This window comes from Prevotella sp. tf2-5 (genome assembly GCF_900115435.1).
Taxonomy (GTDB): Bacteria; Bacteroidota; Bacteroidia; order Bacteroidales; family Bacteroidaceae; genus Prevotella.
This window is the reverse complement of the sequence record NZ_FOWK01000004.1, coordinates 230,685-288,355: the sequence shown is the minus strand read 5'-3', so window position 1 is coordinate 288,355 and position 57,671 is coordinate 230,685. Positions and strand designations below refer to the sequence as shown.

General features: G+C 45.4%; 37 protein-coding genes and 3 pseudogenes (2 of these 40 cut by a window edge). 20 read left to right on the top strand and 20 right to left on the bottom strand.

Annotation, left to right across the window (positions count from 1 at the left end):
* The 9 genes from BM257_RS06465 to BM257_RS06420 all read right to left on the bottom strand — a co-directional run.
* On the bottom strand, nt 1–90 hold the start of the coding sequence (locus BM257_RS06465) for a DNA/RNA helicase domain-containing protein (protein ID WP_092069924.1). Its footprint begins 2,265 nt before the window's first position; the window shows 90 of its 2,355 coding nt (coding positions 1–90); its start codon is at nt 88–90; the stop codon falls past the left edge of the window.
* Nucleotides 87–416 (bottom strand): nucleotide pyrophosphohydrolase, encoded by a 330-nt coding sequence (locus tag BM257_RS06460; protein WP_092069921.1) that lies wholly within the window; start codon nt 414–416, stop codon nt 87–89. Before BM257_RS06460 ends, BM257_RS06465 begins: the two co-directional genes overlap by 4 nt.
* Nucleotides 413–2,227, bottom strand: a complete 1,815-nt coding sequence (locus BM257_RS14800; RefSeq protein ID WP_177216038.1) for a tetratricopeptide repeat protein — start codon at nt 2,225–2,227, stop codon at nt 413–415. Before BM257_RS14800 ends, BM257_RS06460 begins: the two co-directional genes overlap by 4 nt.
* A 535-nt stretch (nt 2,228–2,762) precedes the next feature.
* On the bottom strand, nt 2,763–3,605 hold the full coding sequence (rhuM, locus tag BM257_RS06445; protein WP_092069918.1) for a RhuM family protein: 843 nt from the start codon (nt 3,603–3,605) through the stop codon (nt 2,763–2,765).
* A gap of 203 nt (nt 3,606–3,808) precedes the next feature.
* Nucleotides 3,809–3,994, bottom strand: a complete 186-nt coding sequence (gene rhuM, locus BM257_RS06440; RefSeq protein WP_092069915.1) for a RhuM family protein — start codon at nt 3,992–3,994, stop codon at nt 3,809–3,811.
* A 64-nt stretch (nt 3,995–4,058) separates the two neighbouring features.
* Complete coding sequence (locus tag BM257_RS06435; protein WP_092069912.1) at nt 4,059–4,550, bottom strand: 3'-5' exonuclease; 492 nt, start codon at nt 4,548–4,550, stop codon at nt 4,059–4,061.
* Between the two features lie 56 nt (nt 4,551–4,606).
* On the bottom strand, nt 4,607–6,169 hold the full coding sequence (locus BM257_RS06430; protein WP_092069908.1) for a sodium:solute symporter: 1,563 nt from the start codon (nt 6,167–6,169) through the stop codon (nt 4,607–4,609).
* A 4-nt stretch (nt 6,170–6,173) separates the two neighbouring features.
* A complete protein-coding gene (locus BM257_RS06425; RefSeq protein ID WP_092069905.1) occupies nt 6,174–8,429 on the bottom strand; it encodes a glycoside hydrolase family 31 protein in 2,256 nt (751 codons plus the stop codon).
* The gene (locus tag BM257_RS06420; protein ID WP_092069902.1) at nt 8,426–9,949 is read right to left on the bottom strand and encodes a right-handed parallel beta-helix repeat-containing protein; all 1,524 of its coding nucleotides are present in this window, start codon (nt 9,947–9,949) and stop codon (nt 8,426–8,428) included. Before BM257_RS06420 ends, BM257_RS06425 begins: the two co-directional genes overlap by 4 nt.
* Nucleotides 9,950–10,039: 90 nt before the next feature.
* Between BM257_RS06420 and BM257_RS06415 the strand changes: the two genes are divergently transcribed.
* Together BM257_RS06415 and BM257_RS06410 are read left to right on the top strand one after the other, a co-directional pair.
* A complete protein-coding gene (locus BM257_RS06415) occupies nt 10,040–11,050 on the top strand; it encodes a uroporphyrinogen decarboxylase family protein (RefSeq protein WP_092069975.1) in 1,011 nt (336 codons plus the stop codon).
* Entirely contained in the window at nt 11,047–11,697 is a 651-nt protein-coding gene (locus BM257_RS06410) for a vitamin B12 dependent-methionine synthase activation domain-containing protein (protein WP_092069899.1), read from the top strand. Before BM257_RS06415 ends, BM257_RS06410 begins: the two co-directional genes overlap by 4 nt.
* Here the strand turns inward: BM257_RS06410 and BM257_RS15290 are convergent.
* The 7 genes and pseudogenes from BM257_RS15290 to BM257_RS06380 all read right to left on the bottom strand — a co-directional run.
* Nucleotides 11,683–12,303: pseudogene (locus BM257_RS15290) on the bottom strand (corrinoid protein); the annotation flags it as partial. The gene BM257_RS06410 and the pseudogene BM257_RS15290 overlap by 15 nt on opposite strands.
* Before the next feature lie 156 nt (nt 12,304–12,459).
* A pseudogene (locus BM257_RS15285) lies at nt 12,460–13,428 on the bottom strand (homocysteine S-methyltransferase family protein); the annotation flags it as partial.
* 15 nt (nt 13,429–13,443) lie between these two features.
* A pseudogene (locus BM257_RS15280) lies at nt 13,444–14,502 on the bottom strand (cobalamin-binding protein); the annotation flags it as partial.
* A gap of 10 nt (nt 14,503–14,512) precedes the next feature.
* Nucleotides 14,513–18,871, bottom strand: coding sequence for a family 78 glycoside hydrolase catalytic domain (locus BM257_RS15130; protein ID WP_255405593.1), 4,359 nt, complete (start codon nt 18,869–18,871; stop codon nt 14,513–14,515).
* A gap of 5 nt (nt 18,872–18,876) precedes the next feature.
* Nucleotides 18,877–20,283, bottom strand: coding sequence for a sialate O-acetylesterase (locus tag BM257_RS06390; RefSeq protein WP_092069894.1), 1,407 nt, complete (start codon nt 20,281–20,283; stop codon nt 18,877–18,879).
* 1 nt (nt 20,284) lies between these two features.
* On the bottom strand, nt 20,285–23,356 hold the full coding sequence (locus BM257_RS06385; protein WP_092069891.1) for a glycosyl hydrolase: 3,072 nt from the start codon (nt 23,354–23,356) through the stop codon (nt 20,285–20,287).
* A gap of 1 nt (nt 23,357) precedes the next feature.
* Nucleotides 23,358–26,204 carry a glycoside hydrolase family 2 protein gene (locus tag BM257_RS06380; protein ID WP_092069889.1) on the bottom strand — a complete coding sequence of 949 codons (2,847 nt, stop codon included), beginning with the start codon at nt 26,202–26,204 and terminating at the stop codon, nt 23,358–23,360.
* A 114-nt stretch (nt 26,205–26,318) separates the two neighbouring features.
* Here BM257_RS06380 and BM257_RS06375 point away from each other — a divergent pair, with 114 nt between their 5' ends.
* Together BM257_RS06375 and BM257_RS06370 are read left to right on the top strand one after the other, a co-directional pair.
* Complete coding sequence (locus BM257_RS06375) at nt 26,319–27,251, top strand: dihydrodipicolinate synthase family protein (RefSeq protein WP_369821307.1); 933 nt, start codon at nt 26,319–26,321, stop codon at nt 27,249–27,251.
* Entirely contained in the window at nt 27,242–28,762 is a 1,521-nt protein-coding gene (locus BM257_RS06370) for a sodium:solute symporter family protein (RefSeq protein WP_092069886.1), read from the top strand. The genes BM257_RS06375 and BM257_RS06370 overlap by 10 nt, the downstream gene beginning before the upstream one ends.
* A 3-nt stretch (nt 28,763–28,765) precedes the next feature.
* On the opposite strand, the gene BM257_RS06365 is transcribed toward BM257_RS06370, so the two are convergent.
* The 4 genes from BM257_RS06365 to BM257_RS06355 form a co-directional block, all read right to left on the bottom strand.
* Nucleotides 28,766–31,555 (bottom strand): glycoside hydrolase family 2 TIM barrel-domain containing protein, encoded by a 2,790-nt coding sequence (locus BM257_RS06365; RefSeq protein ID WP_092069883.1) that lies wholly within the window; start codon nt 31,553–31,555, stop codon nt 28,766–28,768.
* Nucleotides 31,552–35,454, bottom strand: coding sequence for a malectin domain-containing carbohydrate-binding protein (locus BM257_RS06360; protein WP_092069880.1), 3,903 nt, complete (start codon nt 35,452–35,454; stop codon nt 31,552–31,554). The genes BM257_RS06365 and BM257_RS06360 overlap by 4 nt, the downstream gene beginning before the upstream one ends.
* 250 nt (nt 35,455–35,704) lie before the next feature.
* The gene (locus tag BM257_RS14780; protein WP_177216037.1) at nt 35,705–35,806 is read right to left on the bottom strand and encodes a smalltalk protein; all 102 of its coding nucleotides are present in this window, start codon (nt 35,804–35,806) and stop codon (nt 35,705–35,707) included.
* Nucleotides 35,806–36,291, bottom strand: coding sequence for an HU family DNA-binding protein (locus tag BM257_RS06355; RefSeq protein ID WP_092069877.1), 486 nt, complete (start codon nt 36,289–36,291; stop codon nt 35,806–35,808). Before BM257_RS06355 ends, BM257_RS14780 begins: the two co-directional genes overlap by 1 nt.
* A 935-nt stretch (nt 36,292–37,226) precedes the next feature.
* On the opposite strand from BM257_RS06355, the gene BM257_RS06350 reads away from it, so the two are divergent.
* The 16 genes from BM257_RS06350 to BM257_RS06275 all read left to right on the top strand — a co-directional run.
* Nucleotides 37,227–38,504 (top strand): ATP-binding protein, encoded by a 1,278-nt coding sequence (locus BM257_RS06350; RefSeq protein WP_092069874.1) that lies wholly within the window; start codon nt 37,227–37,229, stop codon nt 38,502–38,504.
* A gap of 367 nt (nt 38,505–38,871) precedes the next feature.
* Nucleotides 38,872–40,236 carry an ATP-binding protein gene (locus BM257_RS06345; RefSeq protein WP_092069871.1) on the top strand — a complete coding sequence of 455 codons (1,365 nt, stop codon included), beginning with the start codon at nt 38,872–38,874 and terminating at the stop codon, nt 40,234–40,236.
* A gap of 634 nt (nt 40,237–40,870) precedes the next feature.
* Nucleotides 40,871–41,644 carry a DUF2971 domain-containing protein gene (locus tag BM257_RS06340; RefSeq protein ID WP_092069868.1) on the top strand — a complete coding sequence of 258 codons (774 nt, stop codon included), beginning with the start codon at nt 40,871–40,873 and terminating at the stop codon, nt 41,642–41,644.
* A gap of 4 nt (nt 41,645–41,648) precedes the next feature.
* The gene (locus tag BM257_RS06335; RefSeq protein WP_092069865.1) at nt 41,649–43,211 is read left to right on the top strand and encodes a type I restriction-modification system subunit M; all 1,563 of its coding nucleotides are present in this window, start codon (nt 41,649–41,651) and stop codon (nt 43,209–43,211) included.
* Nucleotides 43,212–43,290: 79 nt separating this feature from the next.
* Nucleotides 43,291–44,109: a metallophosphoesterase gene (locus BM257_RS06330; RefSeq protein ID WP_255405590.1), complete on the top strand. Its 819-nt coding sequence runs from the start codon at nt 43,291–43,293 to the stop codon at nt 44,107–44,109.
* Nucleotides 44,110–44,141: 32 nt separating this feature from the next.
* The gene (locus BM257_RS06325; protein ID WP_092069859.1) at nt 44,142–45,239 is read left to right on the top strand and encodes a restriction endonuclease subunit S; all 1,098 of its coding nucleotides are present in this window, start codon (nt 44,142–44,144) and stop codon (nt 45,237–45,239) included.
* 11 nt (nt 45,240–45,250) lie between these two features.
* Nucleotides 45,251–45,886: a C39 family peptidase gene (locus BM257_RS06320; protein WP_092069856.1), complete on the top strand. Its 636-nt coding sequence runs from the start codon at nt 45,251–45,253 to the stop codon at nt 45,884–45,886.
* Nucleotides 45,887–45,942: 56 nt separating this feature from the next.
* Complete coding sequence (locus tag BM257_RS06315; RefSeq protein WP_092069853.1) at nt 45,943–48,153, top strand: hypothetical protein; 2,211 nt, start codon at nt 45,943–45,945, stop codon at nt 48,151–48,153.
* A 39-nt stretch (nt 48,154–48,192) separates the two neighbouring features.
* Nucleotides 48,193–49,116: a DUF4268 domain-containing protein gene (locus tag BM257_RS06310; protein WP_092069850.1), complete on the top strand. Its 924-nt coding sequence runs from the start codon at nt 48,193–48,195 to the stop codon at nt 49,114–49,116.
* 128 nt (nt 49,117–49,244) lie between these two features.
* On the top strand, nt 49,245–50,522 hold the full coding sequence (locus tag BM257_RS06305; protein ID WP_092069847.1) for an AAA family ATPase: 1,278 nt from the start codon (nt 49,245–49,247) through the stop codon (nt 50,520–50,522).
* Between the two features lie 4 nt (nt 50,523–50,526).
* Nucleotides 50,527–51,252, top strand: a complete 726-nt coding sequence (locus tag BM257_RS06300) for an RloB family protein (protein WP_092069844.1) — start codon at nt 50,527–50,529, stop codon at nt 51,250–51,252.
* A gap of 5 nt (nt 51,253–51,257) precedes the next feature.
* Nucleotides 51,258–54,695, top strand: a complete 3,438-nt coding sequence (locus BM257_RS06295; RefSeq protein WP_092069969.1) for a type I restriction endonuclease subunit R — start codon at nt 51,258–51,260, stop codon at nt 54,693–54,695.
* On the top strand, nt 54,695–54,847 hold the full coding sequence (locus BM257_RS15275; protein ID WP_369821306.1) for an AbiH family protein: 153 nt from the start codon (nt 54,695–54,697) through the stop codon (nt 54,845–54,847). Before BM257_RS06295 ends, BM257_RS15275 begins: the two co-directional genes overlap by 1 nt.
* Complete coding sequence (locus BM257_RS06285) at nt 54,844–55,215, top strand: hypothetical protein (RefSeq protein WP_143096782.1); 372 nt, start codon at nt 54,844–54,846, stop codon at nt 55,213–55,215. Before BM257_RS15275 ends, BM257_RS06285 begins: the two co-directional genes overlap by 4 nt.
* A 216-nt stretch (nt 55,216–55,431) precedes the next feature.
* Complete coding sequence (locus BM257_RS06280; protein ID WP_143096781.1) at nt 55,432–55,797, top strand: hypothetical protein; 366 nt, start codon at nt 55,432–55,434, stop codon at nt 55,795–55,797.
* 43 nt (nt 55,798–55,840) lie between these two features.
* A protein-coding gene (locus BM257_RS06275; protein ID WP_255405588.1) for a DUF3987 domain-containing protein crosses the window boundary here: on the top strand, nt 55,841–57,671 show its 5' portion. It continues 506 nt past the right edge of the window; the window shows 1,831 of its 2,337 coding nt (coding positions 1–1,831); its start codon is at nt 55,841–55,843; the stop codon falls past the right edge of the window.

Below are 57,671 nucleotides of genomic sequence, written 5' to 3'. Positions count from 1 at the left end.
TTCAACAAAGGCATTGTCGATATTATCGGCAATGGTATCATAGAACACATCCTCTACAAACTGCTTCTTAGTAGCTCTATAGATAATCATAGTTCATTATATTTCTTTGCACTCCCGTAGGCTTTCTCTACAGGATATTTTTTTGCATTCTGCCTTATCTTATCCAAAACGATTTGTTTGATGTTTAAGTCATATTTGTCTGCGATAAGAATAGCATAGTTTACAATATCCGCCAATTCTTCCTTTACCTTCTCAATGTTGACATCTTTAGCTTCTTTCCACAGAAAGGCTTCATTCAGTTCTGCCGCTTCTATAGATAATGCAAGGGCCAAATCCTTTCCGTTATGGAATTGATCCCAATCTCGTTCTTTTGTAAACTTAACGATAGCCTGACGAAGTTCTTCTATGTCGCTCATTTCTTTCCCTTTTTTGTGTTATATATCTGCAAAGCTGAATCATATGCCTTTGAAAAAGGTAAACCGAGATGATTGAGTTTTTCGGGGATAGCACGAGCCCAACTAACATAATAATATGCTAAAAACTCATATCCTCCAAACTCCTTGTCTGGAATTGACTTTATCGAATATTTCCCTTTGGGGTTGATTCCTTTTACACCTACCATTGCTATTTCTAAAGCAATGCGATGTACATCACTAGAATCAAGGGTGTCGAAGTATTCCATTGCACCCAACATATACATTGACATCATCATCGTCTCTGTTGGGTTTGCTCCGTCTTGGTGATTCAGGGCAAATTGTGCGTTTGCGACATCTGCATCTTCTTCCGACAAGGCACCTTCTGCCAAATCTCTCAAATCACTCTTCATGGAGAGATTTGCCTTCATACTTGCTGTTACCTGATTTTCATCGGCAATCTCTACAAGTTCTTCCATTTTGAAAGACTGCACAAAATATTCAAGCATCTCATATTCATCTCCAGCTTTGTATGTATTCAGATAAGCCTTGAATTCATCATAAAGATCTTTAGCATGATCTAACTCTTGTTTCGTTGGATGATACTGACCAATTAGATTGATACCGTACATATCTTTGAAGTGCATGCTTGTTACAATATTCATCACCTTATTGGCATAAACTATCTCTTTAGGAAAGAATCCATTGGCGGCAGTTTGCTTAACTGCATTGATATTGTCCTGTTCCATATGGAAAAGAGATAACATCTGGACAGGTCGTACAATTTTATAGTCTGTGTAGATATTGTGCTCTACGAACAAATCAAGAGGGCAGTTCATCAGTTGAAGACCTAATCCGTCAGCAAGACCAGATATTACCTTGTTCATCTCAGATGCAGGGATATGGCTGTGTGTGTGCTGCATGAATCTCTGATAACGCTTTTTAAATGCATTCCTCGTATTTTCCGAGCTGACAACAGCCTTTCCTCTATTTGCTTTTGTTGCCTGTTGCTGCATTTTCAGATGCATCATTTCATGAATGAAAAGGTGCTCTACAAAGTCTTTATAGGGGTTATACCTTATCACGTGTTCTTTTGCTGCATGTAGAGGGGCATACTCCAACTTGGCTAATACATTGATATCCTTATCCTCTGCAAAACGAATATTAATATGGTCTATTGTTTCAAGTTCATCTTTGATGCCTTTCCATACATTGATATAATTGGTTTTATCTGTATAGTCTTTTGCAACGGTGATGTATAGTTTTACCAATTCCTCACGTACAGCGGGATTCTCTGGACGGTCTGATGACCTCAAAGCCCCTTTATGACAAATCTTAAAAGCATCTTCTAACCTACCGAGTTTATAATAGCAAAGACCTAAACCGTAATAAGAATTGGCATATGAATCATCAATTGACATTGCTTTCTCCAAATAAGGTAATGCCCCTTCATAATCTTTGCGCTCCATATATGTTGCACCAATATTGTTTAGAGCTATAGCATTGTCTGGGTAATATTCCAAAACTTTATCATAATATTCTTTGGCATGCTCGAGATCATTCATCTCTTTTGTCAAAAGGTTACCCATCAACACAAGAGCCCATATGTTTTTTGGTTCACAACGAAGAGCTTCTATCAATTCATCATATGCTTTATCTGGTTCATGCATATAGTTCCAGTGAATCTGAGCCAATACACGCCAAGCCTCAGATTCCTGAGGATTAGTTTTTACTATCTCTTCAAGTAGGGGTAGAGCCTTGCCGAACTCATTCTTATTACATAAGTCTAACGCCTTTTGTAACTCTTCTGCCATAAATCAATTTATAGTTTTTGGCGAAAGAACTATCTATTCGGATGATAATGGGTTCAATACATAGGACCTCAGAACATGAAAAAGCGCAGATTGGCGTTTATCGATGTCCCAAGGTCCTAGGAAAACCCATTCACAGAGATAAGTCCAGTCCACGCTATCGCGTAGACGTTGGTACCTATTCGTTCTGTGAATGTCATATGAATTTCCTAGGTTCAGGGACATCACCGAATATAGCACTAACGCTATGTTAATATTTCCACAAAAGTCACACAGGCACCTCCACTGAGGCTTCACGCCAGTGTTCAAGAAGCAAAGATACGAATAAGTGAATAAAATGCCAAATATATTTGGGTATTTTTGAACGAGAGTATCTTAAAAACTTGTTTTAAAGATAAAGTTTATTTCTGAAAGTCGCAAGAAATTCGATAGAAATTTAAGAAAAAGAGTGTTTCGCAAAGAACATATACTCGCATAACCCAAAGGGAAGCAAGATATATAATAATTGGGGTGACAGATGAAGGAAACAGTATCTTTATTAAACTTTCCCTATCCTATTCAGTAGTTCCGATGCCATAATGTCGTGCAGCAGCGTAAAGGCAAACCATTTCTTTCCCAAATCCTTGAGAGACGCACCTATATGGTACACTTCATCATCAATCAGTACGAATCGGTCGTGTGATTTATTGAACGTCTTGATTTCTATAGGAGCGTATTGGACATTATGACGATTAAGGTCTAACTGTAACTGATGACTGATGCTTTGTGTGTAAATCGTTGCCTTCACATTGTCTGCTCGTTTGTCCAACAACGAAAGCACCGTGTCATCGACATAGTTGTCAATCAGTACAACAGACCTTTTTGCTTTCCTGACTAAATCCGAAGCAAAGCGGTAGGCATCGAATATTTGCCCATCGTAAAAGATTCCCTCAACTGGTGGCAAGGAAGTGCGGACGAAGAAATTTATCTTCTCTTCTGCTTCATACATCCGATGTTCTAATTGTTCAAATCGATTGTTGACGGCATAGCCATGCAATAAATACTCTTTAAGTATACCTGTTGCCCATCTACGAAAATCAGTACCACGTTTACTCTTTACCCGATATCCAACAGATATGATTACGTCCAAAGTGTAAAATGCTACAGGCTGCTTTACTCCATCAACACGCAAAAAATGCGTATTGATTTCTTTTAAGACTTCTCCTTCTGAAAAAACATTATTTATATGTTTTCGTACTGTTTTTTCATCGCGGTCGAATAATATTGCCATTTGATTAGCACTAAGCCAAACAGTCTCTCCATCCGTTCTCACTTCCAGCCGAATAGTCTCATCCGGTTGGTACATCACAATCTCACCAGTTAGGTCTTTTTCCTGCTTCATAACGATAATTAGTTAGTTACTATTCTTATATGATGTGCAAAGATACAAATAAGTGAGTAAAATACAAAATAAAAGGAGGAACTATTTTATCTTTATTGTCGTGTGAGAGTATCCTCAAGGCTTCAGAGAAGACTAAAAAACACAAATAATTTGTAAAACACCAAAAGATTTGGAGGAAAAATGTGGGAGAAAGGATTTTACGGTTAGTGGTTAGCGGTTAGCGAGAGCCTGTTGAGGGGTAAAGAATACAAGAAAGGTGTGCCGTGTTTGCTCTTCACGCGATAACCAACGGAGATGATGACATCGAGGTTATATAGTACAACCTCTATTGTTTGTTGTTTCTCTTCTATAGCACCATGTCGAGTGGTATGTGCAAAATTTGCACACACCTCTTCTTTTTCTAGTGTTTATATCCTATTTTTTGATAATGATATGGCGTGGAAAAGTTGATAACTAAAGAATCTCCCTTGCTATCCAAGCACACGCTTCAGCATCAGCAAGGGCGTGATGATGATTAGCCAGATGATAACCACAGTATTCTGATACTGTATGCAATTGATGGTTGGGTAATTGTGGAAACGCTTTGCGAGAAGCCACACATGTACAGTAAAACTGATAATCCGGATAATCCATCTGATAGCAACGGAATACGGCTTTCAGGCAACTCTCATCAAAAGACTTATTATGGGCTACAAGGGGCAACCCCTCAATAAGTGGCTCTATCTGTTTCCATACTTCTGGGAATACGGGAGCTTCTTCTGTGTCCTCACGAGTAAGACCATGTACCTGGCTACACCAATAATTATAGTAGTTGGGCTCTGGCTGGATCAGAGAGTAGAAGGTATCCACGATTTCGCCATCCCTTACAATCACTACACCAACGGAGCATACACTCGTTCGCTCATTGTTGGCTGTCTCAAAATCTATTGCTGCAAAATCTCTCATTTGTCATCCTTGCTCACAGGGGGATGAACCCCTGTGGGCATATTTGGCATAACAGATCAGTTGAAGAAGACGTACAGCCCGGTCATCACGACTGCCAAGGCTATCCACAGTCCGATGGCAAGCTTCGACCAGCTCTCATGAATAGGAGCCGGAATCTCGTATTCTGTCTTGGTACGGTCAGTCAATGAGAGAATCACCATCGCCACAACAAGGATGACAAAGAGCTCGAAAGAGAGCAGCATGAAGTGTGGCCATGAGAGTTGGAGCCATTCGGGTGGCCATAGGTAAAGAATACCTACAATAAGACAGAAAGCAGTGCCTACTGTCAATGCAAAATTGGCAGCGCGTGTGGTGGTACGCTTCCAGAAGATTCCCAACAAGAATACGGATGCCATTGGTGGAGCGATGAAACCTAATACGGACTGGAAGACATTGAAAAGGTTAAGTCCTTTGATGGCATCGATAGCAACGGTCATAATGATAGCAAGTATAGCCCCCAGAACAACCACGATACGTCCCACAAGATTAATCTCCCACTGTGGCGCACCAGGCTTGAAGTTCTTGACATAGACATCCATCGTGAAGACGGTGCTTAACGCATTCAATGCTGAGCCGATGGTACTTACCAGACATGCCGTCAACACAGCAAAGACCAGTCCTACCATCCCGACGGGGAAGAGGTTCTCCACCATTGTCAGATATGCCTCGTCAGGATTCTTCAGCGTGTCACCAAACAAAGCGAAGCAGATGATACCAGGGAGGATATACAGGGCTACATCAAGGATCTTCAACCAGCCAGTGAAGTTGGTGCCTAGTTGTCCTTCACGCAGGTTCCTGGCAGCTAACACAGGCTGCACCATACTTTGGTCTGTGCACCAGAACCATACTCCCATGACAGGATAGCCCAGTAAGATAGGTAGCCAGGGAAATGCCTCATCCGTATTCGGTTTGAACATCACCCAGTAGTCGGAGGGAACCTTGGCGACTAGCGCAGAGACACCACCGACACGGTCGAGACCGACGATGACGAGGATAAGTGATACGACAATAAGTAACACCATCTGGTAGACATTGGTATAGGCAACAGCTTTAAGTCCACCCATCATAGTGAAGAAGGCGGAGATGACAACTAATACGAGGGCTGACATCCACATGGGTATGTCGAAGACCTGACGGATGAGTACTCCTCCGGCGAACAGCGTCAGTGCCAGCCAGGAGATGATAACGGTAATAATGGTATACCATGCGAGGATATTACGCGTCGACTGCCCGAAACGAAGTCCCATGAACTCTGGGAGTGTGCTAATATTGGCACCCAAGTAACGGGGAGCAAAGACAAAGGCAAGCAGGGCGATGAAGACAAAGGCATACCAGGCATAATTACCTGAGACGATACCCGTCGTGAAACCTGCTGAGGCAGAGGCGATGAGCATGGATGGACCAACATTGGTTCCCCACATCGAGAAACCGATATGATGCCAACGCAACGAGTGTTCCGCAAGGAAGAGAGAACCTTCTTTCTTACGTTTAGTACTTGCCCATACTCCAATTGCGAGGAGAACAGCGAAATAGAGTCCCAGAATGACCCAGTCGAGACCTTGCATGTAATGACTTTCCATCGTATTATATTCCTTTGTATTCTTTTGTAATTTCTATTGTGATCGCTTTCTCGAGATCCATATCGTCTGTAGAGTCGACATCATGAGGATACATCTTGATTCGTGCGTCAGGACGGACGAAGACAGGCATCTCGTCAAGAGGTACTTCAACGTTGTTATACCAACGTCCACCTTCCAGACGCTCACCTGTGAGGAAATGAACCCATTGTCCTTCTGGTAGATAGATGTCCCTGCGGTTCTCCGCATTCATGACAGGACATACCAGGAATTCATTTCCGAAGTAATATTCGTCATCGATATGCCATACCTGTCGGTCGTTAGGGTGATGAATCAGTAATGCCTGAACAATGGGAAGTCCACTCCTGCATGCCAGTTCAGACTGTTCTATGATATAGGGTATCAGACGGTAGCGGAGTTTCCACCAGCGTTTGACGATAGGAGCGATCGTCGGATAATGCCATGGCTCCCGTTTGCAGGTTCCGTGATAACGCATATGGGAGGTAAATACACCGAATTGAGTCCAGCGAACGTATACCTGTTCGTCGAGTGGGGAGTTCATGAAGTCGGGGGTGGAATGAAAACCTGGCACGTCATGACTCCAGAATGCGAATCCGGAGAGTCCTAAGTGTAGTCCGCCCTTCAAGGATCCAGCCATGCCTGCCCAGGAACTCTCACTGTCGCCACCCCAATGTAAGGGATAGCGTTGGCATCCCGCCCAACCGGCACGTGCCCAGATGATACCGTCGCCAGCGACTTCACGGGTTACCTCATAGGCGGCTTTCTGGTAGAGCAGCGCATAGATATTATTCAGACGCTCTGGTGATGAGGAGTGATACTGATGGTCCATGTGGATGTTCTCACCGAAGTCGGTCTTGATACATTTCACACCCATATCGAGCAGTGGTTTCAGCAAGGAGTACTTATACCAGTCGGTGGCTTTAGGATAGGTGAAGTCAATAGTTCCTGCATAGTCAAGGGCGGAGAAATTGGAGGCGCCGCCTGTTGATGTCTCCTCTTCCTTCGTAGGCTGACTGATATAATGGTTCTTCTTTGCCTCTTCCAATTGCTCGGCACCTTGTGCGATATAAGGTAATTGCCAAAGTGATACCTTGAAACCATTCTCTTTTAGCCGGCTGATGAAACCTTTGGGATCGGGGAAACGCTCAGGGTTGAATCTCCATTCACAGAGCCAGTCTGTACGGAACCATCCCGTATCCAGATGAATGACATCACAGGGATAATGCTCTTGTCGCAGGCGGTTGCAGATATCCTCTACCTCGTCAGCGGAGAAATAGGTCATACGACTCATCCAAATACCGAAAGACCAAAGGGGTGGCATTGCTGGGAATCCTGTCAGCATACGGTACCCTTTTAGAATCTCCTCAGGTGTCTGACCACCGATGAGGAAAACATCCAGAGTGGCATGGTCACAAAGAAACTGCACACTTCGGCTGCTATGGTCGGCAAGGGATAATTTGCAGTAATCTGAGGTGTGGAAGAACACACCGTACATCCGACTGGAAAGATAGAAGGGGATATTCTTGTAACAACGACGGTTGTTGACACCTTGTCCGTCTTGATTCTTCAATTGGAAAGTCTGTCCACTGAGATCCATCTTACGGAAACGCTCACCTGTTCCCACGAAATGCTCGTCGGCATCACACTTAAATGAAATGGTGGCTCGTTCGTTCTTTGTTGCTGTATCATTGCAACATACAGAACAGAAACCTAAGGGTAGTGCGTCATAGCGTGGTGGGGAGAAATGGTCGTCGCTGAGAGCGACAGGTTTTGAAGTGTCACCATCGGGATAGAAGGTGATCAAGGGGGCAGGTTGTGGGGCAGGGAGGAGGTCGCTCCAAGGATCGATACGCGGCTCGCTGAGGTTGATGTTTGCGACTTTCGTTCCGTCTGTTGCGATGACATCACCATCAACATAACGCAAGGGTTTCCGCTTGACCTCTGGTGCCATGAGCAGCATCTCGTCACTCTCCGTCATCTGATCATCCGTCATTGTCGTAAACAGACGGATGATATTTGGTTCATAGGCACGGATGATGAGGTCATAGGACTGTTGTGCTGCCTCCATATCAGGAGCCATATCCTCCTGATGCCTCTGCTGTTGATAAGGTATGGTAACGACAATATCCCCGTCTCGCTCTACAATACTAGTAGGAGCATAAGCTTTCCATAAGGCTTCTTCCCGCTGCATGGTCGGGTCGAAGTCCATAAAATCAAAAAGATGGTAGTTGGTTTGTTTCATTGTTTGAATATAATGTTAGGACCAGGATGATTATCGCCAATCTCATCACGACGTATCAAACGGTCTGGACGATCGGCACTCACCGCCGTCTTGTTGTTATCGATGGTAAATCCGTCTGTCCGTGCGTCAAGATAAATACAGAACCCACGGTAATTAGTGGCATACGGAGCTTTTGCAGGCTGACTGATTTCATTGTCACAAATGAATGAGTTTGGTTGGTTTGACAAGGTATAGATACCACCTGCGTCATAAAGTTGACAGGCATAGTCAGAGACTTTATTGCCGATGATCCGGTTGTTCTTCATGCCTGTGTCGAGTGGTGTCCATCCCCAACCAATACAGATACCGCTGTAGTTGGTGTGAGCGACCCAGTTTTCACTGATAGTACAGTCTTTCACATATCCAAAACCTATTGCGACAGCACCCCAGTCCTCTTCACCGCACCATAAGAAGTTGTTGCGATGTACCTTTATGTTCTTGCAACGCTCCGCGAGATGAGTATAGGGGCGGTGTACCTCCATCGGACTCTCGGCAAAAGAGCCTGCCATGATGGCTGTGCCACCGATATGCTCGAATCCACACCCTGTAACGGTACAGTCACTGACATTATAAACATAGTCAAGAGCGGTGGCTGCGAGATGATGAAAAAGTATGCCCTCGAAATCAACATGATGGGCATTCCTGACAGTGACAGCACTGACAGGTCGCTCTACCCATGCCTGGTTCTCTAATCCATCGTCCCAGGGTAGTCCTGGGTTCTCTTTCAGTTTATAGGCATCGATGAGAGGAAAACCACCTTGCAGGGTGACGTGGCCTTTATGCAAAGGACGGTTCCAACAGGTGTTCTCAATGGTGAGGTCTTTGAATTGGACGTAGTTCGCACCATCTACTATTATTAATTTCTCAATACCGTCATGCTGCTCTGTCGTCCGTAAAAGAAAACTGCTGTTACCTCGCTCTCCTCCAATGACGGGCTGTGGCCATGGATGCTCAAATTCCAAGCGACTCTCTGGTTCCATGAAGGAGACAACAGTCTTATCGCCTTGAACTATCATGTCCTTGACACGCAGGATGGCTATTGCCCAGCGCTGGTGGACGACCATCTCAAGATGCTTGGTCTCTAACACCTCTTTTGGAGGTGTCGGGATTGTGATAGTCCTGTCTGTGGTGTTGAAGTCAATCATCCGTTCCATCCCTTCCTTGGGGAAGAGTTGCGTGTGCTGCTGTTTAACATCCCCACAGATGATGGTGTGGGTGTACTCCTCGCCACGGATGACGAGTGGTGACTCTTCTGTGCCGTTGTCCTCTGGACGGATAAACAAAGGCTCGTTCATGTAATAGCGTCCTGCCTTTATGGTAATCGTGATGCCCCCATGACACTGTGGAGCATTGGTACGTCGCCATTCACGTGCCTTCCGTAAAGCTTCATGCAGACTTTCACCAGGATTAACAATGATCTCACCTGCATAGGAGAGATGTGCGGTTAACAGTAGAAATATAGAGGTTAGTAAATGTTTCATATTATAAAGACGTGAATATCATTGAAATGTCACCACTATGGATAGTGACAAAATGAAAGTTTTATCGTCTTTATATTAAAATTAGTGAAGCTGATGAAGCAGAATATGAGACAATGGATTGCTGATGTCATCCGTCGAAAAGAGGTTACGGCACTGCCTGTGATGACACATCCTGGTATTGAGATGAATGGTAACACCGTGCGACAGGCTGTCAGTGACGGACGGGTTCATTATGAGGCAGTTCAGACTTTGACAAACCGTTATCCTACAGTGGCGGCTGCCACCATTATGGACCTGACGACCGAGGCAGAGGCTTTCGGTGCGGAAATAGTATTCAGTGATGAGGCTGTACCCGCTGTGGTGGGACACTGCCTGTCTAATGCGGACGATATAGACAAGTTAGTGGTTCCTTCTCTCTCTCAAGGACGTATCCCTGCTTATCTGAAGGCAAACCTATTGGCAGCGCGCTCGATCACTGACCGTCCTGTCTTTGCTGGATGTATAGGACCGTATTCTCTTGCCGGTCGTCTTTATGACATGTCGGAGTTGATGGTGCTCATCTATGAGAATCCTGATGCGGCGCACCAACTTTTGAGTAAGTGTACGATGTTCATTAAGAAATACTGTCAGGCTCTGAGACAGACAGGGGTAGGGGGCGTGATGATGGCAGAACCTGCCGCCGGACTGTTGTCGGACAGTGATTGCAAAACGTTCTCCTCCGATTATGTGCGTTATATCGTTGATGAGGTACAGTCAGACGATTTTCTGGTGATTCTCCATAACTGTGGTAATACAGGTCATTGTACAAAGGCAATGGTGTGTACAGGCGCGGCTGCTTACCATTTTGGTAATAAGTGCCAGATGGAAGAGGTTATCCGTGATATTCCCCCTACGGCACTTGCCATGGGTAATATCGATCCTGTGAGTGTTTTCAAGGACGGTACACCTGCGTTGATGCGTCAGACGGTCTTCGACTTGTTGGACAAGATGAGGGATTATCCTAATTTTGTACTTTCCAGCGGTTGTGACACCCCTCCTCATACGCCATCAGCTAATGTTGATGCCTTCTTTGAGGCATTGGATGACTTTAACAGACAATGACACAGAAAACATTGACTTACGACCAGTTGGCGATCACCCCTGCTGATGTTTTTGAGCAAATGGGGTATCATGGATTGTTACCCGATAAGGTGACACAACAGGAGACGAGTGTCATTATCGACGAGGTGCGTCAGTGGCTCTGTCCACAATTCTGCTATCAGGTCGTCAAGGAACAACCGCCCTTCGATATGGGTAAGATTATCCTTCGTCAACTGCGTGGTTCTGAGGCATATGCGTTGTTTGTCTGCACCAGTGGTTCAGAGTATGAGAATTTTCAGCAACGTCTCAAAGAGCAGGGTGACATGGTACGTGTCTTTATCGCTGATGCCCTTGGCTCGGTTATCGCCGAGAAATGTGCAGACCAGATGGAGGCTACCCTGCAGGAGAATATCGATAAATTAGGATGGCATCATACCAACCGTTTCTCCCCAGGCTATTGTGGATGGCATGTTTCTCAACAACAACTTCTCTTTCCCTTGTTTGAGGGACATACCTGTGGTGTACAACTCACCGACTCCTCTTTGATGGTTCCTATCAAGAGTGTCAGCGGTATCATCGGCATCGGCAAAAAAGTCCGCAAGTTGGATTATACTTGCGGACTCTGTGACTTCCAACAATGTTATAAGCGGAAGTTAAAGCTTTCCTAATAATTGCTTTGCCACGGTGACGGCAGAGTTGGCATTGTCGCTATAGCCGTCAGCGCCAATCTCATCAGCGAATCCTTGTGTTACGGGGGCTCCACCTACCATGACCTTCACTTGTTCACGGATGCCTGCAGCCTCCAGCGCGTCAATGACTTCCTTCATATATCCCATAGTGGTGGTGAGCAAAGCACTCATGCAGAGAATGTCCGGCTGATTATCTTTCACTGCTTGGATGAACGTATCGGCAGAGACATCAATACCGATATTGACCACCTCGAAACCGCATCCCTCCAGCATAGAGGCTACCAGGTTCTTACCAATGTCGTGCAAGTCGCCTTTGACAGTTCCTATCACCACCTTTCCTAAGGTGGTATTTGCCGTTCCTGCCATCATCGGTTTCAAGATCTCCAAAGCTGCTTTCATGGCACGTCCTGCCATCAGCAACTGCGGCACGAACGCCTTCCCGTCTTGGAACCTCCTGCCGACCTCACTCATAGCTCGAATCATCTGTCCATTGATGAGGTCTTGAGGAGCAATATTCTGGGCCATAGCCTCACGTGTCGCAGTGGCAGCATCCTCACTCTTGCCATTGAGGATAGCTTGGAAAAGGCGTTCCTCAGATGAAAGGACTACCTCGCTAGGGGAACTAGGAAAATTGGAGGAATTAGGAATACTAGGAGAACTGGAAATACCAGATAATCCGGGATCGTTTCCTGGAGTCAATGGGGAGAGGTATAGTCCTTTAACTGGTTCTACGGCTTGTGCCATCAAACGGATATGGGCATCCGTCGTTCCGCAACATCCGCCAATGATATTCAGACAGTGGTTCTCCAGTAATTGCCAGATATCGGCAAGCAGAGCCTGTGGCGTTTTGTTGTATTGTCCTTTGGCATCAGGCATACCAGCGTTGGGGTAGAGACTTACCTTCGTTCCAAACTGTGCAAGCTGACAAACCAGTGGGGTCATCTGCTGTACGTCAGAGAGACAGTTGATACCGATAGAGTAGGGCTTTACATCGAGTCCTTCCAAGAATTCGAGAATACTCTGTCCCATCATGTTATGACCATCAGGAGTAGTGACAGAGAAACTGAGCATGAGGGGGAGGTCGGGGGCTATACGTTTAGCAGCCTCGATGGCGATGCGGGCGTTCTCCACATCGAAAATCGTTTCAATCAGTAAGCCGTCAACACCTCCATCTCTCAATGCCTTGATTTGTTCCTCATAAGCTTCACCCAGTTGTTCTTTGGGAAGAGGAATCCCTGAGGTGGCTACAGATGTGGTACGACTGGTGGGTCCAATGCTGCCCACAACATAACGTGGTTTCTCTGGTGTGGAATATTGGTCTGCTGTCTCCCGTGCAATTTTCACGGCTGCAAGGTTGATCTCACGACAATAGTCCTGCATGCCGAAGTCGCCCATGGAGATTCGTTGCGCATTGAATGTGTTGGTCTCGATGATATCCGCTCCTGCCTCCAAGTATTTGCGATGAATATCGCGAATGACGAACGGACAGGTCAGAGACAGGATGTCATTACAGCCCTTTAAATCGTAAGTATGATTGGCAAAACGTGCGCCACGGAAATCCTCCTCACGTAATTGGTATTGTTGTATCATCGTACCCATGGCTCCGTCGAGTACAAGGACGCGGTCTGTGGGGAACTCAGATCTTGGATGCTTAACGGATTCATCTGGTGACTCAATGAGACGGATAATCTCTCTTACTTCATCATCCACCTCATCATGACTTTGGTACTCCTCAATGATACGAATCGCCTGTTCCACTTCCTGCTCGTTATGGAAGTCCATCTCCAGATGGACACCATCACCGCCAATGTTGTCAAGGAGGGGACGCAGTTCATCGAGGGTCACCCAGCATGCCATGATACTCTTTCCATGTGCGAGAATCTTCTTGTAGAGGTCATACCATTTGGGACTTCCTCCCTGTGGCTCACCCACACCGGGTGTCCATTGGATGGCATTCAATTCTTTGATTTCTAACAAGGCATCCAGATGGTGCATCGCTCCCACACCATCTAAATGATAGAGGGTATAGTCAATCTTCTGGCACTGTTCACGGATAAATGGTTGAACAAAACGGCGATAGTCATCAACACTGATCATAGTAGAGATGTCACTCTGCAGTTTAGACATCTTACCTGGTGCCCATGAGGAGAAATAGCAGAAAGCCATCTCATCACCCTCACGGATAATATCATAGAGCTCATCGAACACTTGGAAATAGATATCGTTGATCTGTTGCATCTGGTGTTCCAGCATCTCTGGCTGCATCACGGTATCCAACAATACCTGGTCAGTACCTTTAATAGCCGCGAGGACATCAAGTCCTTCCATCAGGTCGGGCATACCCACATAGTAATGACCTTGTGCCTTCCGTTTACAAGCCTTCAACAAATCTTTATGAAGCAGATAGTTGGGATGGTTAGGATTGAAAACAATGTCATCCGAATAGTTGGGGTTAGGATGGATCCAGATAGTATCCTCACCACCTTCAAATACACCACCGAGGATAGCGGCAAGTGAACCAGGACCTAGTTGCGTATTTGCCACAGGCAACATGTCTGCCATCAATGATGAGTGTGCCACATACCAGTCCAGGTAGTCGGCACGCCACTCAGGGTCAAACCATTTCTGATTTAAGTCACGAGGCGTTGGTGGCATAGGGATATCGGCATGAGGTTTCACTCCTTCTTGGAAGTGTTCCCACATATTCAGGATGATGCCTTTATGGTTCCACCAATTGATGTATCGTTTTTTGGTCTCTTCTAGATTTGGTTTCCAAGTGTTCATATTGATTTTATTATTTGATTTGTTCTTTGAGAATATGTCTTCCCTCACCGACGACTTTCGTCTCTCCGCTATAAGGGAGTCGGATACTTGCTGTCTGATGAGCGGGAATGTCTGCGTTCAGTACAAAGGTGTCCCCTTCAAGATGCCAGTCGACCTTAATATGATCCATCTGTCCTCGGCACCATGTAAGGTCACCGACGGGATGAGGTGCTATCGTGATATGTTGCCCTTCGCACCAGATACCTAGGAAATAGGGGATGAGGAGGTTGTTCAGATGCCCCATCATGAAATGGTTCATGGAAGCACCGAACTCCGGGTTCCACTGTTCCGTCAATGTGGTATATCCTAGTTTGATCTGATAACCGTAACCAGGAACATCATAGTGGTTCAGCATCTTGTAGAGCAGTTCCTGCTGGCCATTGTGAATAAGGGCATTGAACAGATAACGGTTACCTACGTCCCCTGTTGTCAGACGTTCCCCATGGGCATGAATGTCATTAATTAATTGTTGTAACACAGCCTCTCTGTCTCCCTTTGGCACAAGATCCATCTCAAGGGCTATGGCTTGTGCACACTGGCTGCCTGTGGCATATTGGTGAGTAGTGGGGTGGTAGAACTCCTTGATGAACGCAGTCTTGATGCTGTCAGCCCGTGCTTCATCCATCAGACGGTTCCACCAATAATAATGAGCTGTTGATACCAGTGCCATCGGTGTGTTTTGCGCAAACCCTGCACGCCCCGGTCCGTAGTCGTACCAGTCGCCCAGTCCTTGACGGAGGATATAACAGGAGTCCTGTGTGGCAAGATAATCCACATAACGTTTCATCTGTGGACGATAGCGGGTGATGAGTTTATCGTCACCATAGAATGCTTGATAGAGGAAGGGCAGGGCGATAAATGCTCCTCCCCATTCTGGTGACTCTAAGAACGGAGGTGCCCAAGAACCTTCGAAAATCACATAGTTAGGTGTTATCTCTGGCAAGGCGCCATTGGGGTATTGTGCGTCGGCGATATTCTGCATGGTCTGCTCAATCATCGCCCGACAGTCGTAATTAGCTAAGAGTCCTTCTCCGTTCAACCAGTCTTGTTCCAGCCAACCCAGTTTCTCACGATGGGGACAGTCAGTCCACACAGACTGCCAGTTGGAGCGAATGGCGCGGTCAATCAAGCGGTAAGCATCATTAAAGAGAGGGTTAGAGCATTCAAAGTCACCTGTCTTCTCTGCTGAATTATAAACGAAGCACGACTCTATATTTCTCAACACCTCAATATCACCCTCTATTTGCATGTAGCGATAACCATAATAAGAGAAGCGAGGATGCCATTTTTCTAATTGTTGTTTTCCTCCTTTTAATATGTAATTGTAATAATGTGGACGACCTGTTTGTTTCTGATTGACCAGTCCTTCCTTGGTCAGTGTCTCTCCGGGAGTCAGTTTCAGCTGTTGCCCTCGTTTCCCTTGGACGGTTATCTCAGGGAATCCCGCAAGGTTCTGTCCCATGTCAAGTACTAATACGGAGTCGTTCCTGATGGTGTCCTTCACGGAATAGCGTTCCATGATTTTCACGGGTTTTGCTATCTGCTGACGAAGCACACCCTTAGGTGCTTCCTGAATAACAACAGGGAACCAGTCTTTAGGATCTTCTAAACGGGCATCATAGTCCTCACCACCATAGATGCTGTTGAAGGTGATGGGTGATAATGCCCATTGCCATTGGTCATCGCTGACAATATCCTCGGTCTTCCCATTGAGGTATTCGATGTGCATACGGAATAATAAGATAGGTGGACCAAACGATATCTTCATCTTGGCATAGCGAAGACCCTGCTCGTTGTAGAAACCGTTACCCAGCAACACTTGAATGGTCTGTGGATTGTTGTCTGGTGTCTGATGGTTGATGTAAGAAGTGACATCGTATGTGTTGTAAAAGATACTTTTGTCGTAATCGCTCCATAGTGGTGCGAAAGAAGCGTCTCCCACTTTCTTACCATTGATGGTCAACTCATAGAAACCCAGTCCGACGATAGAGACGGTAGCTTTCAATACTTTCTCCTTGAGGTGGAAATCTTTCCGCAGCAGGATACTTCGTTGACTCAATGTGTCTACCTTTTTCCATGCCTCTTTCACTATAGGCTCTTTCAACTTGGCACCTGTGTAGTTGCGTCCTTCTGGTAAATGGGCATCTTGACGGGTGATGGCGCCAATCCACTGAGCCTTTATCTCGTCATCCATCTCATCAGAGTAATCAACACCATCTATGGAATAGGTGATCTTACCATCCTTGACCTCCCCATCAACACAGCGTTGCCCGGAGATATAGAGACGGAAGCGACAGTTCCATTCATGGCACCATGCAGGGAAGAGGATAGGGTTGTGGTCGAGGTCTTCTTGTAGTAGCATTTCTTGCAGTCCGATCATACCAGCCCCTCCTCTGTTATGGTCAGGAGCCCAGTCGAAACCGGGATCCCAGAATGCAGGGAAACGATAGGGACCATTGCTTAGTTTCTCTGTGTTCAGACGTGTCGCCTCATCAGTCATTCCCAGACATGCCGCCCAGATATTATCTTGTTTCCATCCCTTTGTACTACGCATCTCGATAGCGTGTGGATCTTTGAGATAGGTATTACGGGCAATATCAAGGTGGGGTCTCCCCATACCATAGATACGCCAAGGGAAGACGGGGTAGAGTTGGGGCGTCTCTGTGTTCTGTATACGTTCCCAACTGACAGCAGGGGCGATACAGGTATCGCCGTTGATAACCTGTAGAGGGATGTCAGGAATCTTGCTGACATCTACGCCTATGTTGTCAAGACTGTTTTTCATTGCCTGGAGGGCAGCGACAGTACTGGAGGGGTTACGTGCCATCTTGTAAGTCTCACAGCCAGAACCGGGATAGATGGTGAGATCAGGGTAATGTTCACTGAAGAAGCGTAAAGTCTCTTGGATGAGTTCATCGTATTTTACCAAGGTGGTATCGGGATACCATGGACGCATTTGAATTGCCATCATACAGAACTCCAAAGCCGTGTCCCATTCATATTCCAACCATTTGTTCTTCTCAACTCCCCAATCGTCACCGTCTTTATGTTTACCATATTCGGCAGGATTGGGCAACCCGAAGTTCTCAATCTGTTCACTGAAGCAGGCACCTCCGTGTCCCCAATGGTGACGTGACCATGCATTGGCATTGGGTAACATCCGCAGATAAGTATTGAGTTGAGGCTTTAATACCTCGTAATCACCGCTTTTGAGCATGGGCCAATAGACAAGTCGTTGGTTCTGTGCTGTCATCGTACCGCCTCCCCATTTGCGATAGTCGGGGGTGAAAGTCATGGTAGAGTCCACATAGACCGGATCGAAAGTGAAGAGTCCTCCATTGAATTTTGTGGGCCATTCCCCATAGGCATTACAACCCAACAGATAACGCATCAACTCATAATTGCGGACCATCTGTGTGACCTCTGGTCGTTGACAGTCTGTCTCTATAAAACTCCGTTGCCAATACTCATGCCACCATGTCTGACTTCTTTCCTTTGAAACGATTGGATTGACAGACGTGGTGGGTTCTTTGCCTGTATATAACTGGATGGAAATCAGACTTTTTCTCATCTTTCTTTGTTGGAAATTCCAACTGCGATAGTCTGTTGATGCATATTTCCCATCAGAGGTTCCTATGAATGAGAAACCATCTGCCTGCATGAACCCACCCATCCTTAAGTTACCAATGGGGTTATAAAGACGGTCCTTGATAGCGTCCAGACGTTCACGACTGACGGTGAAGTCGAACACCGTCTCTTGTCTGTTCTGGTGATAGAAAGAGAGATGATTTTTAGAGACATGGATACTGTCAGCAAACGTCATACAGTCCTTAGGTATGATCCACTTATAAGAACACTGCTGACACTCAGCCTTTGTCACCGGACGGTCCTGATATCGCCAATTCTCATAGCTAAGGGTTGCCCTTCTTGCTTGCTGCGATTCCATTTCTGCGAAGACAATGGGAGAAAAGACATCTGCCCATATTCTGATATTGACACCACCACCTTTAATATAGACAGCTCCCTCATCCAGACACAGACGTTGCTCGAAGTCATTACCCTCGAAGGGACATCCTTCCAGATGAAGTCTCCAGCGTCCTGCCTTCAATAGTGTGTTGTTCTCGTCAAACCATCCGCTCTGTGAGATATAGAAGAGTAAGTCACCATTCTCCACCCAGACGTTCATACCAATGTCATGACCTCCACACGGCATCGACTCGCTGGAATTCCTACTGGGGATTGTCCAGACGTAGTCCTTGGGAATAGAGTCGGTTGCATGGACAAGCGTCGAGAACGCTGATAAGAGGAAGAGAAGGATACTTTTTTTCATTATCATTACCAATTATCTGTTCGGAAGGAGGATACAGGAAGACCATCGTGCATCAGGTCGCCGTCCACCCAGTCCTTGAAGGCATAGCGGACAGCAATGGGTTGCTTGACCTCATCACAGACCACATACACCCGATTGCGTGACACCCATACCTTGGTGGCAGGATGGAACACCTTGTCGGAGCCTGCTATCTCGAAATTATTGGAGGTCGTGCCGTGCTCGAAATAGACCCATTCCTTGGAACGGTCGAAAGCGACGACAGCCGTATCGTTTTGGAAAGTCACCTCTTTATAGGTGGCGAAGTCTGGTAAACCTTTGACATCGTAGGTGTTGGCAAGCGCGAGGATGGCAAGTCGCTCACCAGCTTGACGCTTCTTACGGGGATGAATACCATACTCCAAACCAGCGTCCATCAGTACTGCCATGCGGGCATTGGAAATCATCGTCTCAGCCTTTGCCTGCTGTTCCCGCAGATACTGACTGTCTTTCCAGTCAATCAAAGAGTAGTCGTAGGGAGCTATCTGACAGTAGTAAAATGGGAAATCGCCCTGTTTCCAGTCACTGCGCCATCCCTCTACCATCGTTTTCAACAGTGGAGCATAGTAATCGTAACGGGGTACATTGTCCTCTCCCTGATACCAGATAGCACCTTTCATGGTGTAACCGATGAGGGGATACAACTGACCGTTATAGAGAGCGGTAGGACAGCGTTGCTGGAGTTTCGAGACATCTCCTACTGTGATGGTCTGTTTAACTTTCGGGAAGGCACGCAACCAGTCGGCTTTCATCCATGCCTCACAGGCAGAACCTCCCCATGCGGTGACGATGAGCCCTACAGGTACGTCCAAAGTCGAACGTAATGCACGACCGAAATAATAGGCTGTTGCCGAGAAGTCACGGACAGAAGCACTGTTTGCCTCGTTCCATTGTCCCGTCACATCGTATCGTGGAGTCAGTGATACATGGCGCTTGACGGTGAATAGTCGTAAGTTGGTGTCCTTACAACGCAGGAGTTCTTCTGTCGTCCCCTCTACGGGTTGCTGCTTGAATCCCTTCATCTGCATCTCCATATTCGACTGTCCTGCACAGATCCATACCTCACCGATAAGGATGTTTTTTAAGAGAAACGGTTTACCGTCGTTGAAGGTAATCTCATAAGGACCGCCAGCCTCCGGTGTCTGTACCTTCACCTCAAACTTGCCGTCCTTGTCGGCTTTCACCTGATAAGTCTTCTGGTCCCATGAGGTAGTGACCTTGACAGTCTTACCTTTGTCGGCAGTTCCCCATAGGTTACACTCTGTTTGCTGTTGCAACACCATGTTATCGCTAAAGAAACGGGGTAGCCTGACCTCTGCAAAGGAAGAACACAAGGACAGGTAAAATGTGAAAAGAAAAAATGTGATGCGTCTCATATCATTGTTCTATTTTTAATTCTGGTTGTGCTAACAGACCGGCAGGTAAGAGGTTGTCACCTTTGGTACGGTACTTGGCATTGGTCCAGATGCCTTCATAGGGTGACTTCCCCTGGTCCATACCGCGCAGGGCATTATGCCAAGTGTTGACGACCTCTATCTCTATCTTGTTCTTACCTTTCTGCAAGGCTTTGGTTACCTCCACCTCATAAGGGGCTGTCCATGCGATACCACAGTCGATACCATTCACCCAGACGTGGGCAATGTCCTTGACATCAGGGAACTGAATCCACGCACGACCAGCAGGTTGCTTTTTCATTTTCAATGTTGTCGTATACATCGCATGACCGCTGAAATAGCGAATCCGTTCGTCAGGATGCTGACTCCAGTCAAACAACTGCTGATTGTCGAGGGTGATGTTGCTTTCTTTGAAAGTGATACGATAGGAGTTCTCAATTATTCCCTGCGTGGGAACTCTGGATTCCCTGCGTGGGAACTCTGGATTCCCTGCGTGGGAACTCTGGATTCCCTGCGTGGGAATAAACAAGGACCCAAAAGCGGGCATCGTGAAGGTTACTATTGTCCTCCCATTCTCCTCGGAATAATCGACTTGTGTTACCTCATCTGTGACAGGATCATAGATATACGGAATGCGTCCTGTACTGCGGAATGACGCAGTGATCTCGCGTTCCTTATCCATTTGGTTGGCGAGGAAGTAGATGTCTTGTTCTGCAGTAGCACGATGGGTATAAGCGATACCTTCTGGTAGAATGACATCACGCTCAATACCCTCAATCGTCTCTGTGCGCCACGGTTTATCGATAATCACAACACCTTGCTGGCGTAATTGTTCTATTCGCTTCTGTACCTCCTTGGAGATGATGCAACCTTCAGGAATGACTAATACCTTGTAGTTGAAAGGCATATTCAGCAGGGCATCCTTGTTCATGGAGTCGTACTGATAACCATGAAGCGGGTTGATCCAGTCTTTTAAATCGAGAATACCGGCAGAGTGACGCACACCGACAGGTGACTCCTCCATCGGTTGTCCGACATTTGCGAGACGTTTCTTTTCTGATGCCACACGTTCTTCCCCGAACAAACCCGGTAACATCGGTACGAGACGGTCTGGTGTCAAAGCACGAGAGGGCATCTCCTCACCAGTATACACAGCGATATCCACTACAGGTGTTCCTTTCTGAAGCAAGGTCTGACAACGGGTGATATAGTCTACCAATGCTTTTGCCTCCGGGAACCACGTCTGGTCACGCTGGAAGAAGAGTCCGATACCGTCGAGCGTCATACCGGGTTTGCGGTCGAGCCAGGGGTTATGGGTATTCACATGGAAGAAGAGACGGTTCATTCCCAGGGCGAAGTTACGGTCCAATAATGCTTTGATGCTGGCAGGTGTCTCGTCCCATACACCACGTACTTCTGTAAATCCCTCAGCCTGAATGATCTTCTTTCCGTAGACATGTCCACCATGAATGGCATCCAGCATGTCGTTAGGTTTGTCGTGGGTGGGGGAATTCAACCAGTATTCGCCCATCGGAACATCCACATACTTATAATGCTCCATACCATCAGAGACCATCGTGGGGGCGACACTCTCACTGCTGAGTTGTACTCCATAGTCCTTTGCCTTCTGTGCCACCGTCGTGAAGAACACCTCGTTCACCAGATCATTGATGGTCATACGGATATCCCGTAGTATCTTTTCTCCGTCTTTCATGGGTACTCCTGCATAGACAGGCAGAAGGGGGATGAGGTCATAGCCCCGACGACGCTCAAACTCCTGAGCAAAATTCTTGCTCCAGTTCTGGGAACCACACTCCCAAGAGTCGACGTGCAGGTCTTGGATGGCTTTGTGGTTAGGACGGTTCATAAAAAGACCGAACCAGTTCTCTACCTGTTTCTCTACGGCTTCTTTCGAGAACTTGTCACACTCCAGTCCCTTGGCACCACCTGCAGTCGCGTTGGTATGACCAGTAGAGGTATGTCCCATTCGCAGGATACGCCACATACCCTTGGGTAAGTCTATCTCAACGAGGTCGCCAACGATTTCTCCACGAATCAGATCAGAAGGACGAAGGAGGTCGTTGACAGACAAGTCTTCTTGGGGAGTGTCTGGGGCAATACGCCATACGTAACCAGCCTTCCCCTCCCAGTTGTCGATGAGGGACCAACTCCCTAACTTGATACTCTTCAACCTGAGAACCGGTTTCCACTTGGCGGCATCCAGGTCCTCGGCACCAGGCTCAGTACCTTCAGGTGTCCATTCGAAACGGAAATACTTGGCTCGGGTGGGAGGAATACTGAATGTCGTATTGAAACCAGTGTTCTGCCAACCCTGACGGGGAGGTGTGAGTTGTTTGACATCATAGAAGACGATGCCGTCATCAGAGGCTCTCACCTTCAACCGCTGGCACTGGATATTCGTACCTGACGGCTCTATCTCAATATTCTGAACCAATGTGGGTTTATCGAAAACGTACTGAATCCAGCAAGGTTTGTCGGCACAATAGACACCCTTCGCGTTCACTGTCACCTCTGGAGAATAGGAAATATTGGGAGTACCAGGTCTGTCTTGCTTGATAGGTATCGCATATACGGCAATATCCTCATAGTAGTTCTCATAGTGTTGAGGTTTGGTCATCCGGAAATGATGGAATCCTCCATCCATGATGGTGTCACAGAATACGATCTTCTGCATCGATTCCTCGGGCTTGATCCACGGACCACCAGCCAAAGCAAAACCGTCACAGACATGAATACCCATTCCCAAACCGAGGGAATCAGCTTGCACCAAGGCTAAGTCGACCATTTTCCAGAAGTTGTCACTCAAAGCATCGGCAGTACCTTCATACTCTGGACGTTCCACAGCTCCTCGTATCGGCATCAGGTAACAGCCACCCAGTCCTACCTCCTTCATCGCCTGTAAGTCTGCCTTGATACCTTGTTCGGATACAGCACCGTACATCCAGTACCAGAAGGTCCAGGGCTTTATCGTGTCAGCATGGCTGACACTAAATGAAAAATGAAAAATGAAAAGTGAAAAAAGTAATCGCTTCATATCATTCAAATTTCAGGGTAGCACTGATACCTCCTTTTCCTTTGCTCCAATAGGGTTGTGCCGAGGGACCATTAAGGTCAGTGGTATTTACCTTGTTGCGTACGGAAGGGATAGCCTTGAGCAAGGCGATACCTGTCTCGGGGAGGGTATAAAGAAGATGGTCACGACCGTCACGTGGGGTATAGACACCAACATAACAATGGTTGTCAGGATGTATGATCTCGATCTTTCCTTCAGTGGTCTCTATCTGCATCCAGTCGATATTGGAGAAGTAGCCTTTGAACTCAGGATACTCGAATGACTCACCTGGTATGGGGTCGTTGTAGCTCGTCTGCCAATACCCGTATTGCGGACCTTCCAAACGGTTCTGCCAGACACGATAGGGTCCTTTTCCTACCCATTGCTTACTCTTAACCTTTGTCTCTGGATAGTCAAAGCAGACACCTAACAAATCGACAACACCGTTAAAGTAGTAGGATGCTGATAGGCTGACGCTGCCGTCATGATGGAAAATCCAGTTCACATACTCTAGCGAGCCATGACGGTATTGTGCATGCAGCACGTTATTGTCAAAGGTAAATCCAACAAAGGAACCTTGATCGGCATATTCCGTATAGTCGGTCTTTTTCTGGAAAGCCTCTTTGTCATCATGGTTATAGAAACCGTCTTGTGAGCGGTCACTACGTTTGGCGGCAATGAAACGGGGTCCGTTCCCAAAAGAAAGGGTATGTCCGTTTGTCACAACATGATGCAGGTGTCCGTCTTTTTTAGAGAAGACATATCGTTTGTTTGCCATACTGATAGTCATCTCGTCGGCGGTCTCCTCCATTCCTGCCTTTTCCACATTTTGTGGTTCACCTTTTTCAGTAGAACCCATTTGGAAGAAATTCCACGTAAAGATCTCTTTTCCGTATGGATCGGTGGCAGTAATTTGCAATACTTCTCCAATATCATCTATCGTTTGACCAATGGGTTTGGGCTTATTCACCTGAACCGTCTTTCCTGGTTCTGCATCTGGCACTTCTAAGGTTCCTTGTGAAGCGACTTTGGTCTGGCTGTTACCATAGGTTGGCATCAACAGATATTTGTAAGTGAAACGACACTCACTAAGTCGGGTGAAGTTATAGTGATTTGTTATTGCCAGTTTGGTGGATGGTAGTATTTCTATCTGTATAGGACTCCATATCTCACGGATGGTATAGAACGAGCCTTCTTTCTCCATGTGGGGACCTACGATACCGTCAGAGCCGAAGTTACCCATACAGTCAACGATATTGTTCATATCCGTGCGGACGACTCCCTGGTCCATCAGGTCCCAGAGGAAGCCACCGGCACAACGGGGGTTCGACATCATCAGTTCCCAGTAGTCCTTCAGTCCCGCACCATGTCCTCCATCGTAGAGACCATGCAGGAACTCGGTAGGCATGAAGATCTCCTTCTGTCGCATATACTCTGCCGTCTCACCCCATGAACGATAATGCTTCGTCTCGAAACCGTTGCGGTTTGCCCAAGGATACAAGACGACACGCTGTTGGGGGTCGAACTTTGCGAAGACAGGCTCCAGTTCATAGTTGAAGCCTCCCTCATTGCCATTGCTCCAGAAGATGATGCTGGGGTGGTTGACATCACGTGTCACCATCTCCTCGACAATCTGAGAACCGGTAATGGTCTCGTGTGCCCAATGCCATCCAGGTTGCTCACATTCCACATAGAGACCTAATGAGTCACAGGCATCCAGGAACTCCGGGTCGGCAGGGTAGTGGGAGAGACGTACGGCATTCATGTTCATCGACTTGATGAGCAGCACATCCTCGATATTCTTTTGCTTGGATAGCGTACGTCCCGTTTCTGGACGGAAAGAATGGCGGTTGGCACCTTTCACGATGACTTTCTTGCCATTGATAAACAAGCCATCCTCTTTGTCACCATTATATTGGTGACGGTATTCTATGGTGCGGAAACCAAATTTCTGACGTTCCACATGGAGGGGTTTACCTTGTGGGTCTTTTAATGTGAAGACAGCTGTATAAAGATTCGGCTGTTCTGCGTTCCACAATAAAGGATTCTTGACAGCGAAATCAACCTGTGTCTTGTCGCTGGCGACAGGGAAGGATGGACTGGTTGTCACCTTCATTCCTTTCGCGTCTAAAATATCGACACTTACAGAACTACCTGCAAGGGCGCGGTTCAGGAACACGTCAGCTTTGAAACGACCGTCCATTCCTGCATTGATGGCTACACGGTTAATGTTCTGAGCAGGTTTGGAAATGATAAACACCGGGCGCCAGATACCACCGAAGTTCCAGTAGTCGGCACGACGCTCAGCAAGATTGACCTGTGGAAGGGTGCTCTCTTTTAGGACTTCCACTTCCAAACGGTTTTTCTTCGCACCAAAAAACACACGGTCTGAGACATCTATGGTATGACGGGTGAAGCCTCCCTGGTAGGTGCCGTTACCAGCCTTTCGTCCATTGATCTGGACTCGGATTTCTGTAAAGGCTGCCTCGAAAACCAGTTGGATCTGTCGTCCTTGCCACTCTTGAGGTAAGGAGAACTCAGTCTTGTACATACCTTTCTCGTCAGCAATACCCTCCGGTGTCGCCTTACCATAGAAACGCATACCATATTGATAGGTGCCGAAACCCTGCAGCTCCCAGCAGGAGGGCACACCGATCTTCGTCCATTTCCCGGCATTCCGCCCATCGGTACATTGGAAGTCCCATTGTACCATATCATCACATCCTGTACCACTGATGTACTGTCGGTGTGTGTTCACATCACCTGATTGTGCCCATGCTGCGAGCCAACCCATAGTCAGCAGTCCTATTGTTACAAGTTTCTTTCTCATATATTCTACCTTATTTATATATATTAAGGACTCTCTCGTATCGGTTTTGTAACCCTTGACTCGTTACAAATCGGAGTCTTTGTCGTCTTATTAGAAACCAAACGAAAAAAGATTATGATACAGAACAAACCACTTAGCGGAATCATTCCGCCACTTGTAACCCCTTTGAAAGATAATGAGACACTTGATATTGAGAGTCTTGAGCGACTGATAGAACACCTTATAGCAGGGGGTGTCCACGGACTTTTCATTCTCGGCACTACTGGTGAGGAGCAAAGCCTGAGTTATGATGTTCGTAAACAGATGATCAAGGAGTCATGCCGCATCAACAAGGGACGCCTGCCGTTACTCGCATGTATCACCGATACCAGTATCGTGGAGAGTATCAAACTCGCTAAGGTGGCTGCTGACTGTGGTGCCGATGGTGTCGTATCCGCTCCACCTTACTATTTTGCTACGGGACAACCAGAACTTGCTCAGTTCTATGAGGAACTGGTACCGCAACTTCCGCTTCCCGTCTTCCTCTATAATATGCCGTCACATGTGAAGGTGAGCTTTGCTCCTGATACCGTGCGACGTATCGCACAAAACCCACAGGTGATTGGTTTCAAGGACTCCAGTGCCAACACCGTCTATTTCCAGTCTGTGATGTATAAGATGCAGGAACGTCCTGACTTCGCGATGCTCGTCGGTCCTGAGGAGATCACAGGTGAGTGTGTGTTGCTGGGTGGACATGGTGGTATCAATGGTGGTGCGAATATGTTCCCGGAGTTGTATGTGGCAATGTATGATGCCGCACGTGCTGGTGACCTGGTTCGTGTACGTCAGTTGCAGCAGTATATCATGCAGATATCGACCAGTATATATACCGTAGGAAAACATGGTTCCAGTTATCTGAAGGGTCTGAAATGTGCCCTCTCTTTGTTGGGTATCATCAAGGACGACTTTGTCGCCTCTCCCTTCTATAAGTTTGAGGAACCAGAACGCGAGAAGATTCGTCAGGCACTTGCAGCCTTGCCGATAAAAGATGGAAAACTATGCATCTGATAGATTTTGTCATCTTTATCGTCTTCACACTGGGTGTGGTGGTCTTCGGCTGTTCTTTCTTCAAGAAAGGAAGTTCCGCCGATGAGTTCACCTCCGCGGGACATTCCATCCCGGGTTGGGTCGTGGGTATGTCTATCTTTGCCACCTATGTGTCGAGTATCAGTTATATCGGTTATCCGGGTAAGGCGTTCGCCGCTGATTGGAATGCCTTTGTCTTTTCCCTGTCAATCCCTATAGCGAGCTATTTCGCCGCTAAGTACTTTGTGCCATTCTATAGGCATAGCGGCTCTGTCTCTGCCTATACTTTCTTGGAGGAGAAGTTCGGAGCATGGGCGCGTCTCTATGCCTCGGCATGTTATCTGTTAACCCAGATTGCCCGTATGGGTAGCATCCTTTATCTGCTTGCCGTCCCCATGTATATACTGATGGGATGGAACCTGCATGTGGTGATCATTACTACCTCTATCGGTATCATCATCTATTCGATGTTAGGAGGACTGAAGGCTGTCATCTGGGCAGATGCGATCCAGGGTATCATCTTGATCGGTGGTGCGATCCTGTGTCTTGGAATCTTGATGTTCTCTATGCCGGAAGGTCCCATGCAGACTTTTGAACTTGCCATTAACTCACCGGAGGGAAACAAGTTCTCGCTGGGTGCTTTCTCTTCGGACTTGACGACCTCTACATTCTGGGTCTGTATGATCTATGGTATCTTTATTAACCTGCAGAACTATGGTATTGACCAGAACTACGTACAACGTTATCATGCGGCAAAGACAGACAAGGATGCGAAATTCTCCGCACTTTTTGGAGGTTATCTGTTTATTCCGGTATCGGCACTGTTCTTCCTGATAGGTTCTGCTTTGTATTCCTATTATACGGCAGGTGTCGCCACCTTGCCGGAGGAGATCGCGAAGAAACCAGACTACGTGTTCCCGTATTTCATCGTCAATGGGCTACCTGTCGGACTGCGTGGCTTGTTGATCGCCTCTATCTTTGCTGCCGGGATGAGTACGGTGTCTACCAGCGTGACTTCAGCAGCCACGATTATCCTGACGGATTACGTCCGTCCTTTCTTCTTAAGGGCTCGTCGTATGGCTGATCATCTTCGCCACCATGATCCGAATGATCATCATAAGCATCAGAAATTGGAGCTTGCCATCGTGAGACTGAGCAGCTTTGGTGTGGGACTGTTAGGTGCCTGTGTGGCTATCGCCATGCTGAGCGTGGAAAGTATCATTGATGCATGGTGGACGTTGTCAAGTATCTTCTCAGGTGGTATGTTGGGACTTTTCCTGTTAGGATGCATCCCCCAGCAGATCAACCGCATAGGAGCTTTCTTAGGGTGTGTGGCTGGTATCATGGTCATCGCATGGATATCTCTTGCCTCGATGTGGTCGTTGCCGGGTCCGCATCTGCATCCTTATCTCGCTATCGTACTGGGTACGACAGTGATCTTCGTTGTGGGTTTCCTTGCCACTTGGCTTTACCAGACTGGCAGGAAGGAATAAGGATTATTCAACAGGTAATATACGAATCCGTAAAGTTTGAGGTGTTGTGGGCACGGTGTACTTCTTGAGAACACCAGGTCCACAACTACTGTTTCCTAAGCCCATCACCGCACAGTCAATAGACAGATAGACTTTCCCTTGGTCTTGCAGCTCGTAATCATGTGTCTTGCTGGCAAGATAGGGAGCGGAATAGGGGAGTGCGGAGAATGAGAAAGGAGTGTCTGTCGCCTCAATCCGAATCCCTTTTCCTTTCTTTGTCTTCAACTCCACAAGGGTACATTCCTCATGGTTTCCTGAGTCCTGTGGACGTGGGTAATGGACATACTGTTCACTGACTGTCGACTTCCACAGTCCAATAGGACAAGATTGTTTCCGGTCAGGATAGTTATCCCAGGGACCTCGTCCGTACCACGTCAGTTGCTCGTAATCACGGGGTAACTCGATGACAATACCCAGTCGGGGGAGTGGTGGCAGACTGTCTGGAATCGTGAAAGTGAAGGTCCATTCGTCACCTTGTTGCTCCATGCTCATCGGAATACGGAGTGTGTCGAGTCCACAACGTTTCCAGTCTTTCGCCAACCAATTGCCGAAACTCTTGTCATTATCTGTGGGAGCTCGGAATATTTGTGGCTTGATCGTTGAGATGTAATGACTGATGGCTGGTGTCTGGGACTTTGCTTTCAACGACTTGGGCTTCTGGGTGTTTGCCTTTACCTCTGGACCATTGCCATAAACAGCCTGTACCTCATAATATTTCGGAGTCAGGGTACGGTCGCTCATCACAACGCCATTCATGCAGAAAGCATGTAGGTTGGGCTTGTCACCAAAATCTCCACCATAGAAGACGGAGTCATTTTTCATCTTTAATCTTTCATCTTTCATCTTTAATCTTTCATCTTTCATCTTCATGATGCCTTGGTCTACCCAGTCCCAGATAAAACCGCCAAGCATCCGTTTGTTGGAGTTGATCTCGTCCCAGTATTCCTTGAAATTACCTAAGGCGTTACCCATGCAATGGGCATACTCACTGGTCAGTACAGGACGTGGTCCACCGTCAGAGCCTATCCATGTACAATGGTCTCCTTCCCGTTGGGCTATCTCCAACAGACGCTCCCAACGTGCGTTCTCCGCACGTTCCTTGTCGCTGCCCTCAGGGATACCGGGGTTCAGGTATTCCTGCATCACACGGGGATAGAAGCGGGAGATGACATCAACTGTTGAGGGGTCGGGGTCTCCTTGTGCACCTTCGTAGTGGACGGGACGGGTGGGGTCGAACTCATGGAGCCATGCTGACATAGCGGCTTGGTTAGGACCATAACCACTCTCGTTACCAAGACTCCAGAAGATGATACATGGATGATTCTTGTCGCGTTCTGCCATACGGATGGCTCTGTCGAGGAAGGCTTCTCCCCAGTCAGGTGTCGACGCCAGTGTACCACGCAGACCATGTGTCTCACAGTCTGCCTCGTCCATCACATACATCCCCATAGAGTCGCAGAGCTCATACCAACGTGGACAGTTGGGATAGTGTGACAGTCGTACGGCATTGACATGGGCAGCCTTCATCAGCCTCAGGTCCTTGAGCATCAACTCCTCTGTCATCACACGGGCTTTGTATGGGTCGTGCTCATGACGATTGACACCCCGTATCTTGATGGGTTGTCCGTTGATGAGCAACTGTCCGTCTTCGATACGGATGACGCGGAAACCAACCTTCTGGTTGACTTGTTCGACGATGGTGCCGTCTCCTTTTTGTAATTGCAGACAGAGGGTATAGAGATAGGGACTTTCTGTACTCCACAGGTGAGGGTTGTCGACCTTCATCTCCATACGGTTGAACTTACGATAGCCACGTTGTGGATACCATTCATTCATACGGGATGCTTTGTGGGCGAGGTCCAGGACTTCATTTGCTGCGACCGTGTCAACAGCTATGGGACGGTTGCCGTCTGACAACGTGGCGACGAGACGATAGTCATCACCTGTCTCACCACCGTAGACGGAGAATTGTGGATTGATGGCAAGCGTCCATTCCCCCTTCTCTTTGGAGGGGATCAGGGGGAGGGTCCTTATGGCGACATCTCTCAGACGGATGTCAGGGGTGTGATAGAGCAGCACGTTCCGGTGAATACCACCAAAGCGCCAGAAATCCTGGTCTTCCAGATAGGAGCCGTCACTGTATTTATATACCTCTATGGCAATCTGGTTTGTTCCTTTCTTGATATACCGGGTGACGTTAAACTCCGAGGGTTCCATGGAACCTTGGCTGTAACCGACTTTCTCACCGTTGATCCATACATAAAAGGCACTCATCACTCCCTCAAAGCGTAGGAACGTCTGTCCCTCTTGCCATCCTTCAGGTAAGGTGAATGTCCGCCTGTATTGTCCGGTAGGGTTACGCTCCTCATATGTTGTCCATTCCTTCTTGGGCTCTTTCATAACATAAGGAGGATCTATCTTGAAAGGGTAACCGGCGGAGATATAGATAGGAGTACCGTAGCCGTTGACTTCCCAGTTGGCGGGAACGACAAGCGTCTTCCAACCGGAAGCGTCGAAGTCGGTGCGGTAGAAGTCCTTGATGCGCTCATCGGGGGTCTTTGTCCATCGGAACATCCAGTCTCCGTTCAGTGATAACATACGGTCACCTGCTTTCTCTCCAAAGGGAATAAAGTAGGCTCGTGCCGGCTCACGGTTGATCTGCAGTACGTGGTTGTCTTCCCAGTCGTGGTGCTCCTGTTGGGCGAGACTGGAAAGACAGCATAGGGAGCATAGTGATATAATGACGGTTCTCATTGTACTTCGAGTTCTTTAAATTCTACTTGTTCTGTTTCTATCTTTAATCTGTACGTACCAGCGTTGATCTGGGTACCAGTAGTTGTCGAGAGCATCTTCCACTTATTCGGTGTTGGCGGGAAAGTCACGTCACGGTCTACCAACACAGCCCCTTTTGCGTCAATGATGGTCATACGGGCGGTGATGGCGTCACCTGTGGTGTTCTTATAGCGGAAGCGCAGGGCGTATTCTTGTCCAAGACCGGGTTTGATGATGAAAGTGGTACCAGGAGTGGCTTGTTTGTTACTCACTTTCTCCTCGACAGGCTCGTAAACGGAAGCGGGACGTGACTCCGTATCCGCCGGCAACAGTTCTTTGGGCAGTTTGGCAATCGTATCTGTATCAAGGGCGTGCCATGATAGGGATTGTGCGGGGATATGTGAGGTCCTTGCTTCCTGGGAGGCGATCGCTATACCACAGATGACAGCCTGTCCTGCCTTCACCTCTGGGAATGAGATATGGATATTCCCCTTTTGGACTTTAGTATAGACGACACGTCTCAGCGCACCGCAGTATCCTGCTTCTGCCCACGGATCGAGGTCGTCGACGACTTTCTCATCATTCACGGCGACATCGAAGATACGCAGTCCCTCATAATCGGCAGTCTCTGCCGCATAGCGTCCGTGCCAGGGCTCTACAAAGTACAATTCAATACGGTAGTCTCCATCAGGAACAGGTAGGTCGTACCATAGTCTGTGGCGACCAAAGCGGAAGAACTGGAACAGCTCGTCGCTTTTCGTTCCCCGGATGTCGGTGGTGATATGGCGTTGCGAGGCTTGTAAGGCATGGATACCCTCAAAGTCCTGTCCCCATGAATGACTGAAGAGGGTGTCATCAGCCTGCCATTGTTGTCCGAACTCGTCTGTGAAAGCATCACCGCCACAGTTGATGCGGTATAGGTAATGATACCCCTCAGCACCCTTCAGGAGCTCTTTGTTACGGTCGGCGGCAGTGGGGAGATCCGTGTTCTCGGAGACGGGTGTGTCCTTTGAGAGATTTCTGTACATATAGTAGGCGGAAGTCGGCTCCTCCCATGTGGTGATGAGTCCTTTATAGTTGATAGGACCGACCTTGTCGATACGCCGTAATGCTCCGTCGGGTTGTACGCGTCCCGGGTTGTCGTGTGAGTTGAATATCCACTGGAAGTGACCGCAGACACTGTCTTTCGCACTATAGGCAAGACGTGCCTTTGTCTCCAGGAGGGAGTTGAATGACTCCTCACTGTATTTGGCATCACCATGCAGGTCGATGGTACGCCAGGCGCCGTATTCTCCATTCAACAGTTGCTCAGGCTGTTTCAGTTCCTTGTCATAGTTCTTTGCGGTGCCGCCATAGGTACCACTCCAGTTCTGGATGACATTCCAGTCTGTACCCTCGCCGCCGTTGCAGGTCGTGATGGCTCGCTGGTCACGACAGGTGGGGTCGAGTTGTCTGATGATGTTACTGCATTCCTCCGCGAATTTCTTGGGTAACACGCTCTCGTTTTGTAATCCCCACAGGATGACAGACGGTGAGTTGCGACGTTCTTTGATCCATCTGACAAGCAACCGTTTGAAGTTATTACGGAAACGGTGTGTGTCATACCAGATATGGGCAGAGAACTGGCTCCAGAAGAGAATACCCTGTTCGTCACATAGCTGTTGGTAAAGCAGATGGTGGGGCTGATGTGCCTCACGAATGGCATTGAAACCACCATTGATGATCTGTTTGACTCTCGACCGTATCTGTTCTTGTGAGAAAGCATGACTATTGCCAAGAAGATGTTCATACTCACAGGTACCGTTGATGAATACAGGTTGACCATTCAACAGGAAACGATGGTCACCGTCCTTTCGAAGTACGGGCCATGAGATACTCCGTATGCCGAATGGGGTGCGTACCTCATCAGCAGTCACAATCTTACTGTCTGTCTTCGTCTTTTCCGCTCCCTCGGCTATGATGGCTCGCTTGATCATCGTGGTGAGTGTATAAAGATAGGGGTCGTCGAGACTCCATCGGTGAACATTCTCCACCCGCTCGGCATAGTGGAATGTCTTACTATCCCCGGCTTTGATGGTCACTGGCTCTGCATGCCGGAATACTTGTTTGCCGCTGGCAAGGGAGAATTTCTGAACGAGTTCGACAGTCTGTGTCTCTTTACCATAGTTGCGTACCTCTGTCTCGATGAATACCGAGTCACAGGCGGCATTGTTCCAGATATGGACTCCGAAGGGCTCTATGCGTACCTCATCGGTCTCAATAAGACTGACTGGACGGAAGATACCGAAGGGTTGACTGCCTTCTGAGAATCCCCACTCACTGCTGCATCCTCCGCAGACCCAAGGTGAGGCTGTCTGCATGGCTGGATGGTCAACGTCCACCCGCAACTGGTTCTCACCATTCTTCAGACGGTCTGTCACGTCCAGTGTCCATACCGTACGACCTACCAGCTCCTCTGGATATTTATGTCCGTTGAGGATGACGGTGGCGTAGGTGCCGACTCCCTCGAACTGGAGGAAATACCGCTTGCCCTCTTGTTTCGTGGTGGTGAACACCTTTTGGTAAGTAGCACTGCCGTGTAGGTTCCCGTGCCGGAGCTGTCGGTAACCGTAGTAGTCGTCGAAGTTATGGGGGAGTGTGACGTTGATCGTCGTCTTGTCACGTCCTGCGGAACAGGAGGCTGTCCATCCTTCATTGAGGTTGGTGATAGTACGGCGCCCTTTGGTTTCGGGCTCCGGGAACCGTACGTCGCTTCGTCCCATCGGGACACTGGTGGCGACGGCAATACCACGCTGCTGGTCGTTATTGACAGCACAGTAGAAATGGTACACCACACCATTGTGCTTCACCACATAACTCTTGTGGGCAAACAACTCGTCGTATGTCTTGGAGGGTGTGATGAGGTCCTGTCCCGTCCAGTCTTGCCATTTCAACAAGTCCCGACTGACCGCGAAGGTGTTATAGGCGGCATATTGTCGGGTGGGGTTGTAGGCGGAGAAATAGAACATGACATAGAGGTCTCCCATCTTCACGATCTGGGCGTCACCGGTGATGATTCCTGGTGCCTCATGGGAGTACACGGGGTTGCCTTGATAGCGTTTCCATTTCTTCAGGTCGTTCGACAAAGCAATACCAATTCGCTCTGCCTTCAACTCATTGGCGGGATTCACACCACCGGCATTATAGAACATGATAAAACGGTATTTCGAGAGTTCCCTGGGCAGTGCGCTCTTCGTCTTTCCTTTTCCTTTCCGCTTGTCACTCTTCAACTCATAAACAGTACTCTTATACTCTGTCAACTTTTCCCACCACTGGGCGTCCTGGTCGTTGATACTGACAAGGGGACTGTTGCCCGATTGCCATTCATGGGGTTTCGTAATGTCACCACCTGTCCATGCGAGTCCGATGTTCAACGGCTCACGGACAGCCTCGTAACCCGTCCCGTGTCCACCGATATAGGTCATCCAGTGGTTCTTCTTGTATTGTCCGATAGCGTATGAACCGTCCCATGTCCAGTCGATGAGGGCAGGAAAACCGCCACGCTGGTTCATGTCCCATCCATCGTCTTTGTAGGACAGGATGCGTCCCAGTGTCTGCCAATGCAGCAGGTCGTCACTCTTGGCAAGCCAGGTCTCATAACCGCGTCCGTCAAGTCCTTCCTTGCCGTTATAGACCACGTAGGTCATATACCAACTGTCTCCCTCACGAAATACCGTAGGGCAGTCTATTTTGTGGTAGTTGTCGGTGGGTGCTACCACCATACCGTATTTATAAGGTGTTCGTACCTCTTGGTAAATGCGGCTCATCTCCTTTTGTGTGATGGGCTGGGCACCTGCCGCTAATGGCAATAAAGACAGCAGGTAAAGGATGATCTTCTTCATCTGTAAGTCGTTTTAGTAGAATGATATGGCAAAGGTACGAATAAGTGAGCAAAGAACAAAATAAATTCATTTATTTTTTCTTTCGAGCGTGAGTACCTTCGACCAAAGGTCAAAGTACGAATAAGTGAGAAGAAAACCAAAATTTTTTTGAGTTTTCTCGAACGTTAGTACCTTCGACCGAAGGTCAAAGGTTCTCGTCCGTCACACGAAGCCCTGCCAGGCATGATGCTTAGCAGGGCTTTTGCTTAGTTCAGCATACTCCGACACAGGAGGTCGTTCCTAATGCCGTCAGCAGGGCTGTGGCGATGGAGGCGATGATCTGAACGATCCATTTAAGTGTTTCTTTCTTCATTACTCACCTCCCTCCTCTGCTTTCTCTGACTCCACACTGTACTCCTTCGTCTCCTCGAAGACGACATCCTTCACGAGATTCTTCGCTACGGCGAACTTCTGGGCAATGGTACCGTTGGCTCGGCGGCTGACACCGGTCACCACACGGACAGTCTCAGGGGTGAACAGTACTCGGCGGGTGGTGATGTTCTGTGCACCCACATCCTCGGGACTGGCGCCTCCGATGCTGGAGAAGCCCACCTTGAAGATACCGATGCCCTCCAGTTTCACCTTCTGACCCATCTCGAAGAAGTGCTTCATGGCACCACCCAGCTCGTCGAGGACGGCGATCACGTCGGAGCGCTTCACGGAAGCCTGTGTCTGGATGAAGTCTGCAAGAATCTTGGTCCCGATGAAGTTCTTGTCGTAGACAGCTTTGGCGAAGTACTTACCGCATGCGGTGGAGCGAGGGTTCGTGTTCTGTTGCTTGATAAATTTCTGACTCATGGTTTTAAATTTTTAAAAGGTTATTACTAAGATTGATTGTGTTGATTCAGATCTGCAGCTCTTCCTCATTGTCAAGTGCAATTGCGGTGCAAGGTGAAAGGCTACGGGTAGGCGAACTTTGTTCGGGAATATGCAGAGCCGAGCTCGCTCGAGCTATGCTGAGCCGCAGCCCGCAATCGCCGTTACATCCTCAATGCAACGGCAAAGGTACAACATTCCCATTGCGGTCTACGAATTTTCAGGTGTCTTTTTTTTATTTTTTTTAAAAGTGGTCACGAAGGTCATTAAGGTCATTTGTCATTAAGGATTTCGGATTTTTACTAAAATAAGTATAATAATATATATATTATATATAATATATATATTATTAACCAAAAACACCCATTTTTCAAAACTCTTAATGACAAATGACCTTCATGACACTCATGACACACCCATAACCCTTAACCTGTACCTTGAACTTAACCTTGAACCCTTAACCTTGAACCCTTAACCTTGAACCCTTAACCTTGAACCCTTCTCCAGTATCTGTTAAGAGGTATTCCAGTATCTCCCATAGGGGTATAACAGCCTTTAGTATCAGGCATACCAGCCTTTAGAACACGTCATAGAAGATACTCCGTCAAGTGATCGCAGGCACTCCGATGCGCACAGGACAGCCCCCTTGTACGCAGTCTTTGCCAATGCTATCAAGCATGATTACAAAAGCCCTAATCCCACAACAAGGTGGAAGGACGTTATTAAATTGAAATAATAGGACAATCCCCTAAAATTCTTTTCACAAACAACCGAACAAAATCACCACAAACAACCGAACAAAATCACCACAAACAACCGAACAAAATCACCACAAACAACCGAAAATATCTATAAATATTTGCATAATTCAATAATAATCAGTAACTTTGCAGCAGAAATAGCAATACTCAAATAATATGGATAATAATTATAAACTGAGAATTGCCGACAAGCTGTTATCTCGCAAGATGGCTGGCAAGGGTGCCGTATTGATTGAAGGCCCTAAATGGTGTGGTAAGACAACTACAGCTCGTCAGTTGGCCAAAAGCCTGCTTGACCTGGGAGACACTGAGGTATTGAAGCAGAGCAAGCAGATGATGGAAATCAGTTCGAAGACGCTTTTGCAGGGGGAAACGCCCAGACTGATTGACGAGTGGCAGACAATACCTGAGCTATGGGATACCATCCGCAACGAAGTGGACAAGCGAAGTGCTTTTTCTCAGTTCATACTGACTGGTTCTACAGTAAAGCCACAGGCAGAAGAGACCGTGCATAGTGGAACAGGTCGTATAGGCAGAATCAAGATGCGCCCTATGAGTCTATTTGAATCGGGCGAATCCACAGGTAGTGTCAGCTTGCGTAGTCTGTTCGAAGGTGAGACGTTCGAACCTCTGTCAAACAGTCTGGAATTACAGGATATAGCCTACCTGACCTGCCGAGGCGGTTGGCCTCAGGCTACACTACTTGAAGGAGAGATTGCTTTGGATCAGGCTTTTGGATATGTCGATGATGTATGCGAACGAGATATACAGCGAGTAGATGGTGTGAAGCGCAGTGCTGAGCGAACTCGAATACTATTACGTTCCTATGCTCGTAACGTCTCACAGCAAGTATCTTATGGTACCATCAAGGCAGATATGCTGTCGAATGATGCCAACACACTTGATGAGGATACTGTTGCAGATTACATCAAGGCGCTGAAGAAATTGTTTGTACTTGAAGACCTGGAGGCGTGGAACCCCAATATTCGCAGTAAGTCGGCAATCCGTACCAGTGACACTCGCCATTTTGTAGATGCCAGTATCGGGACTGCAGCATTAGGCTTGGGACCCAAAGACCTGATTAACGACCTTGACTCGTTTGGACTCATCTTTGAAGATATGGCTGTACGTGACTTGCGAGTGTTTGCTGAAGCGCTTGACGGAAAGCTGTACCACTATCGCGACAGCTCAGGGTTGGAGTGCGACACTGTGTTGCATCGCAGAAACGGTACATATGCGCTGATAGAAGTAAAATTAGGTGGTGAGAAGCTGATAAACGAAGGAGCAGAAGCGTTGAAGAGTCTTGCCGACACTATCGACACCACGAAAATGAAGAACCCTTCATTCATGATGGTTCTCACAGCAGTTGGACCATACGCTTACAGAAGGCCTGACGGCGTATTTGTTGTACCTATCGGTTGCTTGAAAGATTAGCAGGGATTTACGAGGCTCTTCACTCTTCATTCTTCACTCGCCCCCCTTACTCCTCCGCTCCTTACTATTTTTCCCTCTATAACCGCTAACCTTTAACCTATAACCTTTATTTGGTATTGAAATAATAGGACAATCTAGAAAGCCCAAGTCTCCACGATTTGGGCTGATTTTTTCAAATTCCCTGTGTGAAACAGGAACCTGTCACCTGTTTCACTCTGGTGCTAAGGTAATAATTATTTTAGAAATTCCTTCTTTTTTAGGGAAAAGTTTGGTCGTTTCAATTGAAAAGTGTATTTTTGCAGCATGAAATATTGTTGAAAAGTGTAGTTTTTGACTATTAAATCATATTGAAAAGTGTATAATCGCCATGCTGTATAGGAAGATTACATCATACATCGAGGACTATTTGAAGTCTGATACTGACAAGATTCTGATACTGGAAGGAGCCCGTCAGATAGGCAAATCGTTCAGTATTCGTGAGGTAGGTACACGCCTGTATCCGAATTTCATAGAAATCAACTTTGTGGAGGACGACGAGGGTGAACAACTATTTAAGAACATCCATAAGAAGGAAGACTTTTATCTGACCCTCAGCATGGTTGCAGGTGACAAGCTTAACAATAGTGAAGATACGTTGGTGTTCCTCGACGAGATTCAACACTATCCGCAGTATCTCACTATGTTGAAATTCCTGCGTGAAGATCATCGCTATCGCTATATTGCCAGTGGCAGTCTGCTGGGTATCACTCTTCAAGACACGACCTCTATCCCTGTAGGTAGCATTACTATCAAGGAAATGTTCCAGCTTGATTTCGAGGAGTTCTTGATTGCCAACGGCTTCGGAAACGAGGCTATCAATATGCTGCGACAGTCCTATGAAAAGCGCCAGAGCCTTTCGGAAGAGCGTCACACCCATGTACTCGACCTTTTCCGCCGCTATCTACTGGTTGGCGGACTGCCAGATGCTGTCAATACCTACCTTGATACACATAATATCGTGAAGGTACGTGAGGTACAGGATGGTATCCGCAACCTTTATGCCAGCGATGCTTCCAAGTATGAAAAAGAACACAACAAGAAGCTGCTCATACGTCGTATCTACGAGATGATTCCCTCACAGATGGAAAATAAGAAGAAGCGTGTGGTGGCGCAGGAAATACGTGGAAAGAAGGGTGACCGCTTCGACCAGTATAAAGAAGAATTTGAGTATCTCATTTCATCTGGCATATCTTTAGCTGTTAATGCCATCTCTAATCCTCATTTCCCATTAAGTGAGTCGTTGCAGAAGAACTTGCTGAAGCTTTATCTGAACGATGTAGGTTTGCTTACAGGTCTGCTTTATCGTAACAACATCCGTCCTGTTCTCGACGATATATGCAGCATCAATCTTGGTTCCGTCTATGAAAATGTCGTTGCCCAGGAACTTCGTGCACATGGTCATAAGCTCTTCTACTATGATAACCGCAAGCAGGGCGAGGTTGACTATTTGATTGACAATCACACAACGATGAGTGTTCATCCGATAGAAGTTAAGTCTGGCAAGGACTACAAGGTACACAGTGCCCTCAATAATCTGCTAAAGAATCCAGAATATAACGTCCTTTCAGCTACTGTCATTTCCAACGAGCGCGAGGTCTATCAAAATGGCAAGGTTACATATATGCCCATCTATTTTGTAATGTTTATGGAAGCAGAGACATCTCAAATTGATAAAGAAGAGTACATTTTTTGATGTCCTTCGCCCTTCACCCTTCACCCCTCAGACATCAGCCTTCAGACATCTTACATCTTCCGCCCTTCACCATGAACCATGAATCCTTCTCCTTTTATCAGTTTCATGGTGCTAAATTAATAATAAGAAAGGAATATACAAAATATAATGTTTCACTCAAAAGTCCTAATCCCACAACAAGGTGGAAGGATGTTATAAATTGAAATAATAGGACAATCCAGAAAGCCCAGTCTTCATGATTTTGGCTGATTTTTTTTAAATTCCCTGTAAAAATCTTTGTTATAATCCAAATATTTCGTATCTTTGTGGACAGTAACTAAAAACAAAAGAACATGTACAGCGTCGATATCGACCTCGCACACTCAAGCAGCTCCATATGCAGGATTCCTGAGGAGTAGAAAGCGTAACAGGAACCTGTCCCTGCGTTTCACGATTAAGTGAGCAGAAAACCAAATTTCATTTGAGTTTTCTCGAGCGTGAGTATCTTAGACGAAGTCAGAGTTACAAAGAACTGAACGAAACCCCAAAATATGAACGCTATTTTTTGTGATGTTGTTTTTTTTTATTATTTTTGCAAATGCTACACAGACATTGAGACTCTGAATCGATTGATAGAGTTAAAAAGGATTACTACATGAGTGTTTTATATAAATATTTGGATGTAAAAGGTGGATTGTTGATGCTTGAAAATCACAATCTACAGTTTACTAATGCCACCAAGTTTAATGATCCCTTTGACTGTCACCCAGCATTGTTTGATTATTCTCATGCTCCAATAAATAAAAATAATTGGCCTCCAGTAGATTTTCTTACTAGAAAGGGAAAGAGTGATATGGAGAACATGAGAAATCACACTTGGATTTGCTGTTTATCGAAAGTATATGATTCATTGTTGATGTGGGCATATTATAACAATCATAAAGGTATCTGTATTGGGTTAAACAAAGAGGCCGTACTCAATTGTTGCCAACGTGGTTTTTGGGGCATGATGCCCCCCCATTTTTTAGAAGTAAAATATAGGGACATTCTGCAAAAGCCTGATTATTTTAAACCAGATGCCGATTTTTGGAATTATCTTCTTTGTACTAAAGCCAAAGCATGGGAACATGAACAAGAAGTACGTTTAATAACAAAGGATCCTGCATGGATTCAAGCAAGTAGATCTATTCCAGTGGAAATATATAAGGATGCAGATGCTAATGGAGATGAATATGTTGATGGAAAAGAAATAAGACATTACCCTCCTTTAACAGCCGATTGTTTTGAGTCTGTTTATCTCGGTGTAAACATGCTGAAAAGAAACAAAACAAAGATAATAGAAATCGCTAGAAAAATAAATCACGATATAAAGATTTACCAAATGACAATAGACCCTGAAGCTTTTCGGCTGAAGGCTGAACAAATTTAGAATTATGGCAAAGAAACAGATAAAAGAGAAATCGATAGAAGAAACGCTGTGGGAATCGGCGAATAAACTGCGAGGCTCTGTGGAACCATCGGAGTATAAGCACGTGGTGCTGAGTCTTATCTTCCTGAAATATGCTTATGACCGATTTACGGAGCGCAGAAATGAGTTGGAAGCTGAGGGTAAGGGGCAGTTTGTTGACAATCCCGTATTCTATAACGCCAAGAATGTTTTCTATCTGGAGCCTGAGAGCCGTTGGAACTTCCTGATAGAGAACGCCAAGCAGAACGATATTGCTATCAAGATAGATAAAGCTTTGGCAAAGGTGGAAGAGAGTAACCCATCGCTGAAAGGTGCCTTACCGAGCAACTATTATGCAGGGCTTTCATTAGATAGAACGAAACTGGCTGCATTGCTTGATGAGATCAACAAGATAGATACGCTGAAAGACCCTGAGCACGACTTGATGGGACGTGTATATGAGTACTTCTTGGGTAAGTTTGCTATTGCTGAAGGTAAAGGAAAGGGAGAATACTACACTCCAAAGACCATCGTCAATCTAATAGCTGAGATGATTGAGCCTTATCGTGGCAAGATTTACGACCCTTGTTGTGGTTCTGGTGGTATGTTTGTTCAGAGTATGAAGTTCATTGAGGCGCATCACGGTAATAAGCGTGATATCTCTGTCTATGGACAAGAATATACCAATACCACCTACAAACTGGCGAAGATGAACCTTGCCATTCGTGGCATTGCCTGTAACTTGGGTGAAATGGCTGCTGACACGTTCCATAACGATCAGCACAAAGACCTGAAGGCAGACTTCATTATGGCTAATCCTCCATTCAACCAGAAGGCCTGGCGGGCAGAAAACGAACTGAAGGACGACCCACGATGGGCAGGCTACGACGTGCCACCCACAAGCAATGCCAACTATGGCTGGATTCTGAATATCGTCTCTAAGCTCTCTGCCAACGGTACGGCTGGCTTCCTTCTTGCCAATGGTGCGCTGAGTGGCGACGGCACAGAACTGGAAATCCGCAAGCAACTGCTTCTGAACCATTTGGTGGAAGCCATTGTTATCCTACCTCGTAATATGTTCTACTCTACTGACATCAGCGTGACGCTTTGGATTCTCAATAACAATAAAAAGGCTCGCACCGTGGAGCAGAACGGCAAGATGGTTCGCTATCGCAATCGTGAGGACGAGGTACTGTTCATCGACTTGCGCCAGTGGGGAGAGCCGTTCGAGAAGAAATACATCCAGTTCTCTACGGAGCAGATACAGCAGATTGCCGAGAACTTCCATAATTGGCAGCGTGTAGGCTATGAAGAGACCTATCACGATGAGCCGGAATACTGCTATTCTGCCACCCTCGACGAGATTGAGAAGAAAGGTTGGAGTCTTGTACCAAGCAAATACATTGAGTTCCGCAATCGTGATGAGCAGATTGACTTCGATATCAAGATGCGCCAACTGCAAACAGAAATGCGAGACCTCTTACAACAGGAAGATGCAAGCAAACAGGAACTAAAAGCCCTTTTTGAGAAGTTGGGATATGGTTTGTAATTCTTTCCAATGTTTAAAGAACTGGAAAGAATTGGAAAGAAAAGAGAAGTCGCTATGAATAAGATAACGAAGAAAATAGATGATGCAACCAGATAATAAAAGCATATCACATGGCATACGGATCCAGTATGTCAGTGACCTCCATTTGGAGCTCCCTAAGAATCGTCAGTGGATAGCAAAACATCCATTGGAGGTAACTGGTGACATTTTGCTTGTTGCCGGCGATACTGCATATCTTGATTTTCCAAACTCGGAATGCGACACTTATTCTGAATATAAATTCTGGGATTGGGTGAGTCAGCATTACAGCCAGGTTATAGTGTGTCTGGGCAACCACGACTTTTACGGATATTATGACTTGTCCTCTATGCCAAACGGCTTCTGCAAACAGATTCGCCATAATGTTCATGTATACTACAACTGTATAGTGCATCTGGACGATATAGACATAATCGTTTCTACATTATGGTCGAAGATAGAGCCCCAAAATGCATTCCAGACAGAGCAGAGTGTGAGCGACTTCTATCGTATCATGTATGGTGAACATCGACTGACTGCAGATGATTTCAACCATGAACATGAGCGTTGTCTCACATTCATCAAACAGGCTGTTTCAGAATGTGACGCAAAAAAGATAATTGTTCTTACGCATCATGTTCCCACGCAATTATGCACTGCTGCAGAATTTTCAAATAGCAATATTAACGGTGCTTTCACAGTAGAATTGGGCAATTATATTGCAGGTAGTCAGATTAACTACTGGATATATGGACATTCACATCGCAACATCAGAGCACAAATAGGCGACACACTCATTGTGTCCAACCAACTGGGCTATATCTCACATAGTGAACATCTGAAGAACGGATTTAACCCTTCTGCTATGATTGAAGTATAAAACGAGATTGCAAATTAATTGAGGATAGAAGAATGACAACATACAAGCGTTTAGGCGATTATATCAGAGAAGTGAATGTGCGTAATCGGGAGTTGAAGGTTACGAATTTGCTTGGGCTTAGTGTATCGAAGGAGTTCATGCCTTCGATTGCTAATACCATTGGCACAGATATGTCCACTTACAAAATTGTGGAGCGAAACCAATTGGTTTATATAGCAGATACTTCCCGACGTGGTGACAAGATAGCAATAGGTTTGCTCGACAAATATGATAATGCCATTGTTTCTCAGGCTTATACCGTTTTTGAGGTAACAGACCACGAACAGCTATTGCCAGAGTATTTGATGATGTGGTTCCGTCGTCCTGAGTTTGATCGCTATGCACGTTTTCATTCACATGGAAGTGCTCGTGAGATATTCGATTGGGACGAACTTTGTGATGTCATGCTCCCTATCCCCTCCATCACTCGTCAGCGTGAAATCGTATCAGAATACGAAACGCTGACCAACCGCATTCGTCTCAACAATCAGATGATTCAGCATCTCGAAGCCACCGCCCAAGCCCTCTACCGCAAAACCTTCGTCGATAACATCGACAAAGAAAACCTCCCCGAAGGCTGGAGAATGGGAACATTGGGAGAAGTGGCGAATATAAAAGCGGGTGGTGATAAACCACATGATTTCTCAGAAGTACAAACAGAGGAATATAATGTGCCAGTTTATGCTAATGGTATCGAAAATAAAGGAATATTTGGTTTTACTACAAAGCCTGTTATTACAACAAAGAGCATAACTATATCTGCAAGAGGAACTATTGGCTATTGTTTCTTAAGAAAACGACCATTCGTTCCTATAGTAAGACTTATTGTTGTCATTCCACATGACGAGGATGTAACGCAATACCTATTTTATTATTTGAATTATTCAAATATAAAAGGCTCAGGATCTGTTCAGAGTCAGTTAACAGTTCCTGACATGGAAAGTAAAAACATAATCATACCTCCGGTCCCGTTGATACAAGAGTTTAACAAACAAGTTGAAATAATAGATAACTCTATATCATTCTGCGAAAAGGAGAATGAGAAATTAATTGAATTACAGTCTTTGCTTTTGGCGAAGATGGGGCAATAAAATATCGTGCCATGATAAAGATTATTAATAGACTACAATTGTCGGACATGGGCCTGATGGTAAAAGGAACCAAACAGGAAGTGCATCTACAGCAAGGTGCAATGGATGGTGCATGTACAGTCTATAGCATGATGATGTGCTTGATAATAGCACGTGCCATTCACCGAAATGAAGTTGTCAATCTTAATGATGAAAAAATCAAAGGAAACACTTCGAAGGGGCGTCTAATAAGAAATTTCTTATATAACAATGGTTTTGTGAGAAATGGGTATGAGTTGAACGATTTAAATGATGAGCTATTGCATTCTTTCCAAAAGATTATTCACACCGATTACTACTCCATAGGGCAGGATGGTGATGACTTTATGCCAAACATTCTAAAAGCACTCGACAATAATAACCCTGTAGAATTAACTTTTCAACGCAAGGGAAAATCAGGACATGCAGTTGTCGCTATTGGCTACGAAAAGAATGCCAATGGTGTATTGTTGTACATTTTAGATCCTGGCTATTCTATGCCTTCGGGACAATACTGGAACAATGTAATCCAAATTGACTCAAATAGCACCCGTAAATACAATGCTTTGAATTTTGTAGAAAAAGAAAAGATACAAGTTGACGAAGCTTTGGTTATAAAAAAGAAATAATACCGAATTACATTCTTTGCTTTTGGCGAAGATGGGGCAATAAATATGAATTTGATATGAACGATAATTATTCAAAAAGAGCACTTGCATATAGTTTTCTTGCTCATGTAAGAAACTCAGGAACTTTGGTTCAAGGCCCCTTAGAGATATTTGTCCCTTTAGTGAAAAAGGGGTTACATTTTATGAATGTTTCTAAAGAGCAATATAAAGGAGAAAGTATCAACGAAATCCGAAGCATAATCAATGACAATTATAAAGTTGATATTCCTCTACCTGTTTTGCGAACGGTTTTAAGATATATTGCAAATAAAGTAAATAGGCAAGAGCATGTGTTTGAGTTGTACAATGATGATTCTTTTTGGATAAAAGATTACGTTTTTGAAGATTATGACATTTTTTTGAGTCGTAAAGAAAAGGAAATTGATAGCCTTCAAAGTTTGTTCGTAGCTTTTTGTAAAGCAAATGGTCTACCCTCTCAGAACGCAAATATAATTCGATTTATAGAGAAAAACAAAGCATCTCTTTCTTACTATATTTCACATCAAGAAGTGGCTGATGGTGAGGATTATACCATAGAGGCAAAGTTCGTGGAACACTTTAGAGCTATACCTGATATTTATGACCAAATTAAAGACATTTATTTAGGTACCATAATATGTAGTTTGTTAGAATATACACCGTCAAACTTAAAAGTTGACGTTGACTTGTTATTAGATACCAATTTTGTTGTTAGTCTTTTGGATCTTAACACACCAGAATCGACTCATACATGTAGGAAACTTATAGAGGTAAGTAAGTCTTTAGGCTTTTCTTTGCATGTGTTGATTGACACTGTCGAAGAAATAAAAGGTCTACTTACTTTCAAAGCAAACAATTTTGACAAGTCCATCATTCAAAAGTATGTTAACAAAGAGGATATTTATAATGCCTGTTCAAGACATAAATACTCAAAGACTGATTTGGAAAGGATTTGTGATAACATAGAAAACTCTCTAGCGGGTTTTGGAGTGTTGGTTGTTCCTCATACTGAAAAACTTAAAAATATCGCAAAATATAGCAGCGATTACTCTCAATTGAAGAACTATCGTAGTAATCACAAAGCAGCTCTTCATGATGCAATGTGCTTAGCTTATGTTAGAGATAAACGAAATGGCAAGTCATGCAAGAGTTTTGAAGATGTTAATTGCTGGTTTGTTAATAATGCTATCTCTCATGATTTTGATAATGAAGGTATAGATCGGTTGTTAGCATCAAATAATTCCGGAGCAATGCCTGAAACCATTAAAGTTGATGATTTGCTAAATATACTATGGTTAAGTAATCCAAGTATGGGAATACTGAATGATAAAGACATGGTTGACATAGGCCTTACTTCACTTGTTGCTTTTACGTTAAACAAATCATTGCCAAAAGCTAGAATTATAAAAGAATTAGATGACAATATTCAGAAATATAAAGATGAAAATATTTCTGAAAGAGATGTCTTCTTGTTATCCACAAGAATTGCTAATGGGCAAATACGTAATTTAGAGAAACTGAATGAACTGGCCTCTTCTGATACTGCTGCTTTCAATAAGGCCGTCAAAGAAGAAGCAAACAAACAAAACCAAATTGAAATAGAAAGAGGTAAAAAGCTTGATGACATTATTAAGAAATTTGAAGTCTCAATTGAAGATCTGAAAGCACATAAGACTAGAATAGATGAAAAAAATGAGAAATTGAAAACAGACTATGAGCTACAATTAGCTCAGAAAGAAGAAGAACTAAAAAAGAAAGTTGCCTCTAAAGTCGAGGAGATAAAGAATAGCGAAAAGAATCACGAGCAAATCGTTAATGATTTGACCTCCCAATTTGAGAAAAGGCAAAATAAAGATAGGCTTAAACAAATAGCTAAAGAGATAGCATCGTTAGAATTAAGAAAGAATAATGCGCAAAAACAAGCCCATAGCGATTTGACAAATTATAAATTTAAGTTCTTCTGTCCTGGTTTTATAGTTCTGTGTGTTTGGGCTTGGTTCACGTATAATTTCTGGAAACATGACTGTGTTCAATGGCTTATCTACATCATTCCTTTGATAGTTGGAATCCTGTATTGGACATATGCAGGTTTCTTCTGTGATAGCATAAACATAAAGGAATTCTTTCAAAAGAAAGAAGAAGTTTTGAGACAAAAACAATATTTACAATTTCAATATTCAGAAAAGGAATACATGAATTTGGTTGAAGAACAGCAACAGCTCATAAAAGAGTTAAACGAAAATGAGTGACATTAGCAAATATGTTAAAAAAACAAAACAATTGAAAAGATGGACACATTAGGCAAGATGATAAGAATTACCGATTTAAGGTCGGTATGGCCTCATGAGGCAAATGATTTCACAAAGTGGTTGGTGCAGGAGGAGAATCTTACGCTGCTGGGTGATGCGATAGATATTGAGTTGGAACTGGAGGAAAGGGAATCGTCCGTCGGTAGTTTTAATGTGGATATCTTTGCTAAAGAAGTGGGGACTAATCGTCGTGTGATTATTGAGAATCAATTAGAAGATACCAATCACGACCATCTCGGCAAACTGATTACATACGCCTCCGGTAAAGGTGCTGAAGTGATTGTCTGGGTGGTGAAGCGAGCACGTGACGAACATCGTCAGGCGATTGAGTGGCTGAACCAGCATACAGATAACAATATCGGATTCTTCTTATTGGAAATAGAATTGTGGCAGATTGGTGACTCGGCAAAGGCACCACGCTTCAATATTGTGGAAAGGCCCAATGACTGGTCTAAAACGATGAAGACGATAGAAGGACTTTCTGATACAGACCTTCTTAAACTTGAATTCTGGACAGGTTTTAATGAGGCGATGAGCGACAACAATGACTTTACTCGCAATTTCCATGCACGCAAAGCAATGCCTCAACATTGGTATGATTTGAGCATAGGCAGTTCTGCCTATCATGTTGCCTTGACCATCAACACTCAAAAGCAAAGTATTGGTGCAGATATTTATATTAATGATGATAAGGAATTGTTTGAGCGTTTCAAGATGCATAAGGATGAAATCTCTACAATGTTGAATAGTGAGGTGGAATGGCGGGAGGCAAAGAAAGCATGTCGCATATTCATCACAACCAATATCAATCCCAAAAAACGGGAATGTTGGCCGAAAGCCTACAATTGGTTCTTGGAGAAAGCTATCATCTATAAAGAAATTGCATCGAAGTTTGGCGAGTAGTACGTAATGAAAACAGAAAATTTTTGCTTCTATTTTAAAAAATTGCAAATTTTACGCAGATTTTACAGATAGAATATCGATTTATTGGGATTTATCTGTATATTTGCAGCAAAAAATAATGCACAGATATGATACAGGAAATTAAAATTAAAAACTTTCTTTCATTTAAGGATGAAGTTAAATTCAGTTTTGAGGCTTCTAACGATAAGTTCGCGGAAGATTCTCAAGTAGTACAAATTAATGAGAACACGAGGCTTTTGCGCTTTGCAATTGTGTATGGTTATAATGCTTCAGGTAAATCAAATCTGTTAAGAGTATTTGATTTTTTGTCTGATTTCTGGTTTGAAAAAAAAGATGATATAGATGAAAAGACAGGAAATATGCCATTCAAATTGAATCAAGTTTCATCAAACGAGCATTCTTTTTTCGACATGACATTCTTTGTTGAAGATACGAAGTATAATTATCAGTTAGAATTGGATAAATATCAAGTATATTTGGAGAAACTATCTTATTATAAAACGACTCAACCTGTTCTGTTATTTGAAAGAATGCTTAAGGATGGACAGTCTGTTATTAACTTTAAGTCAATAAAAGTTAGTAATGTGGTAAAAGACAGTATTATGGTAAAATGTTTGAATAATATGTCTTTTTTTGCTGCACGTAATCAAGTTAATGCAAATATTCCCTTGATTGATTCTGCAAAAGAATGGATGAAAAATGTAATGCAGACTATAACCCCGTCTACAAATCTGACACAATACGCACAGAGAAAAACATCAAATAATAATGAGTTAACCAATTACATTCTTGATTTTCTTCACGAAGCAGATTTCAATATCACAAATATTAAAACCAATACAATTGATAAGCCTATCCCCAAAGAACTAATGGATATGCTACTTCATGTTGAAGATCTTCCTGAAAAAGAAAAAGAGCGTTTAAAGAACGAGCGTTCGATAAAACATTTACAGACCGATTTTGAACATACTGTAGAAAATAGTAACGGGACTGAGGTTTATAGGCTTAGTTCTGAGGAAGACGAAGAATCAAGAGGTACAATGCGAACGTTTGGCTTAGAATGCGCTCTTTATACTGCAATGCAAAAGAACGCTTTTTTAGCAATAGATGAAATAGAGACATCATTACATCCAAAATTGCTTGAGAAAATTCTATTTGAATATCTAAAGACTTCATCAAAATCGCAGCTAATTGTAACTACCCATAACGATGGGTTATTAGATTTAGTGGATGATCTCATCAGAAAAGATTCCGTGTGGTTTTCTGAAAAGGACAAGGCTGGTGTGACGGATTTGTATAAACTTACAGATTTCAGAGGTGTAAACCGCTTGTCGTCAATCAGAGAGGCTTATCGCAATAAGCGTTTTGGGGCAACAATGAAATAATGTGATGGAAGAAAGAGAATTAGCAGAGGTCGTTGAGCAGCAAAAGTTTTTTGAGGCTGTACCTACTCCCTCTCCAGAAGAAGATGAGGGAACAAGGGACATGGGGCCGTTGTACCCATTCCTTATCAGTGGCGGAACCAATACCGAGCGCTATTACTTTACACATATAAATGACACAACAGGATATAAGTTCAATATCTTTCCAAAATATTTTGGAAATGAGGCCAGTTATACGGAGATATTCCCTGAAAGGATAAAGGACATCATTAAAAATAATGCTGGAGCAAAAATCTTTTGTGTGTTTGATTTAGATACTGTCTTTTGTAATGAGACTAATCAAAAAAAACACCAAACTTTTGAAGATAATCTCAGGCGAGAAATTGGTGAAGGGAGTGTCGTGTTATGCCCAAGTATGCCAAGCATTGAATACTGGTTCTTACTCCATTTTGAAAATTACACTGAACTAATTAAAAGTTGTGGAACAAAATTGCAGAAGTTACTATCGCCCCACATGTTGCCATATTTCCTTGGTACAAACAAAAAGTTACTGAACCTACTAAAAGACAAGAAATATGTAGAAAGTCCTGATTGGGTAATTGAATTATGCAATGACGGAAAGTTGGAATTAGCCATTGAACGGGCAGAAAACAACATTAATGCGGCTGTAGTTGCTGATGAATTAAAGAACCAGTCTTATTCGTACGTTTATAAAGCATTTAAAGAGAGATAATGCCTATGTCACACTTTAACGAACATACGCTGGAGATGGCTATCATGGAACTGTTTGAGCAACAGGGCTACAGTTACGTGAATGGCGAGACGATACACAAAGAGCAGACGGAGGTGCTGCTGCGCGATGACTTGCGGATGTATCTGATGGACAGATATGCTGAGGAAGGCATTACGCCCTTGGAGGTGGAGCGAGTGATGGCGAAGTTGACGGCAGACAATGGTGCTCCGCTCTACGAGCAGAACACACAGACGTATCGCTTGATGACGGAGGGTTTTGCTATCAAGCGTGAAGATGCTTCTCTGCCTGACTTGTTTGTTGAGGTGATAGATTTTACGGATCTTGACAGGAATATCTTTAAGATTGTCAACCAATTGGAGATAAAAGGACTGGTGCGACGCATTCCTGACGGCATTGTCTATGTGAACGGTCTGCCCGTAGTGGTGCTGGAGTTCAAGAGTGCCGTGAAGGAAGACACCACCATCATGAATGCCTATACACAGTTGACAGTGCGCTATCGTAGGGATATTCCTGAGTTGTTCCGCTATAATGCTTTTGTTGTTATCAGCGATGGTGTAAACAATAAATATGGCACGCTGTTTACGCCTTACGAGTTCTTCTATGCCTGGCGCAAGGTGGAGCGTACTGATAAGGCAAATGATGGCATCGACTCCCTGCACACCATGATGGAAGGTCTGTTCCGTAAGGAGAGGCTGCTGAGCGTGATGAAGGACTTTGTATTCTTCCCTGACACCTCGAAGAGTGAAAGGAAGATTGTCTGCCGCTATCCGCAGTTCTTCGCAACACATCGGCTTTATGAGAATATTTTGGAGCACTCACATATCAATCTGCATGGCGATGGAAAGGGAGGAACATACTTCGGAGCTACAGGTTGTGGAAAGAGCCTCACGATGCTATTCCTGACACGTATGCTGATGCGAAGTCGGCATTTGGCAAGTCCTACCATCGTTCTGATTACTGACCGCACGGATTTGGATGACCAGTTGTCTGCACAGTTCGTGAATGCCAAGCAATTTATTGGTGATGAGACGGTGGTAAATGTAGAGACACGCGAAGAGTTGGGCAAGAAGTTGAGAGGAAGAAAGAGCGGAGGGGTATTCTTGACTACGATACAGAAGTTCAGCGAGGATATCAACCTGCTTTCAGACCGAGCAAACATAATATGTATCTCCGACGAAGCCCATCGTTCGCAGACGAATGTGGAGCAGAATGTGACCATTTCTGATAAAGGCGTGAAGCGCAGCTACGGCTTTGCCAAGTATCTGCACGACTCGTTACCCAATGCTACCTATGTGGGCTTCACGGGAACACCAATAGATGCTACGATAGACGTGTTTGGCGATGTGGTGGATAGCTATACTATGACAGAATCGGTAGCTGACGGCATCACTCGTCGCATCGTTTATGAAGGAAGAGCCGCCAAGGTGTTTGCCGACCACAAACAACTGGAGGCGATAGAGGCATACTATAAGCAATGTGAAGAACAAGGTGCCAATGAATACCAGATTGAGGAAAGCAAGAAAGCGGTGACACAGATGAACAAGATTCTGGGTGATCCGAACCGATTGGCTGTGGTGGCGAAGGATTTCATAGAGCACTACGAAAAGCGAATAGAGGAAGGGAGTACCGTTTGCGGTAAGGCAATGTTCGTATGCTCCAGTCGCGAAATTGCCTATGACCTGTATAAACAGATTATTGCCTTGCGCCCTGAATGGGAAGAGAAAATTGGCTCAGAAGACCAAACTCCTGTAGAGCGTATCCGATTGGTGATGACACGTGAGAAGGATGATGATCCTAAGCTTCGCGAATTGATTGGTTCGGACGAAGACAGAAAAGCTCTTGATGTGTTGTTTAAAAACCCTGACTCTAACTTCAAGATTGCTATCGTCGTGTCTATGTGGATAACAGGTTTTGATGTGCCTTGTCTCGACACGATGTATATAGACAAGCCTTTACAGAAACACACGTTGGTACAGACTATTTCGAGGGTGAATCGTGTGTTTGAAGGCAAAGATAAAGGACTAGTGGTTGACTACATTGGTATCAAGAGCAACATGAACAATGCGCTGAAACAGTATGCCGGTGGTGGTGATATGGGTGATAACGTGGAAACCATCGAACAGAGTGTGACGATGGTAAAAGACGAGTTGGATATTCTGCGCAGGATGTTCCATACCTTCGATTATAGCAAGTTCTCAACGGGTACACCGCTGGAACAATTGGAATGTTTGAAACATGCGGCTGAGTTCGTGCAGGCTACGGAGAAAACACAAAATCAGTTTATGGGTCATGCTAAGAAACTGAAATCGGCCTTCAACCTCTGTTCCAACCATGAGGCTATCAACGATAAGGATCGTGAGGACATTCATTTCTTTACGGGAGTAAGGTCTATCATCTACAAACTGACAAAAGGTGATGCTCCCGATGCCTCGCAGATGAATCGCAAAGTGAGCCAAATGATAGCGGAAGCTTTGAAGTCGGACGGAGTTGAAGAGGTAGCTCAGGTAAATGCAAATACAAAGGACCTGGACTTGCTGAGTGAAGACTATATGACGAGGCTGGAGAAGCTGAAGTTGCCTAATACGAAGGTGAAACTGATGGAGAAACTGCTTCGGACTGTTATTACCGACTTCAAGAAAGTCAATAAGATGAAGGGTGTGGATTTCACCAAACGTCTGAATGCGTTGGTGCAGCGATATAATGACCGTAGCGACAATGCCGTGTTTGCCGAAGAAGTACTCAATGAGGTAGCCAAGCAGATGGCAGAACTGCTGAAGGAGGTGAACAAAGAGAAGAAATCGTTCAAGGACTTAGGTATCACTTACGAAGAAAAGGCTTTCTATGACATTTTGAAAGAGATAGCTCATAAGTTTGGCTTTGAATATCCAGAAGACAAATTGCTGACGCTGGCAGCTGCTGTGAAGAAGATGGTGGATGACAAGTCGAAATATACTGACTGGGCAAACCGTTCTGACATCAAAGCGGAACTGCAGATGGACTTGATCCTGATATTGGCAGAGCATGGTTATCCGCCAGTTCCGCAGGACGAAGTCTTTAAGGAAATTTTTGAGCAGGCGGAGAACTTTAAGAAATATGATCAGGAAGATGTTATAAAGGAAGATGCGCCTATTATGTTTTATAAATTAGAGAATGTTGAGGATGACCGTGATGTACGCAATCTCATCTTTAATCGTCTGCACATGGATGTTTCTATTAGCGATGGTGAATTGCAACGCGAGGTTATCGAACTCTATGGTGAACGTTATCCAGATATGTTACTAAATGACTGGCGTCATATCATTAAGGCATACACTCCGATGGTCAGAGAAACTGTTCAATCAAAGGCTAAAGAAGTGTCGATACAATCTGAACAGTTAAGAATGGTTGCTGAACCTCTCGAAGAACCAAATAAAGACGAGTAATGAATAGGATAGTACTTATTGGAAATGGGTTCGACTTGGCTCACGGTCTCAATACTAGATATGAAGATTTTATAAACTGGTATTTCCCAAGACCCTTTGCGTGTGACACGTACCTGGTACCTGTCACATCCGGGCAGCACAAAAGCGGTTGAACCAGCCATACAATCCCGGACCTGTCGCCTCTCCGAATAATCTTCCACGTGGTAGGATGGATACTGAGCCTGAGGAAGAACAGGCTGTTGGCAACGTGCTGGATAATGATGTGGCTATGAAATACTGGCGACAACTGCAGGAATATCGATTCGTGGATGAGAAACGCCAGCTACTGGCGGAAACGACTCGTAAACAGGCTATGTGTATCGCTGAGATGTTTGCTGAGAAACTGGGTCTGAAAGCCAAGTGGAAGACTTTCGAGATGTTCTGGAATATCAAGAATCTGGCGCAAGAGAAATATGATTTGCAAGAAAAGGGCTTGTTGCCTTCAAGATATAAGGAAATGGAGCTTATCTTCTCCGACTGACGTAACTATCTGATAATCAATACAACTTCCCCCTATATAGTCCCTATTATAGTCCCTATATAGGGGCTTTTTCTTTTTCTGATGCCTTACCTTTGCAACCGCAAACAAGTTGCAAAAGTAACATTATTTATTAACCCGAGTGAAGTGAGTGACGGAAGTCTCATGAGTGAAAAGGTACCAATTTCAATACTTCTTCCTCACAAAACTCCAAAAAAAATGGAAACAATTAAAAGAGATTGTCAGAGTCAAGTAACGCTGGAGGGAATGATAACCTACGGCTTGTCAGAGAATGGTTTGCACACGGCAGACTTCCAGTGCTGTGAGGATGTCGTGATGAAGGCGTTCAGCGGACTGTGTAAGGTGCAGGTGATGAGGGACGGTAATGTGTATATCACAGAGTCTCCGAAGCGGATCCGTAATAAGCCTTTATTCCGTGATGATAACAGCTCGCTGTCTTTGGGACAGAACGGACAATATTATTTCGTGTTTACAATGCCTCAGGAACAGCTCTGTGAACTGCCTCAGAAGTTGGTGCGTCAGGCGAGTGCGATTGCTGAGAAAGTGTTGAGGGAGGTGATGTGATGTAAAGTTTAAAGTTTAGAGTTTAAAGTTAAAGTCTAAAGTTATGAGTGTACATCTTATTGAGATAAGGGATGGGGTGAAGTATATGCGCCCCGTCCTCAACAGAGAGGAATATCTGAGGCTGAGAGACAGCAAGGAACAACAGGACATACTGAAAGCGGTACGTGAAAGTGACGAGCGTCAGAAGAAACGGCTGATACAGATGAACTACTCGTGTCTGCCTAACGAGGACGGTACGCTGAAGGAGGCTACCCGAATCACGACGACCATCGGTATGGATATCGACCACGTTCCTGCAGAGGAGTTGGAAGCCGTCAAGGGGCGTATCCTTGAGAAGAAAGAAGAACTGGGACTGCTGATGCTGGAACTGAGTGCGCGTGGGGCTGGTTATCATCTGGTTTTCAGGCGGAGAGCGGAACTGAGCCAGGAGGAGAACCTGGTGTGGGCGAGTGATCTGTTAGGCGTGGAGTATGACAAGGGTGCGAAAGACATCACCCGTGTGTTTTTTACTACGACTGCCAGTAAGGAGAATCTGTTGTTTCTCTCTGATGAGATTTTCGAGTGTAAGGAGGAACAGAGGTCTGATCATGTAAAAATGAGGAAAAACAAAGAAGTGGAGTCTGATGATAAAAAGACGGATATTAATCCTGTAAAGGTCGAGAGTCCTGATGACCGTATCTGGTTCATCGCCAAGGGGGTGATGAGGGAGAAGAACCTGAAGGAGTGTGACTTCCTGACTGACGGCAGCCGGCATACGGCGGTGAAGATATTCCTGAGCGGAGCTACGCAGTTGTTGACGAAGGAGGAGATTAACGGAATCCTGACGGAGCTGATGCCTGAACACTGGGCTGACAAGAACATCCAGCAGTTAGTGGATGACTTTTATGAGGATTACACGAATCCTAGTCAGAAGCTCTATAAGTACCAGGAGCATTTGTTTACCCAGAGCCAGCGGTTAGGTGATGGGGAAGAGGAGTCGGAAGCGGGTGCGGACGAGGATGCTTCTTCGGGAGGCTCGCAACTGTCGCTCAAGAAGATGCCACAGGGCGTGAGGGACTCCATTGAGGCTGTCGGTCCCACGATGGCAATGCCTGTCATGACAGCCATCTGTCCGTGTATCGGTACTCTGGCGACTGGTGTGGTGCTGGATGTGCACGGACAGAAGAAGGGGCTGAACCTGATTGCCTATATCGCAGGAGATTTCGCCAGCGGGAAAGGTGGCATCGATCCTGTCATTGATGCCTGGATGAGTGAGATGACGGCACTGGACAGGATGTACCAGCAACAGGAGGATGAGTGGAGAGTCAGGAAACGGGCGGCAAAGAATAAGAAAGAACAGCCTGAGGAACCGAAACTGCCTGTGCGTTATCTGACACTGAACAATACTGTGGCTAACCTGGCTGAGCGTCTGGCGAATACGGAGGGAAAGCATGCCTTCTCTTTTACGCCTGAGGCTGACACTGTGGCACAGAAATGGAAGTCGGCCATGAGTGATTTCTCCGTGATGCTGCGTCAGAGCTATGACGGCACACGCTACGACCGTGAGGCTCGTAGTGCCGACGCGGTGAATGTCCATATAGAGCGTCTGCTGTGGAATGTGACGATGTGCGGCACTCCTGATGCGCTGTATCGTGTCGTCAGCAACTACACCGATGGCTTTCAGAGTCGTGTCGCTGTCGCACGGACTCCTGACAATACTTTCGCACCTTTGGAGGAGAAACCTTATGTCCTGACTCCCCAACAGACGGAGCGCATCCGTCAGATAGCTCACCTCTTACCTTTGATGCAGGGTGAGGTGGTGCTGCCGAAACTGGAGCAGCATGGTCGTAAATGGGTGGAGGACATCCGTCTGCTGACGATGAAGAATGACGATA

Bases quoted from the DNA above. Each gene is read 5' to 3' on its own strand.
- BM257_RS06460 (WP_092069921.1), bottom strand. From the start codon at position 416: ATGAGCGACATAGAAGAACTTCGTCAGGCTATCGTTAAGTTTACAAAA.
- BM257_RS14800 (WP_177216038.1), bottom strand. From the start codon at position 2,227: ATGGCAGAAGAGTTACAAAAGGCGTTAGACTTATGTAATAAGAATGAG.
- rhuM (WP_092069918.1), bottom strand. From the start codon at position 3,605: ATGAAGCAGGAAAAAGACCTAACTGGTGAGATTGTGATGTACCAACCG.
- BM257_RS06435 (WP_092069912.1), bottom strand. From the start codon at position 4,550: ATGAGAGATTTTGCAGCAATAGATTTTGAGACAGCCAACAATGAGCGA.
- BM257_RS06430 (WP_092069908.1), bottom strand. From the start codon at position 6,169: ATGGAAAGTCATTACATGCAAGGTCTCGACTGGGTCATTCTGGGACTC.
- BM257_RS06425 (WP_092069905.1), bottom strand. From the start codon at position 8,429: ATGAAACAAACCAACTACCATCTTTTTGATTTTATGGACTTCGACCCG.
- BM257_RS06420 (WP_092069902.1), bottom strand. From the start codon at position 9,949: ATGAAACATTTACTAACCTCTATATTTCTACTGTTAACCGCACATCTC.
- BM257_RS06410 (WP_092069899.1), top strand. From the start codon at position 11,047: ATGACACAGAAAACATTGACTTACGACCAGTTGGCGATCACCCCTGCT.
- BM257_RS15130 (WP_255405593.1), bottom strand. From the start codon at position 18,871: ATGAAAAAAAGTATCCTTCTCTTCCTCTTATCAGCGTTCTCGACGCTT.
- BM257_RS06390 (WP_092069894.1), bottom strand. From the start codon at position 20,283: ATGAGACGCATCACATTTTTTCTTTTCACATTTTACCTGTCCTTGTGT.
- BM257_RS06385 (WP_092069891.1), bottom strand. From the start codon at position 23,356: ATGAAGCGATTACTTTTTTCACTTTTCATTTTTCATTTTTCATTTAGT.
- BM257_RS06380 (WP_092069889.1), bottom strand. From the start codon at position 26,204: ATGAGAAAGAAACTTGTAACAATAGGACTGCTGACTATGGGTTGGCTC.
- BM257_RS06375 (WP_369821307.1), top strand. From the start codon at position 26,319: ATGATACAGAACAAACCACTTAGCGGAATCATTCCGCCACTTGTAACC.
- BM257_RS06370 (WP_092069886.1), top strand. From the start codon at position 27,242: ATGCATCTGATAGATTTTGTCATCTTTATCGTCTTCACACTGGGTGTG.
- BM257_RS06365 (WP_092069883.1), bottom strand. From the start codon at position 31,555: ATGAGAACCGTCATTATATCACTATGCTCCCTATGCTGTCTTTCCAGT.
- BM257_RS06360 (WP_092069880.1), bottom strand. From the start codon at position 35,454: ATGAAGAAGATCATCCTTTACCTGCTGTCTTTATTGCCATTAGCGGCA.
- BM257_RS14780 (WP_177216037.1), bottom strand. From the start codon at position 35,806: ATGAAGAAAGAAACACTTAAATGGATCGTTCAGATCATCGCCTCCATC.
- BM257_RS06355 (WP_092069877.1), bottom strand. From the start codon at position 36,291: ATGAGTCAGAAATTTATCAAGCAACAGAACACGAACCCTCGCTCCACC.
- BM257_RS06350 (WP_092069874.1), top strand. From the start codon at position 37,227: ATGGATAATAATTATAAACTGAGAATTGCCGACAAGCTGTTATCTCGC.
- BM257_RS06345 (WP_092069871.1), top strand. From the start codon at position 38,872: ATGCTGTATAGGAAGATTACATCATACATCGAGGACTATTTGAAGTCT.
- BM257_RS06340 (WP_092069868.1), top strand. From the start codon at position 40,871: ATGAGTGTTTTATATAAATATTTGGATGTAAAAGGTGGATTGTTGATG.
- BM257_RS06335 (WP_092069865.1), top strand. From the start codon at position 41,649: ATGGCAAAGAAACAGATAAAAGAGAAATCGATAGAAGAAACGCTGTGG.
- BM257_RS06330 (WP_255405590.1), top strand. From the start codon at position 43,291: ATGATGCAACCAGATAATAAAAGCATATCACATGGCATACGGATCCAG.
- BM257_RS06325 (WP_092069859.1), top strand. From the start codon at position 44,142: ATGACAACATACAAGCGTTTAGGCGATTATATCAGAGAAGTGAATGTG.
- BM257_RS06320 (WP_092069856.1), top strand. From the start codon at position 45,251: ATGATAAAGATTATTAATAGACTACAATTGTCGGACATGGGCCTGATG.
- BM257_RS06315 (WP_092069853.1), top strand. From the start codon at position 45,943: ATGAACGATAATTATTCAAAAAGAGCACTTGCATATAGTTTTCTTGCT.
- BM257_RS06310 (WP_092069850.1), top strand. From the start codon at position 48,193: ATGGACACATTAGGCAAGATGATAAGAATTACCGATTTAAGGTCGGTA.
- BM257_RS06305 (WP_092069847.1), top strand. From the start codon at position 49,245: ATGATACAGGAAATTAAAATTAAAAACTTTCTTTCATTTAAGGATGAA.
- BM257_RS06300 (WP_092069844.1), top strand. From the start codon at position 50,527: ATGGAAGAAAGAGAATTAGCAGAGGTCGTTGAGCAGCAAAAGTTTTTT.
- BM257_RS06295 (WP_092069969.1), top strand. From the start codon at position 51,258: ATGTCACACTTTAACGAACATACGCTGGAGATGGCTATCATGGAACTG.
- BM257_RS15275 (WP_369821306.1), top strand. From the start codon at position 54,695: ATGAATAGGATAGTACTTATTGGAAATGGGTTCGACTTGGCTCACGGT.
- BM257_RS06280 (WP_143096781.1), top strand. From the start codon at position 55,432: ATGGAAACAATTAAAAGAGATTGTCAGAGTCAAGTAACGCTGGAGGGA.